The sequence below is a fragment of the Mucilaginibacter endophyticus genome, from assembly GCF_003351025.1.
Classification (GTDB): Bacteria; Bacteroidota; Bacteroidia; order Sphingobacteriales; family Sphingobacteriaceae; genus Mucilaginibacter; species Mucilaginibacter endophyticus.
On sequence record NZ_QPCG01000007.1, the window covers coordinates 115344 to 173014 of the forward strand.

The window sequence follows — 57671 nt, forward strand, 5'->3', positions numbered from 1 at the left end:
GTTCTCGACAGGGTTTAACGGACTTATTTTTAGCGCCTCGTGCATCAGAATTCGCAAATAATTGCGGAGTAGATCGTATTTGCCGGAATATTCTGAATCCATTTCTTCCATCATTTTTCGCAACACAGCAGAAAAGAAGGCCTGCTGGCTTTCTGTAAGAAAAACAATGTGGCTGCCACCGGCTTTGAATAAAGGAAAATCCTGTATTTGCGGGCTGCCGGATTCAATGAAAGCTTGCGTAAAAAGACAAAACCAACCGGTTTGAGGCCCTGCATCACTCTCCCATGAGCTTGTTGCAGATGGGCTGGAGAAAACAAGTGCAGGCCTGTCTACCACGACCTCTTTATCGGTATAATGCATCTTTCCATTGCCTATTACAAGCGCTATTTTATAAAAATCGCGGCGACTGAACGGGCTACGTACCATACAGGGCTTGCGCATAAATACATTGAAATGCCCCTGCCCGGTATTGTTTTCGGCAAATACTTTTTGATTATCTACAGGGTGGCGCCTGTAAAATTCCTCAAGCGTTTCTATCGTTTGCATAAACGAAGTTAAGCTTTATTTGATTATTATAAATATTTATGACTTTTTGATGATTGATAAAATTGTCTTTGTTTGATTTTTATAATTTCCTGTTTGAATACTATAATGGCGGCGGTAAGGGGCGAAGGTATTTTTGCTTTATGGAAACAGGTTTCAGAAAATGGATCATCGTGATAACGATCATCACATCAACCATCATAGAGCTTATTGATACTACAATTGTAAACGTGTCTATTAATACCATGAGCGGCAATTTGGGTGCGTCGCTTGAAGATACGGCCTGGGTTATTACCTCTTATGCCATTGCAAATGTGATCATTATACCCATGACCAGCTTCCTGGCCGAGAAGATTGGCCGAAAGCAATATTATATCGGTTCTATTCTTTTATTTACACTTGCTTCGGCGCTATGCGGATTCTCCCATAATCTTTGGGAACTTGTCGCTTTCCGTTTTTTTCAGGGTATAGGCGGCGGGGCATTATTATCAACTTCGCAGTCAATACTGTTTGAAACTTTTCCGGTGAAGGAAAGGGCGACTGCAAGTGGGATCTTTAGTCTTGGTATTATCATAGGCCCATCTATAGGCCCGGTGATGGGTGGCTATATTGTAGATAACTTATCATGGCAATGGATCTTTTATGTAAATATCCCGATAGGGTTAATGGCCGCGTTGTTGTCATACATTTACCTCAAACCCAGCAAGCCTTCAGCAGATGGCCGGAGTATCGACTGGTTGGGCATTTTTTTACTGGCAGTAGGTGTCGGTAGTTTGCAGGTAGTACTTGAGCGCGGCGAAACCGACGATTGGTTTGCTGCAACCTATATCATTATACTTACTTTACTCTCCGTTTTGAGCTTAGCAATATTGATCTGGTGGGAACTAAGGATAGAACACCCGGTTATCAACCTGCGTGTATTGAAGAGCACCACTTTATCTATTTCGGCAATCATGACCTTTGTATTGGGTTTCGGTTTATTTAGCGCGGTATTTGTTTTTCCGTTGTATGCCCAGCGGATTATCGGTTATTCTGCTTTTCAAACGGGTACAATGTTATTGCCGGGAACCTTGATGGCAGCTATGATCTCACCGTTTTTAGGTAAAATGCTCCAAAGCGGGATCCGGCCGCAATATCTTATTACCCTGGGATTTGGTTTGTCGGCAATTTTTGGTTTTATGATGTCAGGTTCTAACCTCGAAACCGGGAACGCCTATTTCTTTATTCCGCTGATTTGTCGTGGGTTAGGAGCGGCCTTGCTTATTGTTCCTTTAACCGCGCTGGCTGTTTCGGAACTTAAGCCAGCCGACATTCCGCAGGGAGCGGCACTGAATAATATGATGAGACAAATGGGTGGCTCATTTGGTATAGCACTGATCAATACCTATATCGCACACCGGGCTGCCGATAACCGGATGTCTTTGATTACGCATGTAACAGCTTCCGATCCGCTAACCATAGCACGGCGGCAATCCTTTATCAGTAATTTCATAGCACATGGGGCCAGCTATTTGCGCGCGCTGCAACAATCAATCGGTGCATTAGAAAATACAATAACAAGGCAAACTTTCCTGCTTAGTTATATGGATGCTTTTCTGTTACTCGCTATATTAAATGCCTGCTGCATCCCTTTGGTGATCATGACAATAAAAAAGCGCACCGCAGTAAAAGCGGGTAAGGTAGAAGTACCGGACGCGCATTGATGATGATGACAGATTTTTAATTTATCGATAGCTAACCTGAACATGTTAGCTATCGAAAGTTTGACATCAGGGCCTGCTATCTGATGCCTTAAGGCTCAAAGTAAACTACTTTTTTCATAGAAGTGTCCACTTGTGGACTGCTGCTTTCCTTTTCCATTACTTTAAGTTTGATTTAAAAACAGATGAGATGAACTGCGCTTTGAATTATCGTAGTGTTTTAAATGAAGCGCGCATTTCTTCGGCAAAGGTTTTAGGTTGTTCCCATGCTGCAAAATGACCGCCTTTATCAAGTTTGTTATAATAGATCAGTTTAGGGTAAGCCCGTTCTGTCCAGGTTTTTGGTGCCTGGTAAAGCTCATCCGGAAAGGCGCTCACCGCTACCGGAATAGTGATACCCTTTGGAGCAAAAAAAGCAAGCTTGCTTTCCCAGTATAAACGGGCCGAAGAAACCGCGGTTCCTGTTAACCAGTAAAGGGTAACATTATCCAAAATATCATCTTTAGTTAAACCCTCGGGCTGGTCATTGAAAACGCGGGTAATAAGCGCGAGACTAACCCCGTCGTGGTCAATCATCCAGGCGGCCAAACCCACAGGCGAATCCTGGATTCCATATAAAGTTTGCGGGCGGTTAGCCATCTCGTTAGCGTAACCCAAACCGTGTTTATAAAAAAAGTCGAGCTGGTCCCAGGCATGTTTTTCTTCATCCGAAAGGCCTGACGGTTGTGGTTCGCCGTACTGAAGTGCTTTCGCAACATCTGCCGGAACTGTGGCCGGCATATTGGTATGAATGCCAAGCAGTCCCGGAGGTGTAAGCAATGCCATTTGTTCGGTAACGGCATTGCCCCAATCACCGCCCTGCGCTACATATTTTGTATACCCGAGGCGTTTCATCAGCTCAACCCAGGCCTTTGCAACGTGCTGAGGGTCCCAGCCGGTTGCGGTGGGTTTACCCGAAAAACCATATCCGGGCAGTGAGGGAATAACCACATCAAAAGCATCTTCGGGCTTGCCTCCATAGGCGGTAGGGTCAGTAAGCGGGCCAATAATTTTTAATTGTTCGATAATTGAACCCGGCCAGCCATGTGTGATTATAATTGGCAAGGCATTTTTGTGTTTTGAACGTACATGGATGAAATGGATATCGAGCCCATCAATATTGGTAACAAACTGAGGTATAGCATTCAGCTTGGCCTCGCATTTACTCCAGTCATAACTTGTTGCCCAGTATTTGGCTAAAGCCTGGATAGTGGCAAGCTGAACACCTTGTGACTGATCATTTACAGTTTCGCGTTCGGGCCATTGCGTTGCTAAAATGCGGCGTTTAAGATCGGTTAGTTTTTCTTTTGGAAATTTTACATGGAACGGGCGGATGGTTTCGTCAGATGATGCAGGAGCAGTTTGCGCAATACTTAACGAGCTCTGTGCTACAAATGCGCTTGCAATAATCGAACTGACAATAATTTGGTTGATCTTTTTCATGGTTTTAATGTTTAATATTAACCGGGTTTGCCAATTCATTTACTGTGCCATATTGTAAATATTTGATTATTAGCTGCCTGAGGGGCTTTTTTTTGATATTTTGAATCTTTGTATTTCGTGAAAGAGAAATCAGGGTACGAAATGTCGTGATGGTAAAAGATGTATTTTATAAGTAGTTTAATCATTCCTGATTTTGAAAAAAAAGGCTGATGCACGGGCCCTTTTTATGTTGCATCATTCTGAAACAAAGGCTATAATGTTTTTTACTATATCCGGACACAGGCTGTCCGTATGCGAACAGTTTATTGAGTGATGGTTTTGTTTAATTTATTGATATATAGATTGTTATTTATTTGGCATGCATCTTATATAAGTTACTGACAGTAAACCCTCTTTGCTCAATCACGGCTGCCAATTAAAATTATCGTTATGATCAAAAACTATCTGAAAATTGCCTGGCGTAACCTTATTAAAAACAAGGTGCATTCTTTTATCAATATCGCGGGATTGTCTGTTGGTATGGCGGTGGCCATGCTGATAGGTCTCTGGATCTGGGATGAATTATCGTTTGATAGTAATCATCAAAACCGCGGAACCATCGCCCAGGTAATCCAAAATGTTACCAACAATGGCGAAGTGCAAACCTGGCAGGCTGTACCCTTACCACTTGCAGCCGAATTGCGGAAAAGCTATGGCAGTCTTTTTAAACAGGTGGTAAACAGTGCTGGCTATGGCGATCATATGCTTGCGCTGGATAATAAAAAATTAACCCGGACCGGCGTATTTATGGAAGCCGGGGGCCCAGAGATGTTCACGTTGAAAATGCTAAAAGGCAACCGTAATGCATTAACAGATCCTACTTCGGTTTTGATTTCGGCATCAACAGCAAAAGCTTACTTCGGAGATGCCGACCCGATGAACCGGACTTTAAAGATTGATAACCATTATAACGCGAAGGTTGCCGGTGTGTTTGAAGATATGCCCCACAATGCAACGTTCGCCGGCCTTGGTTTTATTGCACCCTGGGAAATGGGCTTCACCGCTAACGATATCAGGTCGATGAGCGAACCCTGGCGGCCCAACTTTTGTGCCCTTTATGTACAAACGCAACCGAATGCCAACCTTGCCGCTTTGTCCCTGAAAATAAAGGATGCAAAGCTGCGCAATGTAAGTGCTGTACTTGCCAAAAAGAAACCCGCTTTGTTTTTGTATCCTATGAGCAAATGGCATTTGTACGATGAGTTTAAAGACGGTAAAAACACAGGCGGGCGCATTCAGTATGTATGGATGTTTGGCATCATTGGTGTTTTTGTATTGCTGCTGGCCTGCATAAACTTCATGAACCTGAGCACAGCCAGGTCGGAGAAGCGGGCTCGCGAAGTAGGTATCAGGAAAGCCATTGGTTCGGCCAGGAGCCAGCTTATTTATCAGTTTTTTAGCGAGTCGGTTTTATGTGTAGCGCTGGCGTTTGTAATTTCCTTGGTGATGGTGCAGTTGAGTCTGCCTCTTTTTAACGAAGTAGCAGAAAAGCAAATGACCATACTTTGGGGCAGCGCCTTGTTCTGGTTATTGGGATTGGGCTTTACTTTATTTACCGGGATTGTTGCCGGAAGCTACCCCGCGTTTTACCTGTCGTCGTTTCAGCCGGTAAAAGTGCTCAAAGGGGTATTCAGGGCAGGAAAACTGGCGGCGCTTCCGCGCAAAGTACTCGTGGTATTGCAATTTACGGTATCAATAACACTGATCATCGGCACTGTGGTTGTTTTCAGGCAGATCCAGTTTGCAAAAGACCGGCCGATAGGTTACAGCAGGGACGGCTTGTTAGCTGTTAATCCCGGCACCGACCAGGTTCATAAGAGCTTTACTGCGCTAAAAAATGAGCTTTATAAAACCGGCGCTGTTGTTTCTGTTGCCGAAGGTGATGTAAACCCTACCCAAACCGCGGGCAGTACCAGCGCTATTGAGTGGAAAGAGAAAGATCCAAACTTAAGTGTGGATTTTCAGCAAAACGGTGTTTCTGTTGATTACGGAAAAACCGCAGGCTGGCAATTTAAAGGAGGGAGGGACTTTTCAAAAGATTACCTGACTGATTCATCAGCCGTAGTAGTTAATGAGTCGGCGGTAAAGTTTATGGGGATGAAGAACCCTGTAGGTGAAAATATTACCTTTTACGGCCATCCTTTCAAAATAATTGGTGTCATCAGCAATATCATTGTTGATTCGCCTTACGGGCAGGTAAAGCCTTGTATTTACTTTTTTAATAAAGACGCTGCCGGGACAGTGTTATTACGCATTAACCCTCAAATGAGTGCAGGAAAGGCTATTGAGAGTATACAACAGGTATTCAAACACTTCAACCCCGAACAACCTTTTCAATATAGCTTTGTGGATTCGGCATATGCTCAAAAATTCGGTAACGAACAGCGCATTGGTAAACTGGCCGCGTTTTTTGCGGCCCTGGCCATCTTTATCAGCTGCCTGGGTTTATTTGGTATGGCATCCTTTATGGCCGAACAGCGCGTAAAGGAAATTGGCGTACGCAAGGTACTCGGAGCAACGGTTTTCAATCTTTGGAGACTGTTAACTACGGACTTTATTACCCTTGTATTTATCTCGCTCCTGGCTGCCACACCAATTGCCATTTATATGATGAACAGCTGGCTACAGCATTTTGATTACCGGTCGGGGATTTCGCCATGGATATTTGTGTTAACGGGTATTACCGCAATAGTGATCACCATGCTTACCGTTAGTATTCAAACTATAAAAGCGGCATTAACAAGCCCGGTTAAAAGTTTAAAAAGCGAATAAGGGCTTTTAAGTTTATGAAAAAAGGCACTATCCCAATCGGGTAGCGCCTTTTTTTGGCTTTGTAAGGCCTGATTAATAACCCGGGTTTTGTTTCAGCTGCGGGTTAACGTTCATGATATCCCGGCCGATAGGGAAGATTTCGGTATGATTGTCGCCGTCGGGCTTTTTGTCCCACCATGTTCCGGTAGTAAACACTCCCCAGCGTATCAGGTCGGTACGTCTGCGGTTTTCTCCGATAAATTCCCGGCACCACTCATCCAGCATCTCCTGATCAGTAAGCTGGCTGCCATCCGGCTGATAAAGGCTTGGTGAACCGTCGGGGAAATTGCGCCGTCTCACCTGGTTCAGGAAACCGGCGGCCCCCGCTTTGTCACCTGCCCTGTAACGGCACTCTGCCAGGGTATAGTAGATCTCAGAAAGCCGGATCTCAGCATAAGCTGATGTGATCCTGTTAGGATCTGGCGTTGGGTAAAAAGGGTATTTTATCAGGAATACGCCTGAGTTATGATCGGCATGGTTCATATCTGATTCCTTATCAGCTATTTTTGTTCCTGGTTTCGCGCCCAAAAACATACCAACCTGGTCGCGGATGAACAGTGGATATGGGCCTTTATTACCTTTTACAGTATCGGTACGGGTTACCCCATTTACAGTATGGGTATAAGGCAGGTAACCATACAAAAACATGCCCTCGCGCTGGCTGTTGCCAAGGTTTTTGTACTTTTTCAACCGCAAATCGTCCGGGTATTTTTGAAATTTAACAAAGGGTTTGCCCAACTGAAATGTATACTCAACGCTGTCAACATCGCGTCCGGGTTGCAGCGCATAACGTGGGTTTGACTGGCCAAAATCAGTAAAGCCGCAATATAATGGAGCCGCGTCATAAGTTAACCCCCAAAAAAACATACCGCCATCATACTGCCAGTGCGTACGTGCAAGCGAGCCGGGGAACCCATATATCACCTCCGAATTTAAGGTAGTATTGGTATAATCGAAAGGCGCGTCCCATCGGGTGTCAAGCTGATACGCGCCATATTTACCGCTGATAATATCCCGGCAAACAGCCTCACATTCGGCGTATTTTTCCTGACCTATGTAAACTTTGGCGTTAAGGTATAAGCGCACCAATAATGCGGCCGCGCCGGCCTTTGTCCAGCGTCCTATTCCCGAAGCCCCAAGTTGTTGACGCGTAGGTAATCCGTCGATAGCGCCTTTCAGTTCCGATTCGATATAGGTAAACATTTCCTGTGGGGTAGACTGCGGATTGCCCTTTGTTGAGTTTTTTACATCAGTAACTATCTCAATATTGCGATAAAAGTCAAATGCCCTCAAATAAAACCATGCGCGCAGGGTATGCAGTTCCGATTTAAAATCTGTTAACTCTGTATCTGTGACGCTTAGTTTTGAAGGATCTTTGATGCCTTCCATATCCGTTAGCGAATTAGTTGCCAATACTATCCCCTGGTAAAAGTTATTCCAGGCGCCGCTTGTGAAATTATCTGTGATGGTCCAGGTGTGGTAGTGCATACGCTGGTAGTAACCACCATCCTGCCAGTCGCCCTGCCTGTTATAGGTGCCTATTTCGTCTGTGCAGTCTTCGCCGGCGGCATACACGTCATTACCTTGTATGCTCCAGTAAGCGTGTTCAAAGGGGCGCAGGAAATCTCTGATCACATCATCCCGCCTGGTCAGGAAACCAGACGCGTCTACCTTGTCATACACGTGTTCATCCAGTTTGGTACAGCTGCCGGTTAGTAAACCGGATAGTAAAATGCTGCTGATATATAGTTTGTATTTTTTCATGTTTTGTAGATTTAAAAGGTTGCCTGCAAACCAAGGATTAATTGAAGTGTAGCCGGATAATAATTCAGCGAAGTGTTTACGCCTGGTGTAAGCCCGTTAACATCTACCAGGTCAGGGTCTCCGCCCGTAAAACTTGTAAATGTGTGCAGGTTTCTGCCGGTAGCGTAAACGCGTATAGACTTGAGGTATTTACTTTTAAATGGCTGCGTATACCCAAGGGCCACATTGTCTATTTTTACAAATGATCCGTTTTCCAGAAAATAATCAGAAGCTATAGCCGTAGTTGCAGAGTTGGTTAGCAATGAGTATTTGCTTTTGCTGTCGTAAGCGGATTTCAAGACATTGGCGTCGCTCTGACTTGATGGTGTTCCGATATAAAATGCCGCGGTATTGAATATTTTATAACCGAATGTACCCCTAAGGAAAATCCCCAGGTCAAATCGTTTGTACCTGAAGGTATTGCCCATTGAGCCGGTAAATTTAGGTAAGCCGTTGCCTACAAATTGTTTATCATCGGCAGAAGCCTGGTTAGCCTGAACTATGGTGCCATCTTTTTTATAAACCTGCAAAGCTCCGTCTTTATTTACACCTGCCGAGCGCAGTGTATAAAATTCGCCAATACTCCTGCCTTCCTGGATGCGCTGTATGTTGCCCGGAGAGCCTGGTGCAGGCAAACCGGCCAGCTCAACAAACGGAGCCCCCTTGTAAATATCGTTGGAGAAAGAGATAAATTTATTGCGGTTATAGGCCAGCGTAAAGGTTAGGTTATAGCTGAAATCAGTATTTCTGACAACTGCCCCGTTCAGTGCCAATTCCAATCCATAGTTTTTCATGGTGCCCACGTTGGCAAAGGTTTGCGTTTGAGAGTTTGGTGGCAGCGGAACGTTATAATAACCTAATAGATCTTTGTTTTTGCGGATGTAATAATCCAATGATCCTGAAATGCGGTTATCGAGGATTGAAAAATCAAGGCCTACGTTAAAGTTGATCGACTTTTCCCATCGCAGATCCGGATTGACATTTGACGTTGGCCCATAAACCTGGTAAACCTGGCCATTGTATGGGAAATAGCCTGCTCCCCCATATAAAAGTAATGAAAGATAACTATCAAAATCCTGGTTGCCTGTAACACCGTAGTCTGCACGTAATTTAAGGTCGTTTACCCAGGGAAGCGCGCCTTTCATGAAATTTTCTTCAGAAACGCGCCATGCGGCCGATGCTGCGGGAAAGCTTCCCCACTTATTGTTCGTGCCAAATTTTGAGGACCCCTCGCGGCGCACGCTCGCTGTTAAAATATACCGGTTATTAAAATCATAATTGGCCCGGCCAAAAAACGAAATAAGCGTTGAACCATTTTGAGTTGAACTTACAGCTGATTGCCCTTGTCCGGCAGCGCCGCCGTTATACAACCCTGAACCGAGATTGTTCCAGAGGTATGAATCGAAAGGAAAATCATAGTTTTGGGCGTAGAAAGTGTTATAGTTGTACAATGTATATGAATAACCACCCAACACCTTGAAGTGATTTCGTCCCAGGTCAAGCGAGTAATTGCCTGTCCATTCCACGTTTTTCTGATCGTTTTCCTCTTGCCTTTGCGATGCGAAATTGGTTTGCGTGATCTTATTAGCATGTACGATAGATGACAACGTGGACGGCGTGAAGTTCAGACTCCTGGCAGACCGGCTGATCTCTGATATGGTAACAGTAGTGCTCAGATTTTTGAGGATATTCACCCTTAATGAGCCGTTAATGTCCATCTCTTTGATTTCGGCTTCAGATTTGATCACATTGGCATTTTCAACCGGGTTATTGGAAAAGAAACCCGTATTGATGTAATTGTACTTATGGGCAGTGTCGTAAATAGGATAAGTAGGGTTGAGGGTGAGCGCGTTATTGAAATTACCCTGATCGGAGTTTTTGGTGTTCATATACCTTGGCGCGATATTTAGGGAGGCTACAAAAATGCCATTGTCGGTAGCATGGTTCACGTTAATTCGTGCCCCGTACTCTTTTTTATGGGCACGCAGGTCAATACCATCAGCATTACGGTAATCGGCCGATGCGAAGTAATTCGTTTTACCAGAGCCACCCGACAATTGAATGGTATGTTTTTGAGCAAAAGCGGGTGAGTTGGTAACCGCGCCCATCCAGTTGGTTTTAGCGCCGTAGTCTTGTCCCTGGTTGTTTTTAACCCTGTCGGCAATAAACTCATCGGGAGTAAGGTTTTGCAATTCATTAGTCAGGTAATCAAAACTTGCATAACCTTCATAAAATGTGCGTGCCTGCGATGATCCTTTTTTTGTAGTAATGATAATAACGCCATTACTCCCGCGCGTGCCATAAATTGCAGATGCCGCACCGCCTTTAAGCACATCGATACTTTCTATATCGTTTTGATTGATGTTATCAATGTTGCCCCCAGGGATACCGTTTATCACATACAGTGGGCCTAAACCTGCATTACGTGAAGAAACGCCCCGTAATTGTACTTTAGGAGATGAGTTTGGATCGGCACCGGCAGTGTTTGTAATGCTTAGGCCCGCAACCTTGCCTTGTAATGACATTAAGGGACTGTTAGATGCCACTGGAAGCAGATCTTTTGACGAAACATGGGTAATGGCGCTTGATACTTCGCGCTTATCAAGAGTACCGTAGCCAACGCTCACCACCACAACCTCCTGCAATGATTTGCTTGAGGCCGTAAGGGATGTGTTCAAGGTAGCTTCGCCGGTTAGCGGTACCTCTCGGGTGCTGTAACCGATGTAAGAAAATGAGATAGTTTTTGCAGATGATGATACCTTGAGCGTATATACGCCTTTGGCATTGGTGGTGGTGCCTACAGACATTCCTGTTACCACAACACTTACACCCGGAAGCGGTGAGCTATCGGCTGCATCCGTCACCGTACCGGAAATTGTTTTGTCCTGGGCCAGAACCTTACCGGTGAATATAAAACAGAGCGCGCAGGCGCCCAGCCAGAGTAAAAGTTTTTTGTACATAAGAAGAAATTATAAATTGGTTTCAGAGGTTAATTGGGCACGGAAAATGAAGCCCCCGGCCACGGCAAAATGCGAGCTGCTATGGCGGTGCATAGCTCCTGATCATGCTTTTCATTATGGTAGATTTTAATAGCGATAATTGGTAGGTACCGCTAATTGGTTTCGTGTGTGCAATTAAGCCGGATAGGCGCTAACACACAAGCCCGAAAGGGCCGGGAGGGGAAAAATCTAACTTTGAAAAATGATAATCTGTTGTTTGTTAGTATTTTGTGAAAAAATGAAGAGGCTAAAATCCAGACTTATCACATGTGAATTATGGTGTTACAGGCGCAAGTTGGATGTTCATAATGCGTTGCTCAAACTCATCGGCAGGCACAAGCGCCTTTGATTTAGTACGGAAACGATAGGTATAAACCGTGCTAACGGTATATTCAAGAATCGCGGCTATCATTTCGTTGCTGCTGATACCTAATCGCATTAACGCGAAAATACGCAGGTGAGAATTTAAGGTGCCCGGGGTTTTAGGTTTTATTTGATCTTCTTCGCGAAGCAGGGCATTGAAAGCTGCCGGAAAATCGGGGAATAATTTGAGGAATACATTATCAAATGTTCGGAACAACTGCCTGCGCTCTGCCGCAATGTCTATGTTATCAACCAATCGTAATACATCCTCAGGTGTGGCCGTTTTTATTTTTTTGTGAAGGCTGTTTTTTAGTTTATCTGTTTTGAGGATGAATCGGGATAGTTCGCTGAAAAAGAAACCGATATATTCCTCTTTAATGCGGCCTTCTTCCCAAAGTTGCCTGTTGATTTTTTCGAGCGCTTTGTTGTTCTCTTTGATAATCTGTTCGGCACGCCGTACTTTTTTGAGTTGAAAAATAATGATAAAACAAACAAGACCGATAATTACCGCGATTATTATTGCTGATATAAGGTAAATCAGGAAACGCTCACGTTCCTGTTGTTCAATTAAAACGCGTTTTGCTGCAACTATTGGCAATATGCGCGCTACTTCATTTTGATTTAGGCGTGAACCATACCGGTTTGCCTGGGCCGAGGCTTGCTGTAAAAAATAAAACGCCTCTTCCAGGTTCCCTTGTTCATAAAGCGCGGTGCCAAGTGATAACATGGCCTGGGCACGGTATGTTGACGTACGAATGTCGTTGATGGCAGCTTTTGCCAAAAGCAGTGTTTTTTCGTCGCCGTCGCGATAGCGGCTTAAGCCTGTGACAACCATTGCCTCTTCATGTGCAGATAATCGTCTTTTCATCAATGTAAGATAATATACAAGCGGGTCGGGACCTTTCCCTGGTTTCTGTTGGGCTTGCAGTATCAGTTGTTCAAAGGTTCCTGGAGTGGTTAAACTGATAGCGGAGTCCAGGTATCGGTACTTTTTGTCAAGATCATCTGGCGAATAGAACCCATCGCGATTATATTTAGCCAGATCAGAATAAGCCCAGGAGTAGAGTATGTAATATTGTTTCCTTGAATTTACGTCTAAAACAGCCGGAGATATCGCCCGCAAACAATCAAATGTTTCTTTAAACATACCCGATGCTATGAGTGTAGTGCCGAGCCTGAGCCTGTTTTCTGAAAGCCGGGCGCTATTTTTTGACAATTTGCTGAGTTCGATGAGGTGTTGCGCATACACAAAGGTGGAGTCATAGCGGTAATCCCTGAATGCGTCAAAAAGTTTTTGGGTTGCCTGGTATTTCGCCTCACTGTAGCCGGCGGGCAATGATCTTAATTGTCGGCGTAATTGCTCAATTTCTTTTTCTTTCCGGGTATCGTATTTTGCCCTTGTCGCTATTTCTTGTTTAAGAAGCTTGAATAAACTATCGGTTTTTGGAGCAGCAATGGTGTTGACGGAGCAAAAAGTAAAAGAAAATATGATGAGTGCTAAGAGCGGCAGATTTTTCATGGTATAGGTTTGCTGAAATAGCGTTTAAAGCGAAGTTAACGCAACCGATAGTTGAACAATATTACGGAAGAAATGTTGCATAAATTGTTTTATGCAATCACAAAAGAAGGTTCTTAAAAGCCCTCATATCAGTTTTTTTGCCAAAGGTATGAGGATGTTTCAGGCGCATGTAAAATGTTCTGTATATAACAAGAGCGGTTACAAAGTTGATGCAACTGCCCTTGTTTTTAAAATACTCAAATGAACCAGCAAAATATATTACTTCGTTTTGCCAAAAGCCGCCGCTTCCTGGTTTAATTGAGCGCTGCTGCTGGTTTGGCTGCCGTTATGGATAATGATACGGTATCTGAATGTTACAGATTCACCCTTCTTCAGGGTGAGGTTCTTTTCCGATTTTCCGTTGGTAAATACCTTTTCGCCTAATGGATTGGCCGCAAACAGGCCATAACCACGGGCATGCCAAAAAGTAGGATAGTTTGGGTTTTGAGGATGATCTATAATAGCGATACTCACCGAATCGGCACCCATTTTGCCGTATACCTTGCACCATACGCCGCGAGTACTCCAGGCATCATTACCGGTTTTGCCCTCGCTGGTTAAATAAGTGCCGTTAGCTACTTTATCGGCGCCGCCTTTTACTATGGTGATGTTGCCCTTATCGTCGGTAAATTTCTGGTCTGCGGGATCCGGAATCTGCAGATCATGGGCCAGGCGAAGGCCAAGCATGCCGTCTTTAGCATCTTTAAAAAATGCTTCCGTATCAGCTTTGAGGGTGGTTATACGGTCAATGATCCGGTCTTGCCCGTTTCCGCTAAATTCAAAACGGGTGTTCTCTTCCAATATCACGTGTTTTTGCTGATTTGTCCAGTTGGCGTGATAGGCCAGGATCCCTTTCGTACCGTTCTCCATTTTCAGGATGCGGTCGGTACGGATCCAGCCATAACCACTCTTTTTAGCAGCAGGTATAGCGTAGGAATTATTCCAGAAATCCAGCCCGTTCAGGTTTTCAAAATTAAACCAGAGGCCAATATGATGCGGATGATCTGTTGGGTCGCCTGAACGCGTAGCCAATGGGAAGCCTCGGGTTACCAGGGTGCCGTTGGCTGAGTGTATTGGATAAAGTACCGGTTTTTCTAACGTATCCGGGTACAGGAAACTGGTAAAGGGTTTGCCACCTATCAGGATATCTATTTTATTATCCGTGGCTTTTACAAGTTTTACAGGTTCGGCCTTTTGGGCCTGTACTGCAGGCAACAACAGCAAGTTTGCTGCAACGGCAAGCCCTAATTTTTTTATAATTTTCATTGTTTGATGTAAGGTTAAAGCTATCTGTGTGTTAGAGCTAACACACAGACAGAGTCAAATAATGCTTATGAACTGGCTACAGATCAATATTTAAACACTTTGCCGTTAGCCATTACCTCCTGGCTGGCTTCATCAAAAGTGGCTTTGTAGCCGGTATGCACGGCCGCGTTGGTCATGATGTTTGCTATAGAATGACTGTAGCCTGCTTCAACAGGAGCATTCGGTTGTTTACGGCTGCGTACGCACTCCATCCAGTTGCGCACGTGGTTGGAGGTTAGTACATCGCCCCCGGTATTGGCAGATGCAACAACTTGTTCCGTATTGGCCAGACTAAGATCAGGCAGCAGGTTGGCTTTCATGTGCATGGCATCAGCCATTTTCTGTGTAAGTCCTCCTTCGGGCGATACCTTATTGGTGATCAGGTTAAGCTCGCCGCCGTTTGAGTAGTAGATCTCGGCCGGATGCTCATCGCCATTATGCATGCGTGAGGCAAAAGTAACCTGGAAACCGGTTGAAGGATCTTCAAGTGGCCCATAATCAAATGCTGCAAGTATGGTATCCCAGTTGCGGCGACCATCTTTCCACATATAAATACCGCCATTGGCAACTACGCTGCGTGGGTGTTTTAAGCCGCTGAACCAGTGTACAGTATCAATCTGGTGGCTCATCCACTGACCCGCCAGCCCCGATGAGTATGGCCAGAACAAGCGGTATTCCAGGTATTTCCGCGGATCGAAATCCTCATAAGGGCGGTTCATGATAAAGCGCTTCCAATCGGTATCCTGTTCTTTTAGCTGGCTCAAAAGTTCCGGCCTGCGCCAGCGCCCGGGCTGGTTTACATTCCACGTAAGTTCAACCATAGTGATAGGGCCAAATTTTCCCGAACGGATAAAGTCGTTGGCAGCATGATAATTAGCCCCGCTTCGGCGTTGAGAGCCTATCTGCACAATCTTACCCGATTCCTTTACTGCTTTTAAGGCAGCTCTGTTATCTTCCATCGTTTCGGCAAAAGGCTTTTCTACATAAGCATCACAACCGGCCTTTACCGCTTCAATGCAATGGCGCGCGTGCTGAAAATCAGCAGTACTGATAAACACGGCATCCACCGTTTTGCTGTCATATAATTCTTCGTTATTACGATATGCTTTTACATCATGCTGCATTTTATCTTTCCACAGTGCAGCACCTTCTTCACGTCGTTTGTTCCAGATATCAGATACAGCTACCACATCAAAATTAAGCTCCTTATAATGGTTCATGAAGCTGGGCACATGCGAACTTTTGTGCCTGTCCGAAAAGCCCACAACGCCAACCCTAACACGGTCGTTAGCGCCAATGATACGTTTGTAACTTTGCGCGCTCCAGCTTTTAGGGGTAAGCATAATTCCGGCACCGGCTAATGCGGCCTGCCTGATAAAGGTACGGCGTGATTTTTCCATATAGTAGATAGTTTGATTTGCAGGTTGTTTTTATGTACCAAAAGCAATAACGCTTAACTGTGTAAGCGCCTGTTTCTTTGATAATTTAAAAGGTAAATTGGTTTAGCCACGCAACACATCCGCGCGGCTAAACCAAATATCGAAGAAATGGATTGAAATGCAATAACGTTTTTAACCGTTAATGTAACAATTATACTGCAAGTATGCGCTACTTATGGGGTGTTACGCATGTTAATGTGCCCTGCCTTGCTCGCTCTCGGCACCACCGGTATCCCGTTTGGGAGCGGTATGGGTTAAGTTACCCAGGTTATAAGTAAATGCCAGGGTTGCTACCTGTGTATCTAAATAATTGTGATAGGTAGCGGTAGCACCCACAATATTGGTAATGGTGCCGCTTGGACTAAAGGAGTGAAAAACATCCCGCATGTTTAGCTTGATGGTTCCCTTGTTATTCAGGATCTTTTTCTGGATAGCGGCATTAAGCATACCGGTAGGGATAGAAACAAATTGCCCGTAAGTTCCGCTGGTATTATAAAAGCCACTTAATTCGGCACTCCAGCTTTTGGATATGGTAAACTGGTTATTGCCATTGGCCGAAAACGTATATTTTGAAGCATGAAGGTATCCGTTGTAAAATGCGCCCTGGTAGGTGTTGTTATACACTTCGGCATATAGGTTTACTGACCACCATTTAGCGGGCTGGAGATTTGTATTGATCGAATAGTCCCATGTTTTTTGTTGCCCTATATTGCCTGTGGTGCTGATAAAGATCTTGCCGTCTCTATGAATAGTTTCATTTTGTACGTCGGTTGTGTAGTTGTAGGCAACCGCTATGGTGAACAGGCTTTTGAAACTGTAGGCCAGTTTATAGTTATCGGTAAATTGGGGCCTTAAAAAAGGATTGCCTGAAAAATAGGTGTACTCATCCACAAAAAAAGTGAATGGGTTTAAGCTCCCATAGCTGGGCCTGCCTATGCGGCGGCCGTAAGAGGCAACCAGCACTTTGTGACCGGCTGTATCAAGATTGTAAGATAAATAGGCGGTGGGAAAAAGGTTGGTGTAATGATTTGCAAATGATGAGTCGGGCCTTTGGGCATTTCCCAATTGGTGACCGATGCCATTGGTATTCTCGGCCCGCAGCCCCGTTTGTATAGAGAACCGCCCTACGGTTTTGTTAAAATTAACGTACGCGGCATTGATATTCTCCTTATATAAAAAACGGTTGGTATTGTTATAGTCAATACTGCTTTCGCCATTAATCACATTGAAATAATTGGCGGCATTGTCGGTATTTACATAGCTGCTTTTAATACCCGCTTCAAACTTGGCTTTGCCTTTGATGGGATGAGCGTAATCGGCTTTGGCCGAGTAAATGTTGATGGTTGATGGCAAATCATCACGGAGCGTACGCGAATTGATTGAAGTACCATCGGGTAAAAAGGTGTCATTCATAAACAGCTGTTTACTGCCCGATAAATCGTGGATATAATCCAGGTCGAAAGTAAGCGTACGACCGGTGCTGTCATATTTATGAGTATAGTTTATGTTGATGCCCTTGCTGTCAAATTTATTCCGGGACGAGTTAGAAGTAGTGATGCTCGAATCCAGGTCGCCGTTTGGGCCATACGATAAGCTATATACCGGGCTATTGTCATGGTCGCGCGATATCGTGCCGGTAAAAACAACACCCCAGGTGGTTTTGGGAGAAACATAATAATCCATCCCGGCCTTAATATTGGTATTGCTGCTTGAAGGCCTGAAGTATGAAATATCTTTTAATGACGAGGTTTTGGCGCCGTTATCGTCCAAATAGTCCCTGTCAATTTCAAGTCTCCGGTATGTGCGTTGCCCGTTGTATGAAAGGTTGGCAAACAGGTTGACTTTATTTACGCGGTAATTAAGATTAATGCTTTCATCAGTGCGGCTGTAATGCCCTTGTGCGTAATCTGCTGATATTACGGCGTTAAACCCCTTGATGGTATTTTTCTTCGTCTTGATATTGATCACTCCCGCGTTTCCGGCAGCATCATATTTGGCCGGCGGGTTATCCATCAACTCAATCTGCTCTAATGCCGAAGATGGTAAAGACCGCAGGTAAGTAGCCAGGTTTGAGGCCGACAGATAGGTGGGTTTATCATCTATCATTACCAAAACACCGCTTTTTCCTTTGAAAGTTATATTACCATCGGCATCTACCTGCACACCGGGGCTTTTTGAAAGTACTTCCAGGGCATTGGCGCCTGTATTAGATATCAACGAGCCCACGTTAACCACGGTACGATCAATCTTCTGCTGAATGTATGATCTTTTTGCGGTAACAGCTACTTCACTCAGGGTTTTTCCTGCTGCTGTTAAAATGATCGGCGGCAAATTAACGGTTTTCTGCCCGCTGATAGTTAACGGTTCGCTGCGGTAATTTTTATAGCCTATATAGCTTGCTTTTATAGTGTAGGTGTTTTCTTTCAGGTTTTGAAATGCGAAGCTGCCATCCTTGTTGGCAAGCAGGGTGCCTACTACTGTTGAGTCTTTTGCAATAAGCAGGGTTACAGTTGCTCCGTCAAGCGGTTTTTTAGCGTCATCTAAAACACTTCCCGATATTTTACCACCTGTGGTTTGTGCGTAGGCAAGGTTGAATAATAAAAGTGCTAAGAAGGTTAAAATAAATCCCCGGATCAGTCTCATCTTTATAAGACTGTGTTTTGAATGATATAGTTACAGGAAAAATTTACATTTAAGTTGAAATTAAATGTGAAAGGGTTTAATGTGATGTGTATGAATGAGGTAGGGGGATTGGGATTTTTATAAGTCGACGATAATTGAGCGCTGGTTTGTTTTTCGGTACTCTAACGGTGTTTGCCCGGTTATCTTTTTAAAATGCCTGTTAAAATTAGAGTGGTTACTAAAGCCTGAATCATAGCAAACAACAACCATACTGTAATCGGTTTCTTTAAGCAAGCGGCATGCATAGTTTATTTTCACTTCCAGCAAAAACTCAAAGTAGCTTTTCTGAGTAAGGTTCCTGAAGTATTTACAAAAGGCATTTGGGCTCATGTAAATAATGGCCGCAACCTCTTTCAGCTTGATGGTTTTGGTGAAATTATTCAGGGTGTATAAATAAATTTTAGTCAGCCGCTGTTCATCCAGCTTATTGTAAGTGTTGACGGAAGGGGCAGAGGTAAAACTGGTATGCTGCTGACTAAGGGCTATGCCATTAAATAACCTCATTAGCAAAGGTAAGTGGTCATATTTTGGCGCATTCATCAGCTCTCTCAGCCGGGCGAGGATTGTTGGATGTTCATTAGGATGGATGACCAGGCCACTCATACAATCGCTGAACAATTGATTGATCAGGTAATTTTCGGGCAGGGCCATAAAGGCGTTGCCAAAAGTGTCGGGATTAAAGTGTAAGGTAAGCAGCCGCACAGGCAATTCATACTTTCCCATTTTGGTTAAAGGTTTCAGATACGCAAACGACTCAAACCGCAGCATGTGCGGAACATTGCTCCCAATCATGATCATCGTACCACCCACAATCTGCTCAATTTTTTCATGGATCATGATGGTACCCTTTCCTTCTATAACATAAATCAACTCTACCTCATTGTGGGCGTGCAGGTCATTCAATCCATGATAAAGCGACGATTCCTTCAAACTGAAGGACTGTTCACTATTGCCTGAAATTCTGCTAAAGATAAAATCCATGTTATATTATATGAATATCTTAATTGTGTTCAATATAAGGATAATATAGTATCATTTTTAAATAAGATTTACACATTTACTCCATTGCTGCCAAAATACCTTTACTGAAAAAACAAACATTATGCAGCAGGAAAAATTCACCCTCAGGTTAGTGGAAGCCGCTATCAGGGATATTGAGGCAGTTGGCGGTAAAAATGCATCTCTCGGCGAAATGCTTCAAAACCTTGCTCCGTCAGGTATCCGGATTCCGGATGGATTCATTATTACAGCTTCTGCTTATCATCGGTTTATAACATTCAACCATCTGGATAACACGATCCGTGAGAGGATCAACGCCACAGATACAGATAACCTGCAGCAACTGGCAGCATGTGGTTTAGCCATCAGGACACTGATCAGCGATGGTAGTTTTCCTGACGAAATGGCTTCGCAAATAAGCGAGGGATATAAACAACTTTGTTTACAGTACCGGCAGGAAAACGTTGATGTAGCAGTCCGTTCTTCTGCAACCGCCGAAGATTTACCCGATGCCTCTTTTGCCGGCCAACAGGATACTTACCTGAACATTAGCGGTATCGAGAATGTATTAAAAGCAGTCAAAAACTGTTTCGCATCCCTGTTTACCGACAGGGCTATCAGTTATCGTAAAATGTTCGGATATGATCATTTCCAGGTGGGGCTATCCGTTTGTATCCAAAAAATGGTACGCTCTGATCTCGGGGTGTCCGGTGTCGCTTTCTCCCTGGATACAGAAAGTGGTTTCAAAGATGTTATTGTTATCAATGGCTCTTACGGTCTGGGCGAAATGATTGTTCAGGGTTCAGTGAATCCTGATGAGTTTATCGTGTTTAAACCTTTGCTGAAAAGAGGTTTTAGTTCCATCATTGAAAAGAAGCTCGGACAGAAACATCAGAAAATGGTTTACGGAACAACGGCTGATGAGCCGGTCAAAGTGGTTCCTGTTTCTGCTTTCGAAGCCGCATCCTTCTGTCTCAATGATGATCAGATTATTGAATTGAGCCGTTGGGTTGCCATTATTGAGGATTATTATTCTGTTCTTAAAAAGAAATGGTGCCCCATGGATATTGAATGGGCAGTGGATGGGATTTCGGGTGAGCTCTTCATTGTACAAGCCAGGCCGGAAACAATTCATTCGCGCCGGGAGATTGGTTCGGTAGTTTCCTATCAAATACATGATGAAAGCCGTCATGAAAAGATTTTGCTCAAGGGGATTGCTGTTGGCGATAAAATAGCCACCGGAAAAGTTCATTTATTGGAGGGCCTGGACAGGGCGGGAATTCAACACATCAATTTCAAGGAGGGCGATATCATGGTTACCGACATGACCGATCCGGATTGGGAACCTGTTATGAAAAAGGCGGCCGCTATTATCACCAACAAAGGTGGCAGAACCTGCCACGCCGCTATTGTTGCCCGTGAGTTGGGCGTACCGGCCATTGTTGGCTGCGAAAACGCTACAGCTATTTTAAAAACAGGAATGAAAATTACGGCTTCATGTGCCGAAGGGGAGGCTGGAATTATTTACGACGGGATAATAGCTTATGAAAAAACAGAGCAGAAATTCACCTCCCTGCCTGAAATTAAAACGCCGTTGATGATGAATGTAGCCTCACCCGAAATGGCCTTTCATTACGCCAATTACCCAAGCTTGGGGGTGGGGTTGGCCCGAGAGGAGTTTATTATCAATAATTATATTAAGGTACACCCCATGGCTTTGCTTAAGCATGAAAGCATTGGCGACGCGGAACTTAGCAGCTACATAGCAGAGCAAACCAGGGGATATGCCAATGGCGAAGAATTCTTTATCGAAAAATTATCATATGGCATAGCCAGGATAGCCGCAGCCTTTTATCCAAACAGGGTGATTGTCCGTTTCTCCGATTTTAAGACAAACGAATACGCCAATATGCCCGGCGGTAAATATTTTGAACCTGAAGAGGAGAACCCGATGATAGGCTGGCGTGGAGCTTCCAGGTATTATTCAGATGCTTACCGGGAGGCTTTCGGTATGGAATGTAAAGCCATACGGAAAGTGAGGGAAGTAATGGGCCTTAATAACGTCACCGTCATGATCCCATTCTGCCGTACCGTTGGGGAACTGCTGAAAGTTTACGAAACCATGGAAGCATATGGATTAAAAAGGGGCGAAGAAGGATTGGAAGTTTACCTTATGGCCGAATTGCCCTCCAATATTATCCTCGCGCAGGAGTTTGGTAAATACATCGATGGTTTCTCGATAGGCTCAAATGATCTTACCCAACTTATTCTTGGGCTCGACAGGGATTCTGCCTTGGTTGCCGGTCTTTATAATGAACGTAATGAAGCCGTGAAAACCATGATCTCATCGCTGATCCGCACCGCCCGGGATATGAATGTTAAAGTAGGGATCTGCGGTCAGGGGCCATCTGATTTCCCCGAATTCGCCCGCTTCCTTACCGAAGAGGGGATAGGTAGTATCTCGGTAACTCCTGATTCTTTTATGAAAACGGTAAAGGTTATTAGTGCCGCCGAAACCAGTCAAAGCAAGCTAAATCAGCCGGTTCCTGAACCTATTTTCTGAGCGTACAAAAAAAAGAAACAGTGATGAAACCACAATTCAAAACCTTAGACCAGTTTATTATCGAAAAACAGGCTGATTTTCCTAATGCCAAAGGTGAGTTGTCGCGCTTGCTAAGGGATCTCGGCATCGCGGCAAAAATAGTGAACCGGGAAATCAACCGGGCCGGGCTTGCAGGGGTATTAGGCGAGACTGACTACATAAACGTCCAGGGCGAATGCCAGCAGCGCCTGGATGTTTATGCCAATGAACAGTTTATAACCGCACTAAAAAGGGGAAGTGAATGCTGTGCTGTTGTTTCCGAAGAAAATGATGAGCCTGTTATATTTGATTCACCGTTACCGGGAAAAGGAAGCTATATAGTCGCGATCGATCCTCTGGACGGCTCTTCAAATATCGACGTAAATGTTGGAGTAGGTACCATATTTTCCATTTACCGGCGCGTTAATAGCGATGCAATAAAGCCACATGATTTACTCCAGGACGGAAATCAGCAGATTGCAGCAGGTTATGTTATATATGGTTCGTCGACCATGCTTGTTTATACCACGGGAAATGGGGTTAACGGATTTACGCTGGATCCTTTTTTAGGCGAATTCTGCCTGTCGCATCCCGATATGATGATCCCCGATCAGGGTAAGATCTATTCTGTTAACGAGGGGAATTATAACCGTTTTCCTGAAAGCGTCAAACAATACATCAGGTATTGCCAGGAAGAAGATCAGCCCACCGGTCGGCCATATAGTTCAAGGTACATCGGCTCTTTGGTTGCTGATTTTCACAGAAACCTGATTAAAGGTGGCATCTTCATTTATCCGCCCATGATTGGCGCCCCAAATGGAAAATTGCGGCTGGTTTACGAATGCAATCCAATGGCTATGATCATAGAGCAGGCTGGCGGAGAGGCATCCGACGGGCAAACAAGAATCCTTGATCTCGAAGTAAGGGGACTTCATCAGCGTTCGGCCTTATTTATCGGCTCAAAAGTTATGGTAAAAAAAGCCATGGAGATGATAGAGTTATATAGCGAAGTGTACCAAAGTTGACTGATTATTATAATTAACTATTAAGGGACTGGCTAAGGTTGAGGCTTTAGCCAGTTATGTTTAAAATTGGGTAATTGTACTAATGACAGATAATACTTACCTTGTGTGGGCATTGTGTTGCAACCCAATTGTTAACCTTAATAATTAATATCTATCTAATGTTTGTATTTAAAAAATACCAAACGGCTGTAATTTTCAGTTGTTTGGTTTTTGCAACTTTCATGGCTTCGGCGCAGTCTGATAGCCGGCCTAAGCGTATAATTAAGCCGCTTGCATTTCAGCAGGTAAAAATAAACGATGGTTTTTGGAGCCCCAAAATGAAGGTATGGACAACCAAAACCGTATACGATGTTTTTGACAAGCTGGAAGGGAAATATGAACCCGATCGTCCGGATATTATAGCCGAAAAGGCAAAGCTTGGCCGCACACGTAACGCCTTTCTGAATTTTGATATGGTTGCGCAGGGTAAAAAAAATACCGGCAATCATGATGGCCCGCCTTGGTATGATGGCCTGGTTTACGAAACTATCCGTGGAGCCGCTGACTTGCTCGCGGAGCATCCTGATCCCGCACTGGAAAAAAAAATAGACGGCTACATCGACCGCATTGCCGCCGCGCAAAATGCCGATCCGGATGGTTATATCAATACATACACCACACTTGTACGCCCGGATAAACGTTGGGGTACCAATGGTGGCGATGATAAATGGCAGCATGATATTTACAATTCGGGCATGCTGATGGAAGCTGCGGTGCATTACTATCGTGCTACCGGCAAAACTAAACTTCTTAATGTGGCTGTTAAACTCAGCAATTATATCTGTACCCAGATAGGGCCAGCGCCCAAAAGCAATGTTATCCCCGGTCACGGTGGGCCGGAAGAGACGTTGCTGAAACTGTACCAGCTTTTTAAAGAACAGCCTTCGTTAAAAAACAAGATAACCGCCCCGGTTAAGGAAGAGGAATATCTGGCCATGGTAGAATTCTGGATTAACGACAGGGGCAACTATGGCGAAGCGGATGGTAGCCATGCCCGTAAAAGTGATAGTTCCTACAACCAGGACCACATGCCCGTAATCCAACAAAAAACTATTGAAGGGCATGCTGTAAGAGCAACATTGCTTGCCACGGGTGTTACAGCTACCGCAATGGAAACCGGTGATGCCGCATATGCCAATACTGCTGTTAACTATTGGAAAAATATGGCAGGCAAAAGGATGTTCATAACAGGGGGAGAGGGCGCCATTGCCGATGGTGAACGCTTTGGAAAGGATTATTTCCTGCCCGAGTCGGCGTATCTGGAAACCTGCGCATCCATTAGTGCCGGTTTCTTTAGCCAGCAGATGAACGAGATGGAAGCCGATGGCAAATACATGGATGAGTTTGAGCGTATCATTTATAACAATTTCCTTTCGGGCATATCGCTAAACGGACAGCAGTATTTTTATGAAAACCCGCTTGTGGGCAACGGCAACAAGCGCTGGGCCTGGCATGATTGTCCTTGCTGCCCGCCAATGATTTTGAAAATGGCAGGGGCTTTGCCTCAATACATTTACGGGTACGATGGTAGCGATGTTTATGTAAACCTGTTTATAGGCAGCGACGCATCGCTGAAAATAAAAGGCGAAGATGTGTTGATTAAACAAACCACGGGCTATCCATGGAAAGGAAATGTAAGGTTAGAAATTAACCCGCAAGGCGCTAAAACTTTTGCCATGAAGGTAAGGATCCCCGGATGGGCCGAAGGCAAAGAAAATCCATTTGATCTGTATTCCTCAAATTTAAACGGGAAACCGGTATTAAAGGTGAATGGCAAAGCTATGCCTGTTGATCCGCAAAATGGCTATTTAACTATAAGCAGAGCATGGAAAAAAGGCGATGTTGTCGAGCTGCAATTGCCGATGGCACCACGCCTGGTTGCCGCCAATGATTCTGTGCAAACCATCAAAAATAAACTGGCCATTGCATCGGGCCCGGTCATTTATGCTTTTGAAACTGTAGATAATCCTGATCTAAAAAATTATACCCTGAATCCTAACGCAGGTTTGAAACTAAGCTATAAACCGGAATTGCTTAACGGTGTAAATGTTGTAACCGGCAATGTAAGGGATAGTGGGGGAAAACAGGTGAGCATAACCGCCGTACCTTTTTACACCTTAGGTAACAGGCAACCCGGCTCTCCTTATGAAGTTTGGATCAGGAAAGGCAGTGATCAATAAATAAATATTTAAGCAAGCGCCCTTTAATTTTAGATCTTCTACATCGATGAGAAAATATTCTATCTGTTTAGCAGTATTAGCCAGCTGTTTTAACGTAATTACCTTTAATGCCTGCAGTCAAACCACGCAATTGGCGGCAGGTGTTCAGAAAGTGACTTCAGGAACAATTGATAAGTTTACGCCCTACAGCTTTTGCAGCGAACAGCCTATGAGCGCGGCCTTGAGTGAGTTGCCTGCCGGAAAGCTGCCTTTTAGTGTCGACGATATCAAAATAAAGATTAATGACAGGGGAGTAGTAGTGGAGGTACCCTTAGATGACACCGAGCAGTTGTATGGATTTGGGATGCAGATAGGCTCGTTTAATCAACGGGGATTAAAAAAGCGCCCTATTGTTAATGATAATCCACTGAATGATCTGGGTTATACGCATGGTCCCACAACCTTTTACGTATCAAGCAAAGGGTATGGTATTTTAATCAATACTTCGCGTTACACTACTTTTTATTGCGGGAACACCTCAAAGCTCAATAAAAGCAGGAACGACGCTAAGGAAAGTAACGGTGGTAATTCGGTTGAGGAATTATATAAAAGCGATAATAAAGCTTCAGGATCTGTAACGGTTGATATTCCCGGGGCGAAAGGGATTGAGGTGTTTGTTTTTGATGGCCCAGATCTGAAAACCGCGGTACAGCGTTATAACCTGTTTTCGGGCGGAGGAGCCTTGCCTGCCATATGGGGGCTGGGTGTAAAGTATCGGGTTAAGGCTGATTTTAACCAATACCAGGTTGATAAAATGGCTGCTTATTTTCGCGAGAATCATATCCCCTGCGATGTTTTAGGTCTGGAGCCACGCTGGCAAACCGCTTCTTATTCCTGCTCTTATGTTTGGAACAAAAGCTTTTTCCCTACGCCTAATGCGTTTATTGACTCCATGAAAAACAAGGGCTTTCACATCAACCTATGGGAGCATGCCTTTGTATCACCTAAATCGCCGCTGTATGAGCTTTTAAAGAATAAGGCAGGTAATTACCTGGTTTGGAACGGCCTGGTTCCTGATTTCGCCGATACTGCCGCAAGTAACCTTTTTGCCAATTATCACAGGCAAACATTTGTACTGCCTGGAATTTCGGGTTTTAAAATGGATGAGTGCGATAACTCAAACATTGCTTTCGGGAGCGGGGCCTGGAGCTTTCCGGAGCTTAGTCAGTTTCCGTCAGGTATTGATGGTGAGCAGATGCACCAGCTTTTTGGCCTGCTTTATCAAAAAACGATCTATGGCATATATAAAAAATTGAATCAGCGTACTTATTTGGATGTTCGGGCTTCAAACACCTTCGCTTCATCATATCCGGCAGCTTTATACAGTGATACCTACCTGCATGACGAATATATCCGCATGATCCTTAACTCCGGTTTTGCGGGTATGATCTGGTCGCCGGAGGTGCGTGAATCCAACTCTATAAAAGACTTTATGCGCAGGAGTCAAACGGCGGTGCTTTCGGCACAAACGCTGTATAATTCGTGGTATCTGCAAAACCCGCCCTGGCTACAGATCAACAGGGAAAAGAATAACAAAGGCGAACTGATGGATAACGCTAAAGAAGTTGAAGGAGATATTCGTAAACTGCTGAACTTTAGGATGAGCCTGATCCCATACCTGTACAATGCCTTTGCCGATTATCATTTTAAAGGCATTCCGCCATTCAGGGCTTTAGTAATGGATTATCCGCAGGATAAAAATACGTTCAATTTATCAGATGAGTACATGATTGGCAATGATATCCTGGCCGCTCCCTTAACCGAAAAAATGGACGAACGCCAGGTTTATTTGCCCGAAGGCATATGGTACGATTATAATACTAATCAAAAGTATGACGGAGGTAAATCGTATACCATAAAACCCAGCCTTACCCAACTGCCTATATTTATTAAAGCCGGAACTATTTTGCCGCTGGCTAAACCGGTAGAGTTTGTTGCACCCGATACCAAATTTGAAATTACCTGTTATGTATACGGGAATGGAAACAAGGCTTCTTTGTTTGAAGATGACGGCCTGACTTTTAACTACGAGAATGGCGCTTACAATACCGTAAACCTTGTTTGGGGTAAGAATAAAGGAGATGTTAAGCGTACCGGCAAATTCAAAACCAGCAGATATATCATTAAAAACTGGCAGGTGATTAATTGAAAGATCAAGGTAAACAGAAAGGGCCTGTACATCGCTGTGCAGGCCCTTTCCGTTTATAGCTTAAGCTGTTTATTTTTTGCTCAACAACTGGATCTGATAGCTAAAACTTGCGTCCTTAGCGTAAACCCTGTATTGCTCTAATGGTTTCGGTCCGCAGCCATTTGAGCCAACACCCAGCGTTTTATGGCTGATACACAATACCGTGCCCTTGCTTTTAGGCAGATCAATCTTGTATTCAACATCGGTCATTTCCTCATCGCTGTATGGCAATGCGGCTGCCTGGAATAACTCGCCGGTTTGTTTAATGGCAATGCCCGAGCCTTTGGCACCAAACACTTTGGCCCAGCGTACATCTTCGTGATTACCGGAATCCATTGGTTTTTCATACGGTGTCATTTGCTTAGCAACACTGCTTGAATAATGACCTACATCAAAACCACTTTTTCTGTCGGCATAGTTTTCCATCTCGCCACGGCCAAAATATTCAAACTGATCAAGATCTTTTTTCAGGAATAAACGTACACCCAACCTGGCCAGTACCAGTTTAGGATCGGCGTTAAAGCTTACTTTGTTATCAGCTTTGATAATGCCATCGCCGTTAATGGTGTAGGTAACTTCATGGTGCACCACGAAATCCTTTTTACCGGTACCGGTTAAGCTGGCTTTTATCTCAACTTCGCCGTTGGCAAGCTGTTTGCCTTGTACGTCGCTTGTTTTCCAGGTTATTTCTTTTAAGCCGTATTTCACCCAGTCTTCATAAGCCCACATATCGTCAATACGATGTGGCGCGCGCCATAGGTGCAGCATTGGGCCGCCATTATCCTGCAACACATTTTCACCGTCTTTTTCCATTTTAGTGAAAGTGCCCTTAGTTACATCAAACTCCAGTGCAAAGCCGGTTCCTTTTACCTTGATCTTATTATCCTCGTTTGATAGGCTCAATTTACTTGTTGCAGCCGGTTCTTTAGCAGCAGGTATAGCTACAGGGAGCTCCAATTGTTGCGCTGCTACTTCATAACCTTTTTTAGCCCACATATTATCGGCAGCCTGGTCAAATGAAATCCTCAGAAAATATTCTGCTCCGGGTTTAGGAGTAACCGTGTATGGGATTTTTACATCCAGTTCCTGACCCGGTTTGATTTCTTTTAACGGCAGGTTACCTGAAGATATGATTGAGCCATTTTCACTTACAGCCCATTTGGCTGCAAAGCTGTTGAGGGTTATAAACTGGTAGCGGTTTTTAATAGTAACGATACCGTTTTTCAGGTCTTTAGGGTGGATGCTGATCCACTGGTAAGCATGTTTCAGCTCGGGGTAAGGGGGTTTTAACGACCTGTCTGAAAACACAACGCCTTTATGAATAAAGTACCTGTCGTTTGGATACTCGCCAAAACCACCGCCAAAAGCGGTTATCGGGTGTTTAGGATCGCGGTTGTTGTAGATACCCTGATCCTGCCACTCCCAGATAGCACCACCCAATAACTGAGGATATTTATCAAACAGATCATTGTAAATATCTACCGAGCCCATAGAGTTGAACATGGCGTGTGCATACTCGCACAGGTAAAACGGCTTGGTTAAGGTATTATCGTTAGCATGTTTTTCAAGATTTTCTACATCGGTATACATTTCGCTGTCCATATCGGCAGGGTTGTTTTTACCTATACCAAAGCCCTGGTAGTGCGTAGGGCGACTTGGATCAATATCTTTGATAACTTTCAATATCGCCCTGAAGTTTGAACCACCGCTACCGCACTCATTACCCAAGCTCCAGATAATAACAGACGGATGGTTTTTGAAATTCTCTACGTTGGCAACATTTCTGTCAATCAATGCGGCTTTAATCCTCGGCTCTTCATTAAATTCATCCCATGCACCGTGGCTCTCCAGGTTGGCTTCGGCCACAAGGTAAATGCCATACTGGTCGCACAACTCATACCAGCGCGGATCGTCGGAGTAATGACAGGTACGTACGTGGTTACAGTTGGCTTGTTTTATCAGTACAAGGTCCCTGATCATTTGTTCTTCGGTAACCGCATGACCATCGTTAGGCCAGTTTTCATGACGGTTTACACCCTTCAGTTTAATTGGTACACCGTTAACCAGGAACAAACGGCCTTTGATCTCAATACTCCTGAAGCCTGTACGTGATGACAGTGTTTCAATGGCGTTAGCTCCGTCATTAATTTTAACAACGGTGGTATAAAGCTTAGGCGTTTCTGCCGTCCATTTTTGCGGGTTGTTTACATGAAAGCTGGTTTCAACAACAACCTCTTCACCTGGCTTCAGGGCTGGGATAGCCTTTTTAGCAGTTGCTCCCGGAACCGGTACGCTGCCGTTGTATAAAGCTACATCCAATACACGGGCTTTAACCGCGGCAGTACCGTAGTTTTTTACTTTGGTTGATACTACAACATCGGCATTTTTATACTGCTTATCCAGATCGGTTTTAACAAAATAATCCCTGATATGCTCCTGCGGACTGCTCCAAAGGGTTACATTTCTGAAAATGCCGCTTAAACGCCACATATCCTGGTCTTCCAGATAGCTGCCGGTGGTAAAGCGGTAAACTTCTACAGCTAAAGTGTTTTTACCGGGTTTGATATATTTGGTAAGGTCAAATTCGGCGGCATTACGACTGTTAACACTATAGCCTACCTTTTTGCCGTTCACCCAGATAAAGAAGCCGGCATCAACACCATCAAATGTGATAAAAATGCGGCGACCGCTCCATTCGGCAGGCACGGTAAAATCACGGCGGTAGCTGCCTACCGGGTTTCGCTCTTTGTATGCGGTATACTTTTCGGACGGGGTGCTCATTACCCGTGGAAAATCTTTCTGGAAAATATAGGTAAAGTTGCTGTAATAAGGTGTGCCATAGCCTTCAACCTGCCAGTTGGACGGTACTTTGATATCCTTCCATTTGGATACGTCATAGTCGGGTTTGTAAAAATTAACCGGGCGCTTTTGTGGCCAGTCTACCCAGTTAAATTTCCAAAGCCCGTTCAGGCTGCGGCTGTATGATGACGCATGACGATTACCAGCCAAAGCTTCTTTCAACGAAGCGTAAGGCATTAACGTAGCATGGCTGGCTTCTTTATTGATACCGATGTTTTCAGGGTCTTCAATTTCTTTAGGCACAGACGCGGTATCTGATTTAGATAGCCCGTTATCCGATTGCTGAAAACCGAACCCTGCTTTATGGCTAAAAACAAAAATGGAAAGCAACAAAACTCTGAGGATTTGCTTGCTAAAACGAGATTTGAACATAGGTGTGTATATAATGGTTGATATGATTTAAACTTTATATAACAGATCAAAGACAAAGAAATATAAAATTTAGATCATAACAACTGTCATTTACACATATTTATTTCATGCTCCTTTTTGTTTTAACTTATCAAGCACCCTGTTACCTACCTTATTTCCCTGGATAATGCCATTATCAATAGCATCCATAAAGTGAATGCCTCCCCAAAACCTGGATATAGCCGCCTCTTTAGCTGCCTGGGTAAAGGAGCTAAAATGTCTTGGCGGTATGCCATAACCGATCTCGACATTATCGGTATATTTAAAATTGTCGCCAAAATAGTGTGTGAGGATCACTGCCGATGCTGATGAAACTACCGAATGGCCGCTGATATATTCGGGAAACGGAGGTGTTTGCAGTAAAGGTTTCCAATGCGGATCGATATACTGGCGGATGGCAGTTTCCGGGCGGATGCGGTTAGTACGGTATTTATCATCCCAGCAGCAAATAAACGCGTCTGTTAGGCCTATGGCGACAACGGTATTTACTTCAATAGCTTTTGAAAAGCTTGCTTTAGTTTGCTTGCAGGCAATATTGGTGATGCCCATCCAATGTGCTCCCGGCGAGATCTTTTTGAGGCCGATAAGCATGTGCCCATCATTTTGAACCGCGAAAGGATTGCAATCCCAAAAGTTGGCGATATCTTTTTCCTCCTGTTTCAAGCCGTCGCCACTTTTAGTGTAGCTCAATTGCAGGAACTTATAAAAAGTTGAGTTTTTATAGGTAGAAAAAGGAATAGGTGGATCAGGCACAAATTGCGCCGCCGAATCGAGCGTAAATGGCCGTACCGTATTAAAATAAGGTTCAACAGGCAGCATATAGGCAGGAGGGGTGAGGTCCCAGCTGCCGGGCGTATGCTTAAGTTTATAACGCGGGTAGTTGTTTATCTTCCGGTACCCATCGGCTTTAGCATAAGCCAGGATCTTTTTGCTGATGAATTTAGCATAGCTTTTTGAACTATCGATCATTTCATCGCTAAAGCCAATTTTGCGGCACGAATCTAAAAATGTGCCTTCGTTTTTAAGCATCAGGCTTCCTGATGGCTGAAGCTTTCCGGCGGTTTCATACATGGCCAGTATAGCGCTCAACTGGCTGTTATAGCCCGAAATCTGTTTCGGCGAGGCGATAGCAGGATAATCATTCAGGACGCCGTGCATGCTTTTAACCTGCTTATCATTTTGCGATAAAACTTCATAACCCGCTAAGCATGTATAAGCAAAAAAACGGGATGCCAAAGGCGGATTGGTTACATCGTGGATCATTACATCGGCCATTTGACCAATCACCTTGCTAACATCTCCGTTCCCTAATGGTTGAGGCGGTGTTTTATGGCAGCCTGCTATAAATAAACCAAGCAATGCTATGGATAGATATTTTTTCATGATTTTATTACTGTGGTTTATAAGCTTTCAGTTTGCCTTTATCCATGCTGAACAACAGGAGATCATTTAATGGCAGCACGCCCCTTACATCGCCTTTTAAACTAAAGCCCGATTGCTGTTGGCTAACATAGCTATAGCCGCCTTTTCCGTCACCCTTAAGCAGAACCCCATAATTGGCATCGTACTTGCCAAAGCGGATCCGGGCATGGTTCATATTTCCACAAAGTAACAGGTCGTTTTTGCCGTCACGGTCATAATCAAGAGGGGTTATGGTATAAACCGGGCTGTATTGGGCCTGGATCGGAAGCGCGGCTTCACGCAGTTTGCCTTGTCCGTTGCTGATAAAAAGGGTAGTAGCAAGATGATTGGCGCTCAGTTTCTTTACGCCCTGCAATTCCTCCGGGGTAAATATTTTATCCACCGTAGCGTCAGCATAGCTTTTATAATCGGGGAAACGGGTACGCATCATGCTCATTTGGTCAAGCATTTCATCGCGGGTTACGTAAGGATAACTTGTGTGCTGAATGTAAAAGCAAAGAATAGGATCAACGGAGCCGTTGTCGTCAAAATCTTTGTATAATAATTCCGCAGGCTCGGTGTCACTGGCTTTACATTGGGTGTTTAGACCAAGGTTTCCCGCAACAATATCCGGATGCCCGTCACGGTTTACATCACTTACCTGGATACAGTTCCACCAGCCGGTATATTTTTTATCAAAGTACTTGGTAGTGGCATCGCTAAGTTTACCGTTGCTGTTTTCAAAAACGGTTAATGGCATCCATTCGCCGGCAACTATTAAATCGGGCTTTTTATCGCCATTCATATCAACCCAGGCGGCATCAGTTACCATGCCTATGTTTTTCAATGCCGGATTATAAGCAGCGGTTTGATTGCTGAATTTCCCTTTACCATCGTTTATCAAAATATAACTTTCGGGTGTTTCGGGATATTGCCCCGGAATTACCCTGCCACCTACAAAAAGATCCACAAAGCCATCGCCGTTAATATCAGCCACTTTTACACAGCTTTTGCTGCTTGCCATTTTGGGCAGAGCGTCTTTAGCTTTCGTGAAGTTTCCTTTGCCATCGTTAAGGTACAGCCTGTCCTGCAATAAAGCATCGTCAGGTTTGTAATCGGCATATCCGCCCGAACATACATACAAGTCGGGTTTGCCGTCATTGTTCGCGTCAAAAAACACGGCGGCGGCATCGGTACTTTTCTTGTCGGCTTCGAAGGCTGCTGTTGCCTTAGCTGCAAATTTGCCATCCTTTTGCTGCAGATATAAAACGCCTGCTTTATCGTCATGTCCGCCAACATACACATCTTCAAACCCATCGCCATTTACATCGGCTTTGGCCAAAACGGAGCCGGAGAATGAAATAGAGTTGATCAGCAATGGTTGCCGTTTAAAATCATTGGTGGTGTTATCGCTTTCTGCAGATATTATAGGCGATGGGATTTCTTTAAAAATAGGTTTTACAGGTTGAGATGCTGGATTGGAACCTTTAGCATCTTGCTCGTTCAGCGTGATCTGTTTATCGGCTTTTACATTGGTAAGCAGTTGTGAGCCGCCGCGCTGCCAGGTAATCCTTAATGAATCTATCTGTTTATCCTTGCCTAAACCAAAATGCAATACAGGAGATACGCTTGACTGGAAACCACGTGTCGGCATTTGCTCAAGGTACTGTCGTTTGCCGCCATTGTATATAGAAACTTTAGCACCAATACCTTGTGTGTTGCCGCCTGCACCTTTCAGGCTGATAGCTAAGTAATGGTTGCTGTTTTGTTTGGCTGCCTGGTTTTCATAAACAAAGGCTGGCTGATTGATATTGTTCACTACCAGGTCAAGGTCGCCATCATTATCCAGATCCACATATGCGGCACCGTTACTGTTTGATGGCAGGGTTATTCCCCATTGCTGGCTGACATTCGCAAAAGTAGTATTGCCATTATTTTTAAACAGGTAGCTTTTAACCTGCGATGAAGGCATTTGGTTTACGATATTTAACAGGTCTTGCCGCATAACGCGCCTGTCTTTCAGGTTATCGCCCATAAACTTTAAAAAGTCCATGTTGGTATAATCGCGGGTGTAGCCGTTGCTCACAAAAAGGTCTTTCCAGCCATCGTTATCATAATCGGCAAAGAGGGGCGACCAACTCCAGTCGGTATTGGAAACACCAGCCAGCTGACCAACCTCGCTGAAAGTATTGTCGCCGTTGTTGACCTGCATCATATTGCGCATGTACTGGTAATAAAAGCCAACCCGCAGGTTTAAGTCAAACGCCTCATAGTTGTCAATACCGAACAGTAGCTTTTGGCGCTTATTATCTTCTGGCAGCATGTCCAGGGTGTAAATATCCGGTTTGCCATCGTTGTTGATATCGGTAACGTCATTGCCCATCGAGTAAAATGATGTATGCCCGATCTGCTTCTGTAATTCGTCGGTAAACGCGCCTTTGGCATTGTTGATATACAACCTGTCGGGCACGCTGTAATCATTGGATACATAAATGTCCGGCCATCCGTCGCCATTGATATCGGCAATGCCTGCAGCCAGACCGTAGGATAAAGGATTATTAACGATCCCGGCGTTAGTAGTGATATCTGTAAAACGGTTATTGTCATTTCTTAACAGACGGATACCCGATTCGGCATCCCTTTTAGCAGATACATCCTTAACATAAATATCATCGATGATACTGATGCGAGCAGGGTTATGGTTAACCAGCAGCAGGTCGAGATCGCCGTCGCGGTCATAGTCAAAAAAGTAGGCCTGGGTACTGAACGAAGGGAAATCAAGGCCATAATCGGCAGTCATGTCTTTAAACATGGGATTGCCATTGGCATCGTTGCCCTGGTTGATGAACAACTGATTGATCCGCTTTTCGGCCCTCACTTTGCCTGAGTAGCAAAGGTACAGGTCGAGCTTGCCATCGCCGTTAACATCGGCCATGGTTACTCCTGTTTTCCACGGACCGGGGCGACCAGCCACACCGACTTCGGCGGTAATATCTTTGAACTGCATGTGGCCCTGGTTCAGGTACAATTTATTATCGGTCATGTTTCCGGTAAAATAAACATCGGGCAGTCCGTCGCCGTTCAAATCGCCGGTGGCTACACCACCACCATTATAAAAATATTCGTACATCAACACGTTGGTATTGAGGCCTTCGGTTAAAGTATTGGCGAAATCAATGTGCGTTTGCTCCTGCGGGAGCAGTTTAAACAGTGGTTGGGTAGAATCGGTGCCAGGCTCATGGCTACATCCGGCGGACATTACAAGGGTACACAATCCCCCCAATATTAAAAAAGTTCTGTTTTTTTGCTTTTTAAGAGATAGAGAGCGCCGGAATATCTTCATTTTGGTTTAACTATGGTTACGGCAATTGGGGGCCGTTAAATTTGTTGTCAAGATAACAATTATTCGGAGTTTTATATAGGCTGGGAGATTAGTTCTTAAATACTTTTCAGAGATTTATTTAATCTTCACGGTTGGCGCTCTTCAAGAAGAATCGCGCGCTATTGTACATTAATTAAAACCAAGGTTATTTAGTTTTTGAAGAAGATTTAAAAGCAATCTCTGATCAATTTTATAAAAAAAGGATGACAGATAAATAAATATGTATAATTTGGCGATGTCCTAAATCAATTTAGCAGATCAATTAAAACGCTAATTAAACCTATCAATGAACAAACCAATTAAAATCCTGCTCAGTTTAACGTTATTAATTATTTTCAAGGCAAACACGGTAAATGCCCAAACTCAACCGGTGTATACTAAGTATGTAAATACTTTTATAGGTACCGCGCCGCTCAATGACCCTAAAATTTTAGGTTATGAATTGCCCAAAGGATGGCGGTCATGGGCCGGGCTTACTTTTCCGGGTAGCTCATTGCCCAATGCTATGGTGCAATTAAGTCCTATGACAGCCTATGGCTCTGGGGCGGGTTACCAGTATGAGGACTCGGTTATTTATGGCTTTACGCATACCAATAAAGGGCACTGGAATTTGTGTAATATCCCGATTTTGCCGGTATCAAATCCGCAGGGAAGCAAATTCGGGTCAAGGTTTTCGCATAAAAAAGAAAGCTCGGCACCGGGGTTTTACCAGGTATATCTTGAAGATTACCAGGTAAATGTGAGCCTGACCTCGACCTTAAGGAGCGGTTACCATAAATACGAGTATAAGAACAACACCAACAGGCAAATTCTTTTTGACCTGGGCAAAGCCAACAGCAGGGTATCAACCTGGCGTATAGAACAGGTAGGCCCGAATGCTGTTCAAGGTTTTCAAGGTGGCGAGAACGTTTATTTTTATGCCGAACTAAATACCAAAATAAACAAATTAGAAAAAACAGAGGAAGGTCAGCGCAGTGGGTATGCGATGCTGTATTTAGCCGATGGAAGTACTGGCTCGGTTGAACTTAAAATCGGGCTCTCGTTTGTAAGCGAGAAAAACGCTAAAGAGAACCTGGAGAATGAGATAGGCAGTAAAAGCTTTGATGCTATTCGTAATGAGGCGACACAGACATGGGAAAAGCTATTGGCTAACATACAGGTTAAAGGCGGAACCGAGAAACAAAAACGCATGTTTTATTCCTGCCTGTACCGTTCGTTTTTGTGGCCTGCATTACGCAGCGACGTAAACGGCGAGTTTACCGATGCCAAAAGAAATGTAGTGAAAACAGGGGCAAGGTACTATACAGAACCATCGTTATGGGATACTTACCGGAATAAAGATGTGCTGCTTGGGTTGATCTCGCCTGATGTAACGCTTGATGTTATTAAATCATTAAAAGATGTTGGCGATAAAACCGGTTTCATCCCTACGTTTTTTCACGGTGATCACGGTGCTTCGTCCATCGCGGGAGCTTACCTGAGAGGTATCGATAATTTTGATGTTGAAGGCACTTATAAATTGTTGCTAAGAAACGCCAATGTTGAAGGCGGTGCGCGTCCGTACATTACCGAGTATATTCAGAAAGGATATATCTCTGATCCTGACATTGCCAAACCCGAGGTGGAAACCAAAGCCAAAGCAGGAGTTTCAAAAACGCTGGAGTACTCATACGACGATTATTCGGTAGCACAGATAGCCAAAAAATTAGGTGATACCGCCAATTACCGCATTTTGATGGCGCGTTCAAAAAACTATAAAAACATGTTTGATCCATCTACCCGGTTTATGCGGGGTAGGTTGGAGAACGGCGAATGGATCAGGAACTTTGACCCTCAGCATCCGTATTATGAATACATGTACCGCGAAGCTAATGCCTGGCAGGTATCCTTCTTTGCGCCGCATGATATGCCGGGCCTGATCAAGCTTTACGGCGGGCCAAAAGGATTCGAATCAAAGCTTGATTCGTTATTTACCCTGCCATGGAACCCTAATTATATTGCCCGAAATGTAGAAACTATGATAGGTCAGTATTGCCAGGGTAACCAACCCGATCATGAGGCACCGTTCGCTTATATTTTTATCAATAAACCGGCAAAATCGCAAAAAATAATCGACTATATTTTGAACAACCTTTATGGTATTGGTGACGAAGGGTTGGAACTCAGCGGGATGGATGATGCCGGCGAAATGTCATCATGGTATGTTTTCAGCGCGTTAGGTTTATATCCTTTTTCGGCAACCGATCCAAAATATATTGTTACTGCCCCCTTGTTTGATGAAGTGAAATGGACAACCAGCAATGGCAAAACTTTAACCATCAGCAAGCCGGGAAAAGGCAGGGCTGTTACCTCGGTAAAAGTAAACGGAAAGGTTAATAACGGATATTTTGTGTCGCACGATTTGTTTAAAACAGGCGGTAAAATATCAATATCTACAAACTAAAAAAACGACTTTTCAAGGCCATAGCCCCGTTATTGTATTTGGTAACGAGATTGTGGCCTTGAAAAGTCAATAGTGCCTGATTTTACCGGAGAACTGTTTTTGATTTTTCGGCAACATGCCTTAATATTGTGCGTTCTTTCATGAACATCTATCTAAATGAGCAGAAAAACGGTAAATATCTTGATATTAAGTGTTGGGGTGCTCATGCTTCTGATCCGGCCTTACCTTGTTTACCAACTGACAGGTTATGAAAACAAAGGGAAAAACCCTGTTAAAACCATCCTGCTGCAAAGACTGATCAAGAAGAAGGATGAGCACTATGAGCATTCTGAAAACTCAGCAGTCGAAATCCAAATCCGCAAGCTTAACTTTAAAGTCCCGGTAAAGCCAACTCCATTTTTGCGCCTCCGTGGCTTAGTGTCAGCTTCTTATGTTAGCTCAAATATCCACGTTAACAAAGCGCAGCTTACATTGCTCGTTAAGCCGGGAAAATATCTTTTAAATTTCTTATCCTGTTTTCGTATCTGATTAATAGCTTATGATAATTGCGTGCTCATCAGCGTGTATTATAGCATCGCAATACTTTTTCTGTTGCACAGATTGATTTTTAAAAGCTTATTACATGAAAACCATATTTTTTACTTTTCTCTTTCTTGCTACGCTTGCAATTGCACAGGCACAGCAATTAATAACCTGGCCGGATGGCAAAAAGGCAGCCATTATCCTTACTTATGATGATGCTTTGCCCTCGCAATTGAAAATTGCAGTACCTGAGCTTAAAAAAGAGAAATTGACAGCTACCTTTTTCCTGACAAGTGACATCGACAGCACCTCAATACCCCAATGGCGAAGCCTTGCTAAAAAGGGCTATGAGTTGGGTAACCACACTGTGTTTCACCCTTGCGCGGGAACGGATGACAACCCTGTTCCTTCTGATCATTATACCGCATACCAAATCATTCGGGAAATTGAGGTAATGGACAGATTTTTATACGCGGTTGATGGAAAAACCAAAAGGACATTCGCCTATCCGTGTGCCGAAACTATTGTGGGTGGGAAGGACTATGTAGATTCTCTCCGGAAGTATACCTTGGTTAAATATGCCCGGGATGGCGGCGACTCAACAGCTTTTATAACCGATTTTAACCATCTTGATCCTTTTCGTGTACCTTCTTATGGATTAGAAGGTGGCGAGACCGGGGCTCTGCTTATTGCCTTTGTAAAAAAAGTGCAGCAAAGCGGTGGTTTGGGTATAATAATGATTCACGGTGTAGGCGGCGATTATATCACCATTTCTGCCGAAGCCCATAATGAGCTTATCCAATATCTGAAAGCCAACCGGAAAGAGATCTGGATCCCGACTTTTCAGCAGGGTATGGATTACGTGAACAAGCAAATTCCTTTAAAAGCACAAAAACTATAACTTCAAAACATCAAAACGAACTATGAAAAATTTTAACAGAAGGTATTTTTATATTCCGGCTGCCTTAGCACTCGCCACTTGCCTGGGCATTACTGCGTTTCGTGACCCGGAGGCACCCGCTATTAATAAGGTGCAACATGTGGTTGTCATTTATATGGAAAACCACAGCTTTGACAACCTGTGGGGCCAATTCAAAGGTGCCGATGGGCTTACATCAGCAAATAAAGAAAACGTTATCCAGATAGACGCGGAAGGTAAGCCTTATACTACTTTGCCACCGGTGCCGCGCAGCAGCGCTTTCCCTACAAACCTGCCAAATACTTATTTTAATATCGACCAATACGTAGCTGCCGATCAGGCTACGCCCGATGTTACGCATGCTTTTTACCAGGAGCAAATGCAAATAAACGGCGGTAAGATGGACAAGTTTGCGTTATATAATTATACCAAAGGTTTAACCATGGGATATTATACTACTGCTAAACTACCGTTGTATGAACTGGCGACTAAGTATACGCTTTGCGATCACTTTTTTCACAGCGCTTTTGGCGGCTCCTTTCTTAATCACCAATGGTTAATTGCGGCTGCTTCACCAGAGTTTCCTAACGCCCCGGAAAATATCAAAGCGCAACTGGATGCATCCGGAAAACTGATTAAAGACGGATCGGTAACGCCGGATGGCTATGCTGTTAATACTTCTAATTCTGTAAACCTGCATCCTAAAGGTGCCAATCCTGCAACTCTGATTCCTAATCAAAATGGCCCAACTATTGGCGACAGGCTTACCGATAAAGGAATTTCATGGGCCTGGTATTCAGGTGGCTGGAATGATGCGGTAGCAGGTAAAGCCGACCCAACCTTCGCTTACCATCACCAGCCATTCGCTTATTTTACTAAATATGCCGAAGGTACTGAAGAAAGAAAAAAACACCTGAGAGATGAAACCGAGTTTTTGGAAGCAGCAAAAAAAGGCACTCTACCGGCAGTATCTTTTGTTAAACCTATAGGGCTTGAGAACGAGCATCCTGGTGCATCTACAGTTACAGCCGGTGAAAGCCATGCCGTTAAGTTAATTAACGCGGTACTGAACGGGCCAAATGCTAAAGACGTGGTTATAATCCTCACTTACGATGAAAACGGTGGTTTTTGGGATCACGTTGCGCCACCGAAAATTGATAAATGGGGACCAGGTACAAGGATCCCCGCATTGATCATTTCGCCATTCGCGAAAAAAGGTTTTGTTGACCACACTAATTACGAAACGGTAAGCATTATGGCGTTTATAGAAAAAAGATGGGGGCTGAAACCGCTTAACAGCCGCGATCAGCATGCCGATCCCTTAAGCCATGCGTTTAGCTTTTAAGGCTATTTCAGCAGGCCTCCTGGTTGTCACCGGGTTGGGCCTGCTGAGTTTTCATAATACCTCGGCGTCCGTATCTGAAAATGTGCGTGAAAAGCTGGTACTACAGGCTGATAGTTTTTTGACCGCGGTACACAGTTTGCAGTCGGCAGCAGCAAGTGGCAACAAACAGGTGTTGCAGCAGCGGTTCAAAAATGTACGGTTGGCCTATAAACGGATAGAATGGGCTACAGAATACTTTGATCCCCTTACTTCGCGGCAGGTTAACGGGCCTCCGGTACCCGAAACCGAGCTTAGCGGCCTGGTTATCCAACCGGAAGGTTTGCAGATCATAGAGCAGTTTTTGTTTCCTAATTTTAACCCTGCTTCACGGAAGCAGCTTAGCGCATCGCTGGCTAAGCTTGAGGTTAATGCCCGGGCATATCAGAATTATTTTGCACAGGCCGATTTGCAGGACTGGCAGATCATGGATGCGCTTAAATTGGAGGTATTTCGGGTAGAGGCCTTGGGCTTGAATGACTTTGATGATCCCCTCGTTCATCAGTGTTTTGCAGAATCGACGGCTGCGCTTAAAAGTGTAGGGGTTGTTACGATGTACTACGTACAGGATAATAACGATCCGTTGCATGAACTTTTCGATCACGCTATAGGCTATCTTTCCAGGCCTGTTGTTTTTGATCATTTTGACCGGGCTGCATTTCTTACCCTTTATGCAAATCCCTTAACAAGGGCTTTAACTTATTTACATAAGCAGTTGAACCTGCCCGATGTCCGTTACAACCGTTTGTTGAACCAGGATGCGGAAACGTTATTTGATGCAAACGCTTTTAATCGTAATGCTTATATCGCCGCCCCGGAGGATTCTGTTACCGAAAAAAAGATAGCGTTGGGTAAAAAATTGTTTTTTGACCCTCGGTTGTCCGGCACCTTAACCCGTAGCTGCGCTACCTGTCATCAACCCGATAAAGCGTTTACTGATGGTATGGTTAAAAATCTGGATATTACCGGCAAAAAAACAATTTTCCGGAATACGCCAACGCTGATCAACGCGGCGTTACAGCCCGCTCAGTTTTACGATCTCCGCGCAGCTTCGCTGGAAGATCAGGTTGTTGATGTAATAGGTAATCGCGATGAAATGCATGGCGACATTAAGCTCTCGACCAAAAAGCTGTGGCAGGACAAATATTACACCGGGCTTTTTAATGACGCTTTCCCGATAAAAGACAGAACAGCTATCGATACAGGAGAAGTGATGAATGCTTTGGCAAGCTATATCCGAAGCCTTACCGCCTTAAATAGCCGGTTTGACGCTTATATGCAAGGCGATCGGCAAATGCTGAATCAAACGGAAATCAACGGTTTTAATATTTTTATGGGCAAGGCGCGTTGCTCAACATGTCATTATCTGCCATTGTTTAATAGCACGCTTCCGCCAAGGTATGTGCAAATGGAAGCCGAGGTGATTGGTGTGCCGAAAATCAAAAATGGTAAAATCATTGATCCGGATCCGGGACTGTTTGGTATTCAGCCATTGGAGTTTAACGAACACGCCTTTAAGGTTACTACCGTGCGCAATACCAACAGAACTGCGCCATATATGCACAATGGCATTTATAAGACGCTTGAGGAAGTAGTTGATTTTTACAATGAAGGCGGAGGCGCTGGAATGGGGCTGAAAGTCCCTAACCAAACACTTTCTGCAGATAAACTTCATCTTACTGTTAAAGAAAAAAAAGAACTGAGCGCTTTCATTAAAGCACTGGACAGCCATAATTAAATTATCCGCGATTTTAATGACCGCTTCGTTATTTTATTTAGTTGCTGTCGGGCTATATTTGCCGCCATGGAAATTTCAAAGCTTGAGCAATTAACCAATCTGAGTAAAGGATATAAAGCTTATTTATATGATTGTGACGGCACCCTGGCCGACAATATGGGGGCGCACAAGGAAACCTATATCAAAGTAGCGGCAAATAAAGGGCATGTTATTGAAGGAGATATCATAGATGAACTGGCGGGATGGCCGGTGATCAATGTAATTGAGGAGATAAACAAAAAATACGGGACAGACTTTGACTCGCTGGAGTTTAAGGAGTTGAAATATAAATTGTTTCTGGACGAATATATAGCGCATACTTTACCCATAGTCCACGTGGTAGACCATCTGCGGGCGCACGTAGGTAAAGTAAAGATCGGCGTGGTATCCGGCAGCGGCAGGGTTGCTGTGGAAAAGACGCTGGAAGTGCTTGGGATAGCATCGCTTATTGAGGTTATGGTTTGCGCCGGTGAAACCGAGCATGGAAAACCTTTTCCAGACCCTTTTTTGAAAGCGGCGAAATTGCTTGAGGTTAATCCGGAAGATTGCCTGGTATTTGAAGATGGCGAAGCGGGAACCATAGCTGCCACGGCGGCCGGTATGAACTGGGTCCGTATCGACCACTTATAGAACAAGACAAATTCAGGCTTTTATTCTCCTTTGGTTTTTTCTTCTTTTTTGAAATGGGCCCGCGCTTGTTTCAGACCGGTTGCGATGGCTTCGCCCTCGTTGCCGGTTGTTTTTAGCACTTCGTTTGCAATCTCGGTTGCCTTATCCCTTATTTTTTTAGGTTTGATTTTTGTATGATGGCGGGTAGTCGCCGTTAAGCCATGGCATAATTCCTCCTTTTTTATGCTAACAATTTGCCGCGGGTTTTGTTAACCCATTATGAAAAATCCATTTAAAAAAGAAGATAATACAGGGCTTATTGTAGCAGTAGCGGCTGGCGCGTTGGTGGCTGGCGCATTAGCTTATTTATTTTTAACCGAAAGCGGGGGAGAGGTGATTAAGTCAATTAAGCATAGGTTAAAAGATGAAGCAAAGGATCTGGCTTCTGATGTTGTTAGTGCTAAGACCGGTATAAAGAAAAAGAAAATAAAAAAAGTAGCCGATCATATCGTTAAATAACATGCCTCCGAAATCAAAATTACCTTACGTTGTTTGCCACATGATGAGTTCGGTTGATGGCAAAATATTGACCAAGAACTGGGCTGATACCAAGACAGGAAAAGGTTCAACAGGGCTCTACGAAAAGGTTCATAAGAAATATGACAGCCAGGCCTGGATGTGCGGTAGGGTAACCATGGAGCGCGACTTTGCAGATGGCCTATACACTCACGATGGTGAGCAAACAAATGAAACTACCGATTTTGTAGCTGATGCTAAAGCCAAATCGTTTGCTATAGCGATAGATGCTAAAGGTAAATTAGCGTGGAAAGAAAACAACATCGATGGCGACCATCTTATTGAAGTGCTCACCACACAGGTTTCACAAGGCTATGTTGATTATTTGCGTGACCGGGGAATATCATATGTTTTCGCGGGCGACAAGGACGTTGATCTTACAGTGGCTTTAAATAAGATAACAAGTCTTTTCCCGATAAAAACAATAATGCTGGAAGGTGGCGGAAATTTAAACGGCGCGATGATGAAAGCAGGATTGGTTGATGAATTAAGTTTGCTGCTTTTGCCACTGGCCGATGGAACAACTGCAACCAGCGTGTTTGAAACCGGGGCCGTTACCGAAATGAAGTTGAAAAAGGTAAAAGAACTGCCCGGTGGTGTACTCTGGCTAAACTACAAGGTAAGGAAGGCCAAATGAACAGGCTTTGATCTGGTTTCTATTTTTGGATAAAATTTGCAGATTTATTTGCTTTAATCGTTTAAAGCGTTAGATTTGTTTTCATATTCCAATTTAACCAAAATCTGTAGCCTTTCAACACAGTGAAAAAAGTTGTCCTAAAAGATATTGCGCAACACGTTGGTGTCTCCACCGCGTTGGTTTCGTATGTGCTTAACGGGCAGGCAGAGGAAAAGCAGGTGAGCAAGGAAAACGCGGAGAAGATCAAATTAGCCGCTATTGAATTAAACTACCAACCCAACCAGGTAGCCAAAAGTCTCCGGATCCGGAAAACACATACCATTGGTTTAGTGGTGGCTGATATCAATTACCGTTTTAGTACCGGGATTACCCGGGCTATAGAGGCGGAGGCCAAGCGCCTCAACTTTACAGTGATTTTTGGTAGTACTAACGAAAACCGGGATAAATTTACCGAACTAACCAATGTGCTGGTAAGCCGGCAGGTAGATGGCCTTATCCTTGTACCCGGCGAAGACTCGCAGGAGCAAATTCTGCATCTGCAAAATTCAGGAATCCCATTTGTACTTATTGACCGTTATTTTCCCGAAATAGATACCAATTATGTTGCTTTAGATAATTACAAGGCCGCGTATGACGCGGTATCCTATTTGGTTGCTGCTGGTCATAAAAGGATCAGCTTTATCAATCTAAAAACAGACATGTTCCATTTGCAGGAGCGAGATAGGGGGTATTTAGATGCGCTGAAAGACCATCACCTTGAAAGCCGCCCCGAATGGTTGATCCATGTCAAGGGCGACGATTTATCAAAGGAAATAGAACCAGCCCTTAAACCTTTATTAAATTCTGCCGATAAACCTGATGCTATTTTCCTGGCCACGGATCGTTTGACCATTGAAGCCCTGAAGCAATTAAACGCATTGGGGGTAAAGGTGCCGGGTGATGTATCTGTACTGAGCTTTGACGAATCGGATGCATTCGATTTGTTTTATTGCCCGGTTACGCATGGTCGCCAACCATTGGAAGAAATGGGGGAGGCCGCGGTAAAGACTTTGGTAAACCTGATCAATAACCAGAAGATAAAGAAGAAGCTGACATTCCAGGCGGGGTTTGTCCCGGGAAAATCGTGCCGTGAAACATAGAATTTTTTTTTAGCCCTTTACTTTAATCGATTAAAGTAAAGTTTAAACCTGATAATCAATTTAAAAATTAAACAGTACAGTTATATGAACCATTTTAACACCCATTACTTTAATCGATTAAAGTGTAATTCTCCTTGATAAAACCGTCAAAAAAAGCTTATCAAACCAACATTAAAACCAAACGAATTATGAAAAAAATTTTAACAATCATGTTCATGCTCTGTTACGTGGCCCTGTACGGTCAGCAAAAAGTAGTAACAGGCACGGTGACCGAAAAAGAGCGGGGGACACCGCTTGCCGGCGTTACCGTAAAATCGGCCATAGCAAGTACCATTACCGATGTTAACGGAAAATTTAGCCTTAACGCCACCTTAAATGGTAATATCACCTTCTCTTTTGTAGGGATGCAAACGTTTACCTACACCGTTAAAGCGGCTAACGAACCGGTGCTTATAGCCCTTGAATATCAGTCGGGCAACCTTGACGAAGTAGTTGTAACCGGTTATCAAAGCCAGAAAAAGGCCGATTTGACAGGCGCTGTATCCGTAGTAAAAATGACCGACATTAAGGATATCCCACAGGGTAACGCTACCAAAGCATTACAAGGTAGGGTACCCGGCGTGTACATCACCACCAACGGTTCGCCCGAAGGTGGCGCGACCGTCCGCATCCGTGGTATCGGTACACTGAATAACAACGATCCATTGTATGTTATCGACGGCGTACCAACCACCCGAGGGTTGGAAGAAATTAACCAGGCGGATATTGAATCGTTACAGGTATTGAAAGACGCTTCATCAGCAACCATTTACGGTTCGAGGGCGGCTAACGGTGTTATCATAGTAACTACAAAACGCGGTAAAAAAGGGATCAGTCGCATTGATGTAAACGCTTCATCATCATTGCAGTATTACAATTCAAAGCTTAAAGTACTGAATACCCAGCAACACGGCGAAGCTTATTTTAAGGCATCGGTTAATGATGGTACCGATCCTAATAATAACCAGATCTATCAGTTTGACTGGAACAAGGATTTTAATAACCCAGTGTTAAATAAAATAATCCTGCCTGAGTTCATCGATGGCGCCAAAACCATGAAACCCGCCGATACCAGGTGGTTTGACGAAATAGGTCAAACCTCATTATTGCAAAATTATAATGTTTCTGTTAGTAACGGTGGCGAAAAAGGGAACAGCTTTCTTTCTGTTGGCTATTACGACAACAAGGGGATAGTTAAAGAAACCCACACCCGCAAGGCCACCATCCGGTTAAATACTGATTATAATTTCTTTAATGGTCGCTTAAAAATTGGCGAAAACCTTAACGTTTCCTTTATTAACGACAGGCTTATTGATGTAAACAGCGTGTTGTTTACCGCGCTGGTTCAAAATCCAATTGTACCGGTTTATACCGTTACCGGCGGATGGGGCGGCCCGGCTGCAGGTATGACCGACCGCCAGAACCCGGTACGTTTAATCATGGATAACAAGCAGAACCAAAGCTATTTTGGTCGCATTACCGGTAACGTATTTGCCGATTTGACTGTTATTCCGGGTTTACACCTGAAAACCACCTACGGGGTTGATTATGATGGACTTTATGAACGCACCTTGCGCAAATCATATATTTCAGGTTTTTTGGTCGATCCTTCTAACCTTGTGGCTAACTCGCAAAATTTTGACGGTAACCTCATCTGGCAAAACACATTGACTTATGATCTTACTCTGAAAAAACACCAGATCAATGTATTGGCCGGTCAGGAGTCCATTCACTACATGAACCAGAATTTTTTTGGCAGCAGGCAGGGCTACGCGTTAGAAGATATTAATTACGCTTATCTTGATGCGGGTTCGTCAAATATCCTGAACGGGGGCAATGGGGGCGCTTATTCTCTGTTGTCGTTTTTCGGCAAGGTGAACTATACTTTTGATAATAAATACCTGGCGTCGGTTACTGTCCGCCGTGATGGTTCTTCAAGGTTCGGTGCCAATAACCGGTATGGAACATTCCCTTCGGCAACCGTTGCCTGGAGGCTGAGCCAGGAGGATTTTATCAAACAGATCCCTGCTATTTCTGACTTAAAACTGCGTTATGGCTACGGACGTACCGGTAATCAAACCATAGGTAACTATGCTACCAACTCTTTATATGCGGCTATCTACGGTACAGATCCTACTTTTACTGCAGACAGGGGAACTGCTTATGATATAACCGGTGCCGGTACGGGTACGCTTCCTTCGGGTTTCGTAAAAATTCAGGAAGGTAACAATTCCCTGAAATGGGAGGGCACCAGGGAATCGAACTTCGGTATCGATTTTGGATTGTTTAACCAAAAGCTTTCCGGCTCGGTTGATTATTTCATCAAGAAAACTTCTGATATCCTTATTACCCCAGGTTATCTGGCAGTTATTGGCGAGGGTGGTACAACTACCTTCAATGGCGCATCTATGCAAAATAAAGGTATCGAAGCTTTGCTTACCTATGATGGGCAAATTAACAAAGACCTGAATTTTACCGTGAGCGGTAACATCGCAACGTTCCGGAACAAGGTTACCTATATCCCATCTGAAGTTATCACCGCCTATCCGGGCAATGGTACAACGCAAACTATCATAGGCCATTCTATCAATTCAATTTACGGTTATGTTGCCGATGGACTGTTTACATCGCAAGAACAGGTAACTAATTCGGCAGCGCAACCGGGTAAGGGTATTGGCAGGATCAGGTATAAAGATCTGAATGGCGATGGTGTGATTGATAACAAGGATATGGACTACATATCTAACGGTAACCCCAATTTTACCTATGGTCTGAACTTGAACCTATCATACAAAAACTTTGATCTTGCGCTGTTTTTCCAGGGAGTACAAGGCATAAGCGTCTACAACTCTTACAAAAACTACACGGACTTCACTTCAATATGGCCTGGCACCAACTGGGGTACCAGAACACTAAACGCATGGTCGCCAACAAATACAGGTTCAACCATACCCGCGTTGACCCTGGTTGACAGGAATAATGAGGCCAGAACATCTACCTATTACCTGGAGAATGGCTCATACATGAAACTGCGTAACGCGCAGATAGGTTATAACCTGAAAGATGCCCTACGCAAGATTAAAGTGCAACGGGCCAGGATCTATATACAGGCAAATAACCTGTTCACGGTGAAAAGTAAATCCTTTACAGCTACCGACCCTGAAAATCCATCGGGAGCTTATCCAATCCCAACAATCACATCCATTGGCCTCGACCTGTCATTTTAACCCTAAATTTTAATGAGATGAAAAAATATTTATTACTGATAATTTGCCTGATAGGAACACTTGCTTCCTGTAAAAAGGCGCTTGATGAGCAGCCGCAGGGCGTTATAGCCAGCGATCAGCTGAACACCCCTGTGAACATCGAAAAAATGGTTGTTGCCGCCTATGCTTCATTAGGCAACGAAAACCTACACACCTCCAACAGTTTATGGCCCTGGGGCAGTATGCGCAGCGGCGACGCTTACAAAGGTGGCGATGGTGTTGGCGACAACAGCGAATGGAACGATTATGAAACCTTTGTAACTAACCAGAACACGAATGGCTTAACAGACCAGATGTGGGCGCAGATCTACAATAACATTGCCCGGGCAAATAACGCTTTGTTGCGCCTGGACAATGTTGCCGAGGCCGACTTTCCACTAAAAACAAGCAGGCAGGGCGAGATGAAGTTTTTGAGGGGTAACTATTATTTTATGGCGAAAATATTGTGGAACCTGGTGCCATACATAGATGAAAATGTACCGACATCAGACTATATCAAAATCTCGAACACGACAATGTCAAGCGACCAGTTATGGGATAAGATAGCAGCCGACTTCAGGAGCGCCGCAAATGTTTTGCCTGCTAAACAGGCGGATGCCGGTAGGCCAAACAAATACACGGCCTTGGCTTATCTGGCCAAAACTCTGCTTTACCAGGCTTACAAACAGGATGATAACCACAACATGACCGGTATTGACCAGGCCAAGCTGACCCAGGTAGTAAGCCTGTGCGATAGTGTGATCAATTTTAGCGGTTATGCTTTGGCTCCCGACTTTGGTGATAACTTTTTAGAAGCAACTGAAAACGGCCCCGAATCGGTATTTGCTATTCAGTATTCTAAAAACGATGGTACGCAGTTTGGCCGTATTGATATGGGGCATTCGCTTACCTACCCGATGAATCCTGAGTATGGTTGCTGCTGGCAACATATCCCCAGCCAGGATTTGGTGAACAATTTTAAAACGGATGCAAATGGTTTACCACTATTCAGCGGTTATAATAACACAGACGCTACCAAGGTAGCCGATTTTTTGAACCAGACTTTCGACCCAAGGCTTGATCATACGGTGGGTATTCCCGGTCACCCGTTTAAGTATGTGCCAACCTTTGTATACCAGACCTCCTGGGCGCGTGCACCTGCCATTTACGGTTTTTTTACCAGCATGAAGGATGATGCCGCGGCTAACGACCCATCATTTCAGAAGATCCCGCCTTTTATGTCAAGCTCAAAAAACTGGGAGCTGATCCGTTTTGCCGATGTATTGCTATGGAAAGCCGAAGCGCTAATTGAGTTGAACAGGCCAAACGAGGCGTTGCCGCTCATCAACATGGTAAGGCAACGTGCAGGGAACAGTACCGCAAGGCTGAAACAGGCGGATGGCAGCTTTACTTCCAACTATAAAGTAAGCTTGTACCAACCCGGTGTAAACTGTATCTGGACACAGGATTACGCACGTCAGGCTTTACGCCGCGAGCGCAGGTTGGAGTTTGCCATGGAAGGTAATCGTTTCTTTGACCTGGTTAGATGGGGTATTGCTGATACTTACCTGAATAGTTATTTTGCAAGTGAGTCAACCAAGCGTACTTACCTGAAAACTGCTAAATTTACGAAGGGGCGCGACGAGTATTTACCGATTCCGCTCAACCAGATCAATTATAGCAAGGGCTTGTATAAACAAAACCCTGGATTCTAAAAACAAACAAATATGAAGTTAAAACCTAATGTGCTGCTCATCGCAGTTATTGCAGCTACCGGTGGCCTTTTATTCGGCTTTGATACCGGCGTTATTTCCGGGGCATTACCATTTCTGAAACAGTATTGGCAGCTTAGCGATGCCAGTATTGAATGGATTACCACCACAGTGCTTGTTGGGGCGGTTATTGGCGCTTTAACCAGCGGAAAACTATCCGATATCATCGGCCGCAAAAAAATGATCATCATTAACGCGGTCATTTTCACTGTTGGTGCCCTGGGATGCGCTTACGCGGCTAATGTAACTATGTTGATGATCATGCGCGTTATTATTGGTTTTGCCATTGGTATCACATCGTACGTGGTACCAATGTATATTTCAGAGATATCGCCTGCAAGGGTTAGGGGAGCGCTGGTAACATTAAATCAATTGATGATCACTTTAGGAATCCTGCTTTCGTATATTACCGATTATTGGTTATCAAACGATACCAATAATGAAAGCTGGCGCTGGATGTTCCTGGTTGGTTTTGTACCGGCGGCTATCCTGCTTTTAGGCATGTTTTTTTTACCCGAAACCCCACGCTGGCTTATCAGCAAAAATCGCTGGGACGAAGGGAAGAAAATCATCCTGAAACTTGAAGATCCTGATATGGTGGAGAGCACCCTGGCTGGTCTTCAGGAAGAGATCGCTATATCAGCAAAACACAAAGTTTCATCTGCTGAAATCCTGAAACCATGGCTCCGCGCGCCGTTGATTATCACCGTGGGCATTTTCTTTTTTCAACAGTTTTCGGGGGTTAATACTATTATCTATTATTCGCCAATCATCTTTAAAATAGCTGGGATAGTGAGCAATACGGCCAGTATTGTTCCTGCTATCATCATAGGCGGGGTAAATGTATTAGCCTGTCTGCTCTCTGTATTCCTGCTTGATAAAGTGGGTCGGCGCAAATTGTATTTCATTGGTATTTGGGGTATGATCCCGTCACTGGCTTTATTAGGTGCCTGCTTTCATTTCAAAGAGGCGCTTGGCTCAAGCCTGCCGGTATTCGCGGTTTTAAGCATTGTGTGCTACATTATTTTTATAGCTATTAGTCTTGCTCCACTGGGTTGGCTGCTTATTTCAGAAGTATTCCCGCTGAGCGTACGCGGTGTGGGTATGAGCATTGGCTCGCTGGCACACTGGGGTTTTAACGCTATCATAGCCTTTACTTTCCTTAAACTGGTTAATAACCTGGGTATCGATTATACTTTCTGGAGTTACGCCATTATCTGCGTTATTGGCGCGGTGTGGGGATATTATTACATCCCCGAAACTAAAGGAAAATCGCTGGAAGCTATTGAAAACCATTGGCGCAACGGCGATGCGCCAAAAGATATCTGATCTATTTACATATTACTTATTTAACACTATATGAAAAAAATAACACTTGCCTGCTTCCTATCTGTCATGGCATTTATGGCTAAAGCCCAATTGGGCGTCAAGTATGATCCAACCGTCCAGTCGACAAAAAGTATGCAATACTTTAAACCTAAAGGGAACCTTTTTGTGGGCGATTGTATTCCTTTTTCGAAAGATGGAACCTACTATTACTACTGGTTGCTGGATTCGGCACATCATAAAAGCCTGAACGGGCTGGGCGGGCACCAATGGGCCCTGAGCAAATCAACCGATTTGAAACACTGGGAGCAATTTCCGTTAGTGCTTAAAATTGATGAACCCTGGGAAAAATCCATCTGTACGGGATCGGTTGTATATCACAAAGGAAAATATTACGCTTTTTACGCTACCCGTTTACTGAACGATGGTAAAGTGAACGAGCAGTTGAGTTACGCCATCAGTAACGATGGGGTAAACTTTGAAAAGCAAAAACCAAATCCTTTTTATACGTCGGCGCCGGGCTACAGTAAACGGGATTTCAGGGATCCAAAGGTTTTTGTAGATGAGAAAACCGGCGAGTTTCATTTGTTTGTTTCCAGTTGGCAGGAAAATCCCGTAATGAAAAACAATGGTGGCGCTTTAGTTCACCTCTCATCAAAAGACCTGAAAAACTGGACGGTGCATGAGCCAATACTTACAGGACAACCATCTACGCCTGAATGTCCCGACTATTTCTTTTGGAAAGGCTGGTATTACCTCGTTTATAGCGACGGTAGTAATACATCATACGTAAAATCAAAAAATCCTTACGGCCCATGGGAAGCGCCGCGTTACCAGGCTTTGAATGAGGATTGGTCGAACGTGGTTAAAACCGCTGAATTTAAAAACGGAAGAAGAATTGCGGCAGCTTGGGTGCCAAACCGGTCTGAAAGCAAGGATGATAACCATGAAATTTTTGGGGGTAATTCCTTGTTCCGGGAAGTGTTCCAGGAAGCAGATGGCACACTGGATACCAGCTTTCCGCAGGAAATGATCCCTGAAACCGGCGATGCGCTAAATGTGAAAATCGCAACGGATTTGCAGGCTTCAACAATTGGTAATAATGGTGTAGCTGTTAATTCGCCGGGCGGTGTTGGAACCGCTCATATTGAAGGCGTACCACTTAATTCCCGCATCACTTTAGAGGTTGAGCCAACCGGAGCTAATGAGGAATTCGGACTTTACCTGCGCTCAGGCGAAGGGGCAACCGGCGGTTACAGGCTTAATTTTTCGGCAAGTAGTAAAACAGTAAGGTTAGGCAATACCGTGATAGAGGGCGTTGATGGTCTGGATAAACCATTTAAATTAGATATTGTGATGAAAGACGGTATCATAGATGTTGATGTTAACCACAAACGTACTATTGTTAACCGTACTTATGAGCAGAACGGCAGTTTTGCCTGGTTTTACGCTAAGCATGGTAAAGTGAATTTTAAATCGATCACGGTAAGCCCACTTAAAGAAAATTAAAAATATATGCTGTTAGGATTTGACATTGGAGGCACAAAATGCGCGGTAATATTAGGTAAAGTTGCTGCCGATGGCGAGATCGATATTGTGGGCAAACAGGCAATGCCTACAAATAAGCCGGTTTATGAAATGATTGAACTGCTGTTTACTACAGCGGAAGAGTTATTATCACAACACAGTGTGCAGAAGGAGCAACTGGAAGGGATTGGTATAAGTTGCGGTGGCCCTTTAAGCAGTAAAAAAGGCGTAATCCTTTCGCCGCCTAATTTGATTGGCTGGGATGAAGTACCTATTGTAAAGATGACCGAAGAAAGGTTTGGGATAAAAACTTTGCTGCAAAATGATGCCAACGCCTGCGCGGTTGCCGAGTGGAAGTACGGGGCAGGCAAAGGCATAGATAATCTTATCTTTTTAACCTTCGGAACCGGCATGGGGGCAGGTTTTATTCTTGACGGACGGTTGTATTCCGGGCCATCTGATCTGGCCGGTGAGGTAGGGCATATGCGCCTTGCGGATATGGGGCCGGTTGGTTTTGGTAAGGCAGGCTCGTTTGAGGGCTATTGCAGCGGCGGCGGTATAGCACAGTTAGGGCAGATCAAAGCGCGCGAAAAGCTGCAGGTAGGCGAGCCGGTGAGCTTTTGTAAAAGTATCGACGATCTGCCCGTAATTACAGCCAAATCAATTGCCGATGCCGCTTTCAATGGTGATCCTGTAGCAATAGAAGTATATAGAATCTGCGCGGAGTATCTTGGTCGCGGGCTTGCTTTATTGATAGATATTCTGAACCCGGAGATGATCATCCTGGGCAGCATTTACGGTCGGGCCCACAAACTGCTTGAACCGGTTATGCTTGAGGTGATTAACAGGGAGGCTTATAAAGATTCGGTAAGTGCCTGCAGGATTGTTCCGGCGGGCTTGTCCGAAAACATTGGTGACATTGCCGCGCTGTCATTAGCGCTGATCAGTAAAGGTTTATAACCTGTCACAATTCGCTTCGTTCTTTATAATTATATTAATTGGTTAATGTATTTGATGAATCCGGTAAATCCGCCAGGCGACGGTAGCCGGGTTCATATTTTTAATCTTACTTCAATTGACCGATCCATCCAATTAAAAGTGCCATAAATACGCTAAAAAATACCGTAAGCAGTATTGGGTAACTGATAGATTTGATCTGTTCATAATTTTATAACAGATAATCAAATTGGAAATTGAAATGCCGGATAAAATAGTAACAAAATTCACTATTGGAAATAGAGACGGATTTGACGCGCTGTTGTTTATCAGTACAGCCATAGCCAAAGAAAAGTTTGCCGGGAAGATTGATGATCAGGGGCTTCAGGTTTATATCAACAGAAACTTCAATGAGAGCGAACTGTTGAAAGAACTGAATAGCTTATCTAATCAATATTTGATTGTTTATGTTAACGACGAGCCAGCCGGTTATGCCAAAGTAACATCCAAAGGTACCCGTCCCACTATTTTTGAGGGCAAAACTTTAGCCCGCATAGCGGATTTTGGGGTATTGGAGAAACATAACGACCCTCTAATCCGGAAAGCATTATTCGAAAAATGCCTTGCCATATCAACTGCTCAGCAAGCGGTTTGGATAAGCGAATATGAAAATAGTCCCCACCTGGATTTCTTCGAAAGCTATGGATTTAAACGAAATACGGACATTATTGCTCCAAAAGAACTTCCGCTCCCGCCTGTTTATCTCGTTAAAGAGAAAATTTGATGTAACCACCATATTTTATATCGGCAATGATTATTTCCTGCGTTTTTAAATTGAATGGAACTTTGTTGTAACGTGCCTGTAAATTCGCTGTCTTTTAAGGTGAATATTTTTATTCATAACAATTTAATATAATTACAATATATTGATCCTTAAAAACCAACAGTCACTTAACCATGTTAAAAGAAGAAAGACAGAACTTTATCATGAAGCAGTTAAACCTGCACAACAAGGTATTATCATCAGATTTATGCGCAAAGCTAAATGTATCAGAGGATACCATTAGGCGTGATTTGAATGAGCTTGCCAGTAATTCACAAATCAAAAAGGTTTACGGAGGTGCTATGTCTAAATCATTTTCGCACAGTACAGGGGTAAGGGAAACCTACGCACAGGAAGCCAAAAGGCAAATTGCCAAAAAAGCCTTAACGCTTATCAGCGACGGCATGGTGATACTTTTAGGAGGAGGCACAACTATTATTGAAATGGTGCGAATGATTCCCAAAGACCTGAGGTGTACTTTTTTTGTGGTAAGTCCGGTGGTGGCCATGGAGCTTATCGAGTATTCAGAATGCGAGGTTGTATTGTTAGGCGGAACATTGCTTCACGACTCCTACATTGTTACAGGTTCCATGGTTGTTAATCAGCTTGCGGATATTAACGCTGATCTGTGTTTTTTGGGAACCAATGCCATATCCATGGAAAATGGCATTACCGATGCTATATGGGAGGTTGTTCAGGTTAAAAAGGCCATGATCAAATCGGCAACAAAAACAGCTATTGTGAGCATTGCAGAAAAACTTGATTCGCTTGAAAAAATGAAGGTATGCAGTATCAATGAAATCAACTACCTCATAACCGATGCCAACCCCGGCGAAAGCGCATTATCCTCTTATTCAAAGGTACTTACTGTGATGTAAACACATTTTCCGGTAAAGTACAATTGCCCCGCATAATCTTACTAACAAGAATTTTACAATAAGCTTTTTTTGAAAAAACACACAGGGAAAGCAGCTTTTAAGATGGTTTTAAATGCGGTTTTATGCGTTATTTAATTTAATAGCGCATAAAACTTGCATTTTAACTTTACTTATTAGTTATATTTGGACACGGTTACTCATTTATATGCGTTTTTGTGCGTTATTTAAGTGGGTAGCTTATCCAAGCCTTTATCTGTCATCGTATGCGTTTATCAGTCGTATTCGTGTTATTATTTGTGTTGTGTGCAGGAGAGGTATCTGCACAAACAGATTCTGTAAACTTTAAACGAGTAGAGTGGGAAACCAAACGGTTGGCTCCCGGTATTCGTTTAAGGCAGGCATGGTTTAGGGGGAAAACGCTTTTTAAATCCAATCAATTTATCTCCGTTCTGGAGATCAAATCCAAAATCAAAAACAGGCTTAGCATCGCTTTTGAACCGAAAGTAAAAAGAACAACCAGCGACTTTGGTTCCGGCAGTATGGCCATCGCAGCTATCAACGGTACTTTTTTCGATGTGAAAAATGGAGGCTCGGTAGATTTTATACGGGCCGGCGGCCAAATCATCAATGAAAACCATCTTGAGAAAAACAATACACGGGCAAGGCACCAGCAGGCCGCACTGGTAATGAAGAATGGCGTGTTACATATTGATGAATGGGATGGTAGTTCCGATTGGGAGAAAAACCTCGACGGCGAAGATGTGATGTTAACAGGGCCGCTGTTGTTACACAACGATAAGCAGGCAAAGCTTGATTCCAACAGTTTTAATGTTGCACGTCACCCGAGATCGGCAATGGCGGTGACGGATAATAACAGGGTGCTGATGATCACTGTTGATGGACGTGACGCTAATTCTGCAGGAATGAGCCTGTTTGAGTTGCGCCGGGTACTTCGTTGGCTGCACTGCCGGGATGGCGTAAACCTTGACGGCGGAGGATCAACAACATTATGGACAAAAGCCCTGGGCGTTGTAAACTATCCGTCGGATAACGGTAAGTGGGATCATAAAGGGCAGCGAAGAGTTGCCAACGTAATATTAGTTAAAAGGAACTAACAATATAACTCTACCACCACATGAAAACAGCAATCCTTGCTTTAATGTTGACCTTTTCCAGTTGGATAGCAGGTTGGCAGCAGCTCCGTTATGCGCCTGATTTATCACCGCCCGCGTCAAAAAAAGCGATCATTACAGGTGCCGATCAAACCGAAAAATACCTGCCTTATTTAAGCGGT

36 protein-coding genes (2 of these 36 cut by a window edge) are annotated in these 57671 nt (G+C 44.0%); 24 read left to right on the forward strand and 12 right to left on the reverse strand.

The features are described from left to right. On the reverse strand, positions 1–546 hold the 5' portion of the coding sequence (locus DUL71_RS25160) for a helix-turn-helix domain-containing protein (protein ID WP_114940630.1). 357 nt of this gene lie to the left of the window's left edge; 546 of the gene's 903 nt are visible here — the first part of the coding sequence; its start codon is at positions 544–546; the stop codon falls past the left edge of the window. 68 nt (positions 547–614) lie between these two features. Between DUL71_RS25160 and DUL71_RS25165 the strand changes: the two genes are divergently transcribed. Beyond that, positions 615–2246: a DHA2 family efflux MFS transporter permease subunit gene (locus DUL71_RS25165; RefSeq protein ID WP_244228831.1), complete on the forward strand. Its 1632-nt coding sequence runs from the start codon at positions 615–617 to the stop codon at positions 2244–2246. A gap of 204 nt (positions 2247–2450) precedes the next feature. On the opposite strand, the gene DUL71_RS25170 is transcribed toward DUL71_RS25165, so the two are convergent. After that, a complete protein-coding gene (locus DUL71_RS25170) occupies positions 2451–3725 on the reverse strand; it encodes an epoxide hydrolase family protein (RefSeq protein ID WP_114940829.1) in 1275 nt (424 codons plus the stop codon). Between the two features lie 429 nt (positions 3726–4154). On the opposite strand from DUL71_RS25170, the gene DUL71_RS25180 reads away from it, so the two are divergent. Continuing rightward, positions 4155–6536, forward strand: a complete 2382-nt coding sequence (locus DUL71_RS25180) for an ABC transporter permease (RefSeq protein WP_114940632.1) — start codon at positions 4155–4157, stop codon at positions 6534–6536. Positions 6537–6608: 72 nt separating this feature from the next. On the opposite strand, the gene DUL71_RS25185 is transcribed toward DUL71_RS25180, so the two are convergent. The 7 genes from DUL71_RS25185 to DUL71_RS25215 form a co-directional block, all read right to left on the reverse strand. Then, positions 6609–8339 (reverse strand): RagB/SusD family nutrient uptake outer membrane protein, encoded by a 1731-nt coding sequence (locus tag DUL71_RS25185; RefSeq protein WP_114940633.1) that lies wholly within the window; start codon positions 8337–8339, stop codon positions 6609–6611. Positions 8340–8350: 11 nt separating this feature from the next. Continuing rightward, positions 8351–11338: a SusC/RagA family TonB-linked outer membrane protein gene (locus DUL71_RS25190; protein ID WP_114940634.1), complete on the reverse strand. Its 2988-nt coding sequence runs from the start codon at positions 11336–11338 to the stop codon at positions 8351–8353. A 313-nt stretch (positions 11339–11651) separates the two neighbouring features. After that, complete coding sequence (locus tag DUL71_RS25195; RefSeq protein ID WP_114940635.1) at positions 11652–13259, reverse strand: DUF6377 domain-containing protein; 1608 nt, start codon at positions 13257–13259, stop codon at positions 11652–11654. 258 nt (positions 13260–13517) lie between these two features. Then, positions 13518–14564 carry a DUF6807 domain-containing protein gene (locus DUL71_RS25200; protein WP_114940636.1) on the reverse strand — a complete coding sequence of 349 codons (1047 nt, stop codon included), beginning with the start codon at positions 14562–14564 and terminating at the stop codon, positions 13518–13520. Between the two features lie 83 nt (positions 14565–14647). Beyond that, on the reverse strand, positions 14648–16003 hold the full coding sequence (locus DUL71_RS25205) for a Gfo/Idh/MocA family protein (RefSeq protein ID WP_114940637.1): 1356 nt from the start codon (positions 16001–16003) through the stop codon (positions 14648–14650). A gap of 231 nt (positions 16004–16234) precedes the next feature. Next, the gene (locus DUL71_RS25210; protein ID WP_114940638.1) at positions 16235–18685 is read right to left on the reverse strand and encodes a TonB-dependent receptor; all 2451 of its coding nucleotides are present in this window, start codon (positions 18683–18685) and stop codon (positions 16235–16237) included. Between the two features lie 117 nt (positions 18686–18802). Then, complete coding sequence (locus DUL71_RS25215) at positions 18803–19705, reverse strand: AraC family transcriptional regulator (RefSeq protein WP_114940639.1); 903 nt, start codon at positions 19703–19705, stop codon at positions 18803–18805. A gap of 121 nt (positions 19706–19826) precedes the next feature. On the opposite strand from DUL71_RS25215, the gene ppsA reads away from it, so the two are divergent. The 4 genes from ppsA (at position 19827) to DUL71_RS25235 (ending at position 27736) form a co-directional block, all read left to right on the forward strand. Beyond that, entirely contained in the window at positions 19827–22286 is a 2460-nt protein-coding gene (ppsA, locus tag DUL71_RS25220; protein ID WP_114940640.1) for a phosphoenolpyruvate synthase, read from the forward strand. 23 nt (positions 22287–22309) lie between these two features. Continuing rightward, the gene (fbp, locus tag DUL71_RS25225; protein ID WP_114940641.1) at positions 22310–23329 is read left to right on the forward strand and encodes a class 1 fructose-bisphosphatase; all 1020 of its coding nucleotides are present in this window, start codon (positions 22310–22312) and stop codon (positions 23327–23329) included. Between the two features lie 158 nt (positions 23330–23487). Continuing rightward, positions 23488–25548 (forward strand): glycoside hydrolase family 127 protein, encoded by a 2061-nt coding sequence (locus DUL71_RS25230; protein WP_114940642.1) that lies wholly within the window; start codon positions 23488–23490, stop codon positions 25546–25548. 46 nt (positions 25549–25594) lie between these two features. Then, positions 25595–27736: a glycoside hydrolase family 31 protein gene (locus DUL71_RS25235; protein ID WP_114940643.1), complete on the forward strand. Its 2142-nt coding sequence runs from the start codon at positions 25595–25597 to the stop codon at positions 27734–27736. 69 nt (positions 27737–27805) lie between these two features. On the opposite strand, the gene DUL71_RS25240 is transcribed toward DUL71_RS25235, so the two are convergent. From DUL71_RS25240 to DUL71_RS25250, 3 genes are all read right to left on the reverse strand, one after another. Beyond that, on the reverse strand, positions 27806–31006 hold the full coding sequence (locus DUL71_RS25240) for a glycoside hydrolase family 2 TIM barrel-domain containing protein (RefSeq protein ID WP_114940644.1): 3201 nt from the start codon (positions 31004–31006) through the stop codon (positions 27806–27808). A 105-nt stretch (positions 31007–31111) separates the two neighbouring features. Continuing rightward, positions 31112–32428: a vanadium-dependent haloperoxidase gene (locus DUL71_RS25245; RefSeq protein ID WP_114940645.1), complete on the reverse strand. Its 1317-nt coding sequence runs from the start codon at positions 32426–32428 to the stop codon at positions 31112–31114. A gap of 7 nt (positions 32429–32435) precedes the next feature. Next, positions 32436–35705 (reverse strand): VCBS repeat-containing protein, encoded by a 3270-nt coding sequence (locus DUL71_RS25250; RefSeq protein ID WP_114940646.1) that lies wholly within the window; start codon positions 35703–35705, stop codon positions 32436–32438. Between the two features lie 409 nt (positions 35706–36114). Here DUL71_RS25250 and DUL71_RS25255 point away from each other — a divergent pair, with 409 nt between their 5' ends. The 18 genes from DUL71_RS25255 to DUL71_RS25345 all read left to right on the forward strand — a co-directional run. Next, a complete protein-coding gene (locus DUL71_RS25255) occupies positions 36115–38271 on the forward strand; it encodes a GH92 family glycosyl hydrolase (RefSeq protein WP_114940647.1) in 2157 nt (718 codons plus the stop codon). Between the two features lie 156 nt (positions 38272–38427). After that, positions 38428–38799 (forward strand): hypothetical protein, encoded by a 372-nt coding sequence (locus tag DUL71_RS25260; RefSeq protein WP_114940648.1) that lies wholly within the window; start codon positions 38428–38430, stop codon positions 38797–38799. A 94-nt stretch (positions 38800–38893) separates the two neighbouring features. Then, the gene (locus DUL71_RS25265; RefSeq protein WP_114940649.1) at positions 38894–39694 is read left to right on the forward strand and encodes a polysaccharide deacetylase family protein; all 801 of its coding nucleotides are present in this window, start codon (positions 38894–38896) and stop codon (positions 39692–39694) included. 22 nt (positions 39695–39716) lie between these two features. Beyond that, entirely contained in the window at positions 39717–41057 is a 1341-nt protein-coding gene (locus tag DUL71_RS25270; protein ID WP_114940650.1) for an alkaline phosphatase family protein, read from the forward strand. Further along, on the forward strand, positions 41041–42831 hold the full coding sequence (locus tag DUL71_RS25275; RefSeq protein ID WP_114940651.1) for a cytochrome c peroxidase: 1791 nt from the start codon (positions 41041–41043) through the stop codon (positions 42829–42831). Before DUL71_RS25270 ends, DUL71_RS25275 begins: the two co-directional genes overlap by 17 nt. 66 nt (positions 42832–42897) lie before the next feature. Then, positions 42898–43500 (forward strand): HAD family hydrolase, encoded by a 603-nt coding sequence (locus DUL71_RS25280; RefSeq protein WP_114940652.1) that lies wholly within the window; start codon positions 42898–42900, stop codon positions 43498–43500. Between the two features lie 258 nt (positions 43501–43758). After that, a complete protein-coding gene (locus DUL71_RS25290; RefSeq protein WP_114940653.1) occupies positions 43759–43998 on the forward strand; it encodes a hypothetical protein in 240 nt (79 codons plus the stop codon). Between the two features lies 1 nt (position 43999). Then, positions 44000–44692 (forward strand): dihydrofolate reductase family protein, encoded by a 693-nt coding sequence (locus DUL71_RS25295; RefSeq protein WP_114940654.1) that lies wholly within the window; start codon positions 44000–44002, stop codon positions 44690–44692. Between the two features lie 122 nt (positions 44693–44814). After that, positions 44815–45831 carry a LacI family DNA-binding transcriptional regulator gene (locus tag DUL71_RS25300; protein ID WP_114940655.1) on the forward strand — a complete coding sequence of 339 codons (1017 nt, stop codon included), beginning with the start codon at positions 44815–44817 and terminating at the stop codon, positions 45829–45831. Positions 45832–46019: 188 nt separating this feature from the next. Beyond that, on the forward strand, positions 46020–49097 hold the full coding sequence (locus DUL71_RS25305) for a SusC/RagA family TonB-linked outer membrane protein (protein ID WP_114940830.1): 3078 nt from the start codon (positions 46020–46022) through the stop codon (positions 49095–49097). Positions 49098–49114: 17 nt separating this feature from the next. Next, complete coding sequence (locus tag DUL71_RS25310) at positions 49115–50830, forward strand: RagB/SusD family nutrient uptake outer membrane protein (protein ID WP_114940656.1); 1716 nt, start codon at positions 49115–49117, stop codon at positions 50828–50830. A 12-nt stretch (positions 50831–50842) separates the two neighbouring features. Continuing rightward, positions 50843–52216: a sugar porter family MFS transporter gene (locus DUL71_RS25315; protein WP_114940657.1), complete on the forward strand. Its 1374-nt coding sequence runs from the start codon at positions 50843–50845 to the stop codon at positions 52214–52216. 30 nt (positions 52217–52246) lie between these two features. Beyond that, positions 52247–53722, forward strand: a complete 1476-nt coding sequence (locus DUL71_RS25320; RefSeq protein ID WP_114940658.1) for a family 43 glycosylhydrolase — start codon at positions 52247–52249, stop codon at positions 53720–53722. Positions 53723–53728: 6 nt separating this feature from the next. Continuing rightward, entirely contained in the window at positions 53729–54700 is a 972-nt protein-coding gene (locus DUL71_RS25325) for an ROK family protein (RefSeq protein WP_114940659.1), read from the forward strand. A 238-nt stretch (positions 54701–54938) separates the two neighbouring features. Then, the gene (locus DUL71_RS25330) at positions 54939–55460 is read left to right on the forward strand and encodes an N-acetyltransferase (RefSeq protein WP_114940660.1); all 522 of its coding nucleotides are present in this window, start codon (positions 54939–54941) and stop codon (positions 55458–55460) included. A gap of 173 nt (positions 55461–55633) precedes the next feature. Continuing rightward, positions 55634–56377, forward strand: coding sequence for a DeoR/GlpR family DNA-binding transcription regulator (locus DUL71_RS25335; RefSeq protein ID WP_114940661.1), 744 nt, complete (start codon positions 55634–55636; stop codon positions 56375–56377). 263 nt (positions 56378–56640) lie between these two features. Then, a complete protein-coding gene (locus DUL71_RS25340; protein ID WP_114940662.1) occupies positions 56641–57492 on the forward strand; it encodes a phosphodiester glycosidase family protein in 852 nt (283 codons plus the stop codon). 20 nt (positions 57493–57512) lie between these two features. Continuing rightward, positions 57513–57671: the 5' portion of an exo-beta-N-acetylmuramidase NamZ family protein gene (locus DUL71_RS25345; protein ID WP_114940663.1), read on the forward strand. The gene runs 1071 nt beyond the window's last position; the window shows 159 of its 1230 coding nt (coding positions 1–159); its start codon is at positions 57513–57515; its stop codon lies beyond the right edge, outside the window.

What these genes read in the sequence shown, in the direction of transcription:
- DUL71_RS25290 (WP_114940653.1), top strand. Translation starts at nt 43,759, where the DNA reads ATGAAAAATCCATTTAAAAAAGAAGATAATACAGGGCTTATTGTAGCA.
- DUL71_RS25340 (WP_114940662.1), top strand. Translation starts at nt 56,641, where the DNA reads ATGCGTTTATCAGTCGTATTCGTGTTATTATTTGTGTTGTGTGCAGGA.
- DUL71_RS25170 (WP_114940829.1), bottom strand. Translation starts at nt 3,725, where the DNA reads ATGAAAAAGATCAACCAAATTATTGTCAGTTCGATTATTGCAAGCGCA.
- DUL71_RS25250 (WP_114940646.1), bottom strand. Translation starts at nt 35,705, where the DNA reads ATGTCCGCCGGATGTAGCCATGAGCCTGGCACCGATTCTACCCAACCA.
- DUL71_RS25230 (WP_114940642.1), top strand. Translation starts at nt 23,488, where the DNA reads ATGTTTGTATTTAAAAAATACCAAACGGCTGTAATTTTCAGTTGTTTG.
- DUL71_RS25190 (WP_114940634.1), bottom strand. Translation starts at nt 11,338, where the DNA reads ATGTACAAAAAACTTTTACTCTGGCTGGGCGCCTGCGCGCTCTGTTTT.
- DUL71_RS25185 (WP_114940633.1), bottom strand. Translation starts at nt 8,339, where the DNA reads ATGAAAAAATACAAACTATATATCAGCAGCATTTTACTATCCGGTTTA.
- DUL71_RS25320 (WP_114940658.1), top strand. Translation starts at nt 52,247, where the DNA reads ATGAAAAAAATAACACTTGCCTGCTTCCTATCTGTCATGGCATTTATG.
- DUL71_RS25180 (WP_114940632.1), top strand. Translation starts at nt 4,155, where the DNA reads ATGATCAAAAACTATCTGAAAATTGCCTGGCGTAACCTTATTAAAAAC.
- DUL71_RS25210 (WP_114940638.1), bottom strand. Translation starts at nt 18,685, where the DNA reads ATGAGACTGATCCGGGGATTTATTTTAACCTTCTTAGCACTTTTATTA.
- DUL71_RS25235 (WP_114940643.1), top strand. Translation starts at nt 25,595, where the DNA reads ATGAGAAAATATTCTATCTGTTTAGCAGTATTAGCCAGCTGTTTTAAC.
- DUL71_RS25255 (WP_114940647.1), top strand. Translation starts at nt 36,115, where the DNA reads ATGAACAAACCAATTAAAATCCTGCTCAGTTTAACGTTATTAATTATT.
- DUL71_RS25205 (WP_114940637.1), bottom strand. Translation starts at nt 16,003, where the DNA reads ATGGAAAAATCACGCCGTACCTTTATCAGGCAGGCCGCATTAGCCGGT.
- fbp (WP_114940641.1), top strand. Translation starts at nt 22,310, where the DNA reads ATGAAACCACAATTCAAAACCTTAGACCAGTTTATTATCGAAAAACAG.
- DUL71_RS25275 (WP_114940651.1), top strand. Translation starts at nt 41,041, where the DNA reads ATGCGTTTAGCTTTTAAGGCTATTTCAGCAGGCCTCCTGGTTGTCACC.
- DUL71_RS25310 (WP_114940656.1), top strand. Translation starts at nt 49,115, where the DNA reads ATGAAAAAATATTTATTACTGATAATTTGCCTGATAGGAACACTTGCT.
- DUL71_RS25245 (WP_114940645.1), bottom strand. Translation starts at nt 32,428, where the DNA reads ATGAAAAAATATCTATCCATAGCATTGCTTGGTTTATTTATAGCAGGC.
- DUL71_RS25330 (WP_114940660.1), top strand. Translation starts at nt 54,939, where the DNA reads ATGCCGGATAAAATAGTAACAAAATTCACTATTGGAAATAGAGACGGA.
- DUL71_RS25305 (WP_114940830.1), top strand. Translation starts at nt 46,020, where the DNA reads ATGAAAAAAATTTTAACAATCATGTTCATGCTCTGTTACGTGGCCCTG.
- DUL71_RS25315 (WP_114940657.1), top strand. Translation starts at nt 50,843, where the DNA reads ATGAAGTTAAAACCTAATGTGCTGCTCATCGCAGTTATTGCAGCTACC.
- DUL71_RS25200 (WP_114940636.1), bottom strand. Translation starts at nt 14,564, where the DNA reads ATGAAAATTATAAAAAAATTAGGGCTTGCCGTTGCAGCAAACTTGCTG.
- DUL71_RS25280 (WP_114940652.1), top strand. Translation starts at nt 42,898, where the DNA reads ATGGAAATTTCAAAGCTTGAGCAATTAACCAATCTGAGTAAAGGATAT.
- DUL71_RS25270 (WP_114940650.1), top strand. Translation starts at nt 39,717, where the DNA reads ATGAAAAATTTTAACAGAAGGTATTTTTATATTCCGGCTGCCTTAGCA.
- DUL71_RS25195 (WP_114940635.1), bottom strand. Translation starts at nt 13,259, where the DNA reads ATGAAAAATCTGCCGCTCTTAGCACTCATCATATTTTCTTTTACTTTT.
- DUL71_RS25260 (WP_114940648.1), top strand. Translation starts at nt 38,428, where the DNA reads ATGAGCAGAAAAACGGTAAATATCTTGATATTAAGTGTTGGGGTGCTC.
- DUL71_RS25295 (WP_114940654.1), top strand. Translation starts at nt 44,000, where the DNA reads ATGCCTCCGAAATCAAAATTACCTTACGTTGTTTGCCACATGATGAGT.
- DUL71_RS25325 (WP_114940659.1), top strand. Translation starts at nt 53,729, where the DNA reads ATGCTGTTAGGATTTGACATTGGAGGCACAAAATGCGCGGTAATATTA.
- DUL71_RS25265 (WP_114940649.1), top strand. Translation starts at nt 38,894, where the DNA reads ATGAAAACCATATTTTTTACTTTTCTCTTTCTTGCTACGCTTGCAATT.
- DUL71_RS25240 (WP_114940644.1), bottom strand. Translation starts at nt 31,006, where the DNA reads ATGTTCAAATCTCGTTTTAGCAAGCAAATCCTCAGAGTTTTGTTGCTT.
- DUL71_RS25215 (WP_114940639.1), bottom strand. Translation starts at nt 19,705, where the DNA reads ATGGATTTTATCTTTAGCAGAATTTCAGGCAATAGTGAACAGTCCTTC.
- ppsA (WP_114940640.1), top strand. Translation starts at nt 19,827, where the DNA reads ATGCAGCAGGAAAAATTCACCCTCAGGTTAGTGGAAGCCGCTATCAGG.
- DUL71_RS25335 (WP_114940661.1), top strand. Translation starts at nt 55,634, where the DNA reads ATGTTAAAAGAAGAAAGACAGAACTTTATCATGAAGCAGTTAAACCTG.